This window comes from Paenibacillus sp. YSY-4.3, from assembly GCF_054767475.1.
This window is the reverse complement of the sequence record NZ_BAABMC010000002.1, coordinates 1-57,671: the sequence shown is the minus strand read 5'-3', so window position 1 is coordinate 57,671 and position 57,671 is coordinate 1. Positions and strand designations below refer to the sequence as shown.

The following is a 57,671-nucleotide window of genomic DNA, read 5'->3' as shown; positions in this document are numbered from 1 at the left end:
GAGGAGCTTGACCGGGCGAACGGCATTATCAATGATTTTCTGGCGTTGGCGCAAAACCGGATTGTGACGAAGGAGCTATGCAGCCTGCATCACATCATCGAAGAGTTGAAACCGCTGCTATGGGCCGATGCTAATTTGCGCGGGCAGAGCATCGAGGTCAAATTGGATGAGCGCGTCCCCATGCTCTACCTGAATACGAAGGAAATCAAGCAGCTAATCCTCAATTTGGCCCGAAACGGCATGGAAGCGATGGGGGAAAAGGGACTTCTGACGGTAAGCACGCGTTTGGACGAGGATGGCGTCAAGCTGTATATTGCGGATATCGGGGCAGGGATTTCTCCCGCGCAGCAGCAGAAGCTGTTTGCCCCTTTTTACACGACAAAGGAAAAAGGGACCGGATTGGGTCTACCGTTATGCCTCAGCATTATGGAACGTCATGGCGGTAAAATCACCGTTCGGTCAAGGGAAGGACTCGGCACGACATTCATTTCCGTTTTTCCGGTCGATACAAGCTCTTCGCAAGGGAGGAACTGAGGAATCGCCACACTTTAAGTTGCTTTCCTCCTTTAGGAATGTATAATAAAGTATAGCCAAACACAGATGAGATAAAAGTCACAAATCTGTGTCAATCAGTGTTTAAGGAGTGAAAGTACATGTCCATGTCATTTGACCAATATATGCGCGATATGGTTCAGCCGATGAGAGACGAACTAACCGTCTTGGGAATTCAGGAGCTAAGAACGCCGGAGGATGTCGAGGCTAAGCTGCCTGCAATGAAAGGAACGGCACTTGTAGTCGTGAACTCGGTATGCGGCTGTGCCGCCGGGCAATGCCGTCCGGGCGTTGCCAAAGCGCTGCAGCATGATTTGACGCCGGATCACCTCTATACGGTATTCGCCGGACAGGATAAGGAAGCGACAGCTAAGGCTCGAGAATATTTTGCGCCATACCCGCCTTCATCTCCTTCCATTGCGCTGCTGAAAGATGGCGAGCTTGTTCACTTTATCGAGCGTCATCAAGTTGAGGATCGTTCGGCTGAGGAGATTGCTGCTGACTTGACCAGCGCATTCGACCGTTTCTGCCGCTAAGGAGAGTCGTCAAGCCCCGCTGATTTCGGTATTTTGCCGATTGGCGGGGCTTTTTTAAGATATGAGGATGCTGAAATATTATTTATGTTGATTATAAAAGGAAAGAGGGATTAGGCCATGGGCATGCAGCAGGAAATCATTGCAGAGTTGGGGGTAAAGCGAAGCATTGACGTAGATGAGGAAATTGCGGCTCGCGTCGAATTTCTGAAAAATCACGTGAAGAGCTCGCGGGCAACCGGGCTGCTGATTGCCATTAGCGGCGGATTAGACAGCGCTGTAGCTGCAGGGCTCTGCAAACGGGCAACGGATGAACTGACACAAGAGATGGGAATGGACTATATGACATTAGGCGTCTTTCAGCCCTATGGGGAGCAGGAGGACATCGAGCACAGCTATGAGACGGCAAGGACGCTCGGGCTTACACATACGCTGGAGACGAATATCGAGGATACAGCAGATGAGATCGCCCTGGAAGTGGAGCACGGGATGAGAAGCATCGGCCAATTCAGACATTTGAGCATACCCGGCAAAGGGAATGTAAAAGCCCGTGCGCGAATGATTATGCAGTATGCTTTGTCCAACGAGCTCAATCTGCTTGTCGTTGGCACCAGCCATGCGTCGGAGGCTGTCGCTGGCTTTTACACCAAATGGGGAGACGGCGCTGCCGATCTTATGCCGCTCGGCTCATTGAACAAACGTCAAATCCGTCAGATTGCTGTGGCCCTGGGCATCCCGGACAGTATCATCCACAAGGCCCCGACAGCGGGTCTATGGGCGGGACAAAATGACGAGCAGGAAATGGGCGTCAGTTACGAAGACAATTGCGATTATTTGGAGGGAAGGGCGATAGACCCTAGGGCGCAGAAGCGACTGGAGTCCTATTTTTTGAAAACAAACCATAAACGTAATCCGATTCCTCGTATATAGCGTGAAGAGACGAGTGAGAAGAGGCCCTGTGTCCTTTATGGAACAGGGCTTCTTGTTATTACATAGACGAAGCTGGCGCGTCTGAAAATTTGTTGAATCTTTCTTTTGGACTAAATCGTATATATAGCTAGAGTGCGGAAATTTTCCATGGTATATTTTAACAAAAAACAATTCATAGAAAAGGGAGGAGTAAGCTTGAAAAATATAGTGACGATATTTTCTTCGCCAAGAGAAACCTTTGAAAGAGTAAGAGGGAGTAAGGTAGTCTGGATCCTGCCGACGGTTCTTGTATTAGTCATTAGTCTTGTTTCGCTTGCTATTCAGATGCCTTATTTGCTGGATTACACCAGGCAAGCATGGCTGAAGATGGGGACGATAGATCCCGCGCAGATCGAACAGATGCTAGGCTTGACCGTTACAACAACTTATGTTGGGGGTACTGTTGGGATCGTCGCCATGCTGTTTTTTGTGGCGCTCCTGCTCGTATTATTGAACCTGATCGTACGGGGCGAAGGGAAGTATATGCAATTCGTCAACGTGGTTGCTTATGCGAATTTGCCGGCTGTCATCGGCGGATTGTTGACAGCTGTATTACTGGTAGCCATGAATGCTCAATCCCTGTCTGATGTTTCGCTGAGCCTTGGGGCGCTTGTGGCCGACAAGACGGGCATGGCATATCGCATACTATCGTTAATTAATCCTTTCACGATATGGGGTCTGTATTTGTATATCGTGGGTGCGGCAACCATGATGAATCGTCCCCGGAAGAAGGTCGCAATTTGGATCGTGGCGGTCTGGTTAATTTACTCGCTCATTACGGTTCTTTCGGCTCCAGCAGTCTAAGTACATAGGATAGGGTGATTATTTTGTTAAGGAAAAAGTGGTTTTGGGGTGCCATACTGGGTTTAGTGATCATTGTATTAGTTATCGTTAATATGGCGAATATGAATCGGGCTGTAGCCGTAGAGATGACCGAGGCATTTGAAGGTCTGATTACGGAGGAAATTTTTACGAGCGGCAAATTGGAAGCAGGAAAGAGTACGGATGTTTACTCGCCGACCAGTGGAGTTGTTGAGTCGGTTGATGTGAAGCAGGGCGACACGATCACCAAAGGGCAGGTTCTTATGACGCTGCAAATTGACGACGTCAAGGACCAAATTGAGAAGGAGCGCCTCAATATCGAAATGATCGAAACGGAGCGCCAGAATGCGAAGAAGCAGCATTTCGAAATGTTCAAGCAGCAGGTGACCGAGGATCCAGCAGCGGACATCGAAGATTTGGATTTATCGTCCTATGATCTGCGGATTCAGAGCAGCAAATTGACGATCGATTCTTTAGAGAAACGCCTGAACAACCGCGTCGTTAGCTCCCAGGAAGAGGGCGTACTGACACAGATGCTCGTTAACCCCGGCCAAATGATTGCGGAGGGTGGCCAAATTGCCACCGTCGTAGACTTGTCGTCTTACAAAGTCAAAGCGAATCTTAACGAGCTGGATGCTGGCAAAGTCTTTGAAGGCATGAAGGCAGTAATTACCGGGGAATCGATCACGGAGAGCTATGAAGGGGAAGTAGCCTACTTGTCGCCGATCGCCGTCCTGGTTGATCCAACCTCTAAAGATGCTTCCGTTGAAATGACGGTAGAGCTTAATCGCATATCGCCGGAGCTTCGTCCTGGATACAGCGTGACGATCGAGCTGGAAATCCCGGATAAGGAGCGGTTGCTTCTCCCGCTGGACACGGTTCAATATGATGGGGACAAAGCTTTTGTATTCAAAGTTCAAGACGGAATCGCAGTCAAGACCGATGTGACGACGGGCAAAGAGAACGAGGAATATGTCGAGATCGTATCCGGGGTCACTAAGGGGGAAAGCGTCGTATCGGAAGGGGCCAAGCAGCTCCGGGATGGCGATAAGGTGAAACTGCAATGATTACTTTAAAGGACATTTCGAAAATTTATAAGAACGGCGAGTTGGAGGTACAGGCCCTGCAGCCGCTTAACTTGAAGGTGGGGCAGGGGGAGTTCGTCGCGATTATGGGTTCGTCCGGATCCGGCAAATCCACACTAATGAACATTATAGGCTGTCTCGATGTGCCGTCTTCCGGTGAGTACATGCTGGATGGCGAAGAAGTCCATACTTTGGACGAAGAGCAGCTTGCACGGGTGCGCAACCGCAAAATCGGCTTCGTCTTCCAAAGCTTCAACTTGCTCGGCAGGCAGACGGTGCTGCAGAACGTAACGCTGCCGATGATGTACGCAGGGATCGGCCGGGAGCAGCGCAATGAGCGGGCGCTTGAACTCTTGAAAAAAGTTGGGCTGGAAGGGCGCGTTAAACACCGGCCGACCGAGTTGTCGGGGGGACAACGGCAGCGGGTGGCCATAGCCAGAGCCCTGACGATGAATGCGCCGATCCTGCTTGCGGACGAGCCGACCGGTAACCTGGATACGAAATCATCCCATGAAATCATGCAGCTGTTCAAAGAGATTCATCAAGAAGGAACGACTATTGTACTTGTAACCCACGAGCCTGATATCGCGGAGCACGCAGATCGAATCCTGCTCTTCGGCGACGGGCAAATGCTCAAAGATACGCGCAAAGGGAGTGTAGTCACATGAGCATATGGGAGAGTATATGGCTCGCTCTTGATAACTTGCGGCTGAACAAGCTCCGTTCGTTCCTTACAATGATCGGTATCGTGTTCGGCGTCGCTGCGGTAGTGACGGTCGTATCGATTGGCCAGGCGGGTCAAAGTTCTATTTTGTCCATCGTGTCTGTTTATGAAGAAGGTTACTTTGTTGTTTATCAGAATCAGATGGACAGCAGCAGCAGCGGCCGGACTGATTTTCGCCTTCGCGATCTGACGGAAATTCGCAAGCTGGATGGGGTCCGGTATGCGTCTTCATCCCTGCCGTACTCCATGACGATGAAGTATAAGAAGGACACGCTCCGTTTTACGATTACGGCTACGACCTATCAAACGAGTAGGATGCAAAAAATCGATATCGTTGCGGGACGTTTCTTTACTTCCCAAGAGGAGCGGGGCAGGCAAAAAGTCGTTGTGGTGGAAAGTAAGTTTGCCGAAAAGGTGTATGGCTCGGAAAGGGCGGCCATCGGGCGGAAGCTGGTACTTTCGGATGGAACATTCCGCGTCGTCGGCGTCTATAAGCCGCAGGATTCCATTTTGAGCGGGATGCAAGGGGAGCAATATTCTGCTTTTGCGCCAATTACGGCTATGCCTCCGGGTAAAAACGGAGAGGGCGAGCGCTTCCAGGCGCTTGAGGTCGTTGCCTCCTCGCCGGAAAAAACCGATGAGGCGGTAAAAACGGTGAAGAAGTGGCTTGCCGATCTGAATAATGTAGATGTCAACGCTTATGCATCCCAGACTGGGAAGGAAGCGGAGCAGATGGTATCCAGCACCTTCTCGATCCTGCAGACGATCATCGGCTCGATCGCCGGTATTTCCTTGCTGGTCGGCGGAATCGGCGTCATGAACATCATGCTCGTCTCCGTCACAGAGCGGACGCGGGAAATCGGGATCCGCAAGGCGATTGGAGCTACGCCGGGCACGATCATGCTGCAATTCATGATCGAAGCGGTCGTGCTGTGTTTCATTGGTGGAACTGCTGGCGCGCTGCTGGGACTCGGGGCAGCCTTTCTCTTCTCGACGATTTCCGGCTGGCCGTTCGTTGTATCGTTATGGGCCATTTTGCTGGCGTTTGGATTCTCCGCAGCTGTAGGTATCTTCTTTGGCCTGTACCCGGCCAATAAAGCATCCAAGCTGCATCCGATCGAAGCGCTGCGTTATGAGTAAAGAGAGTCGTTAACGATGCGTTTGAGTTAATACGCACAAGCCGGGTTATCCGTATGAGCGGATAACCCGGCTTTTTTCGATCTATAAAACGATGGACAACGTTTGGGATACAAACAACAGGCTTGCCTTGATGGCTTCTTCCAGCGGCAGAGTCGTTCCCTGGAAAGGATGGACGGTATTGAAAGTATGATTGCCTCCTGGAATGTGAATCCAGGGAATGTCCGGCCTGATGGACACCAGGCGGCTTGAGCCTTGACGTAGATGTGCTCCGTCATCCGAGCCCTGGATCAGGGCAACCTTGAAGGCGGCCGAGGGGATGCGGCCAAGTATGTCATAGCGCTCCTTCTGGCGATCCATATCTTTCAGGATGGCAACGTCAAGCGGCATCTGCTGCCCTGTTCGGCCGTTCATCACATAGCTTCGTCCATTCTCGCGCATTTCCCGCTTCTGGGATTCCGTGAACACATCGAGGTTCGTTACTCCGTTCCAGGACAGAACGCCGGTCACAATGTCTGGATGATCGAGCGCGTACACGAGAGACACGCCGGCACCGCGGCTATGTCCGAGCAAGAACAGCGGCAGGCTGCTCAGCTTCTCGTCCTGATTCAGGTGGGCGATCAATGCGCCGAGATCGGTCAGCTCCCGTTCATATGTATTCGTTGCGAACCGTTCGAGCTCCGTAAATTCAAAGGGGTCGTCGCCGATTCCGTTATGGGAGAAGTTGAACGTGATCACCTCGTGCTGCTTGCTTAGCTGTTCAGCGACGTAAGGGAACATGCCCCAGTCTTTAAAGCCCTTGTACCCGTGAGCGATAATGATAAGGCTTGCTGCCTCTTCCTGGGCGGGGAATCGGGTACAGCGCAGCGTATGGCCGCCTTCCAGTTGAATATTGAAATTCATCGGCATGATCAAACGCATCCTTTCGTGACAGGTTTGAGACGGTTAATCCTTATTTGGTGTTATTATACCATACGGTGCTGGCCTTATCAGCGTTCAAAGCATAAGCGCTGAAGGCTCTCGCTTCACAGAATGTTCCCTGTTACAATTGTGAAGGGACTCGTGATACCGTTGAACGGGAATGCGAATACAGCTTTCTCAAAGGAAGTGATGTTGTTGATATATGGCATAGGTCATGATGTAGTTGAAATAGAGCGGATTCGAAAAATACTGGACGGAGCCTCGGGGGACAGGCTGATGAAGCGCGTGCTGACTCCGGAGGAGCTAAAGCTGCCTGGCAGCACGTCGCGACCTGCGGAATTTCTGGCCGGTCGGTTCGCGGCCAAAGAGGCGATTAGCAAAGCTTTCGGCTGCGGCATCGGCAAAGTGCTTGGCTTCACGGACATGTCCATACTGCCGGATGCTCAGGGGAAGCCTCACGCCGTATTGACGCAGGAAGCATGGCAGCGGCTCGGCCTGGCGGAAGGTTCGGCAGGCTATGCCGTGCATCTCAGCATAACGCATGAGCGGCAGCTGGCTTCGGCGTTCGTCGTCGTGGAGAGAGTGTAACGAAGGGGAGAGCTATAGGAACATGGAAGAGAAATGGAGCAAGGAGAGCAGAGAGTATTTCAGCACGGAGCTGCTGTCCTGGTATGAACGGTCCAAGCGGGATCTGCCGTGGCGCAGGCATCGCGATCCCTATTATATTTGGATTTCAGAGATTATGCTGCAGCAGACTCGCGTAGATACAGTAATCCCGTATTTCCTGCGGTTCATTGAGCGTTTTCCGACGATAGCGAGCTTGGCTGATGCGCCGGAGGAGGACGTGCTAAAATGCTGGGAAGGACTCGGCTATTATTCCCGGGCCCGGAATTTGCAGGCGGCCGCCCGCCAGGTGATGGAGTACCACGGCGGCCAGATGCCTCGCGACAAAGCGTCTGTCGCGGCGCTTAAGGGAGTTGGCCCGTATACGACCGGAGCGATACTTAGCATTGCCTTCGATCAGCCGGAGCCGGCAGTCGACGGAAATGTAATGCGCGTGCTCTCGCGGTATTTCTTCATAGAAGAGGATATTATGAAGACGCGAACGCGGATGCTGATGGAAGGGCTCGCGGCGTCGCTCATTCCGGCAGGCCGGGCCGCTGATTTCAATCAGGCGTTGATGGAGTTGGGGGCGCTGGTATGCACCCCGAAAGCCCCGCAATGCCTGACATGCCCGGTCATGGTGCATTGCTCGGCGCGCCTGGAGGGTGCCGAGCTTCGCCTGCCGGTGAAGAGCAAGGCGAAGCCGCCGCGGCCCGAGCAACGGATCGTCGCCCTCGTGGAGGGCGAAGGAGACAGGGAGGGACGCGTGCTCGTGCGCCGGCGGCCGGACACGGGGCTGCTTGCACGGATGTGGGAGCTGCCCCACGTGCTGGCGGCGGCGAAGCCCGGCGAGGGCGCCGATTTGCCGGACGGCGCGGCGATGAGCCGTCTGGCGGGAGCGCTGGCCGAGGAGGGCACGTACGTCCGGCCAGAAGGACCGTTTATGGCGGCAGAGCATATTTTTAGCCATATCCATTGGTATCTGCGCGTATTCCGCTTCCAGGAGGCGGCCGCCTTGAGCGCGTTGGCCGGCTTTGCTGAATTGGCGGTGGCGGAGCCCAGGGCCGCATATGATGAAGGGGAACGGGCTGAGGAATATCGCTGGATTACAGCCGAAGATATGGAGGAGCTTGCGTTTCCCAACGTATTCTTGAAAATTCTTCATCAATATTTCAATGACAAATAGCAGAGTTAACTATAAAAGCAGACCAGGAATCGGGAACGTTCTTGGCCTGCTTTTTTATGCGGGTTATTGATTGTGAACCTTAGCTGGTTCTTGTTTCGGCCGTTGGCATCCGTATATGTGCAAGTTGGTGTCGAACAATGCCGGAACTTGCATGTTTCTGGCTGGTTCAGCTATTCGAGCATCCGGTTCTCAACGTCCTTCATATTGTTCTGTTGGTCGGTTTCCCGGTGCTGTGGCTCAACGACTTGTCCTTTTTCCGTTGTAGCATCGCCGCTAACGCTGCGTACGAAGCTGGTGAATTGCAATTTTTGCTTGTCAGCCTCCTGCTTGGCCGCAAGCAGCTCCTGCGGATCATTGGTCAGCGGTTTTAACGTGTCATCGGTCAATGTAGATCCTCCTTTCAGGGTCATATATTTTAAGATTACCCGAAGCGCTGTTTTTCAATCGGTGTTCATGACGAAGGAAAAAAGGCTGCGAAATGTCCCCGTTATCACTGCCAAGTATGTTATAATGTGTGGCAGGCCTTTCCTGGATTGCACTTCGTTTATAACCTCACTGTTAATTTCCGTTTAAGAACCCTCTGAAAATGGAAATATTCCTCTTGAAGTTAACATCTATTTAACAAAACCTATTTTTGGTAGATCCCTTTTTTAATGCACTTTCATTTCCAGTATTAGCATTAATTCTATCGATAAATAATGTAAACGCTTAATATAAAGCGCTTTCAGAAGAAAAATGGTGTATTTCCCTGATTATTATGGTTTAATGGACAAGTAAGGAGTTTTTCCTCGTTTTTTGTCTAGATTTAATTATTCGTTGGATGTTAAAAATGGACCGTGTGTTTTACATGATTCTATCAAAGCAAAGGAAAAGGGAGATCATAGCATGCGTATTCGTTCCTTCCAGTTGAGTGATGCCAATCAAGTGATGGAGCTTCTGCAGGTGTCCTTATCAGAGCAATGCTACGAAGACACTAAGCGGGCTTTTGCCAGACAATTGTCCTGGGATTCGGAATTAATCATGGTTGCGGAAGCCGAAGAGGAAATCGTTGGGGTTCTAATCGGGACGATCGATCAAAATCTAGGCTGCATTTATCGGACTGCGGTTCATCCCGAATACCGTCGTCAAGGGTATGGCAAGAGACTGGTTAGCGCTATGGAGCAGCGGTTCCAGCAGCGCAACGTTCGCCGAATCGTTGTAGCTGGCGATGAACACAACAAAGCCGTTATGCCGCTATATGAAGCGATGGGATACGGAGCAAGCAAGTTTCTGGAAGCGTTCCATAATTTGGGTATCGCAGCAGTCCGTTCGCTGTAAGGTTCTATAAATAAATCCAATGCCGTGCTGCGGTTAAATTGGATAATGATCTCATTTGATGAAGAAGCATATCTTCCGTCCGTTGCAATTGGGCGATAGATATGCTTTTCTATTATTATGCCTTATTTTTGATAAGCAGGTCGTTTTTAGGCATGGATTTAAATGAATTCAATGGATTACGATATAAAAGAGGTGCAGCATGAAGCCAATCAATTTACCGGATCACCGGGATACGGAGCATCCGGAGTATGTTCGCAAGCGAATTGAGGTTGAAAAGGATTATGCGGAAGCCAAGGGGCATGCAGCCGATGAATCTGAGCAGCCCGTTCTTCAGAACAAATGGGTTCGTGAGCTATGGGACTTGGGTAAGACGGCCGCAATTGCATTTATTATTATGCTTCTACTGAATATGTTCGTGTTTAACCTGTCGATGGTGAAGGGCGAATCGATGCAGCCGACACTGGAAGAACGGGAACGGTTATTCGTAGACAAAATCGTCTATTCTTTCTCATCACCACGGAGCGGTGATATCGTAGTACTCAAAGATCCTAGCACCGGACCTGATAAGAAGCATTACCTTGTCAAACGGGTTGTTGCTGCCCCTGGGGAAACGGTGGAAATCCGCGATCATGTCCTATACGTGAACGGACAAGCCCTGAACGAGCCTTATACTGATGTGCAGATCGAGGATCAGGATTTTGCGGAAATCAGGCTTGGAGAGAACGAATATTTCGTGATGGGAGACAATCGCCACTACGGACGCAGCAAGGACAGCCGCAGCTTCGGAAGCGTGCAGAAGAAGGATATCGTCGGCCGCGCAGAATTTGTGTTCTGGCCGATTACTAAAATAAGAGGTTTGTAAAAATACAGTAGGTTGGAGGATATCCCGTGAAGGAGATTACGATTTATACCGATGGAGCTTGCTCCGGAAATCCGGGCCCTGGGGGCTGGGGAGCCGTATTGATATATAACGGACACCGTAAGGAACTATCGGGCGGCGAGCCGATGACAACGAATAATCGCATGGAGATACAGGCGGTCATTTCGGCATTGGAGCAGTTGAAGGAGCCTTGTCGTGTAAAGGTTTACAGCGATTCGGCATATGTCGTCAATTGCTTTAAGCAGGGATGGATTCACAACTGGCTGAGAAACGGCTGGAAGAACAGCAAAAACCAACCGGTCGAGAATCAAGAGCTCTGGCAGGAATTATGGCGCTTGATGCAGATTCATCAGGTCGAATATATCAAAGTTAAGGGACACAGCGATAATGAACTGAATAATCACTGTGACTTCTTGGCGAGGGAAGCGATTAAGCGGATGTCCCGGTAAATATCTGCTATTACATCTAAGGAGGGATCGGGGATGACGGAAACGCGACCTATTGCTGAAGGGGGGCAGAGCAGTTCGCAGGACTGGGCCAAACTGAAGCAGGAGATTAAGGATGCCGCATATTCCATGGGAATCGATGATATCGGGTTCGCCTCGGCCGATCCGTTCCTATCATTAAAGAATGTGCTCCTCGATCGCCGGGTCAAGGGTTATGAATCCGGGTTTGAGGAACCCGACATCGATAAAAGGATACACCCTGAATTGTCGCTGGAGCGGCCGGCTTCCTTGATTTCCATTGCGGTAGCGTATCCTTCCAAGCTGAACAATCCACCGAAGTCGGAGCCAGGCCTCCGCCGGGGGATTCTAGCCAGATCGGCTTGGGGCCAGGATTATCATACCGTACTGCGCGAGGCGATGGCCCGGCTGGAGCAATTCATCATGCAGCGGGTAGAAGGGGCCCGCATCGAAAGTATGGTAGATACGGGAGCGCTGGTGGACCGCGCCGTGGCGGAGCGGGCCGGGATCGGCTTTAAGGCGAAGAACTGCATGGTGATTTCGCCGAAATGGGGCTCGTGGATCTACCTCGGTGAGCTGATTACGAATATTCCGTTCGAGCCGGATACCCCCGTCACCGAGGATTGCGGCGAATGCACGAAGTGCATCGACTCCTGTCCGACCGGCGCACTGGTAGGGCCCGGCGAACTGAATGCGCAGCGGTGTATATCTTTTCTGACCCAAACGAAGGGCTTCCTTGAAGACGAGTTCATGAGAAAGATCGGCAACCGCCTGTATGGCTGCGATACCTGTCAGATGGTGTGCCCGAAAAATAAGGGTAAATCGTGGAATCACCGGCCGGAGCTGCAGCCTGATCCCGAAACGGTTAAACCGCTGCTTCTCCCGATCCTTGATCTGAGCAACCGGGAGTTCAAGGAACGCTTCGGCTCCAGCGCCGCCGCTTGGAGAGGGAAGAAGCCGATACAGCGGAACGCAGTGATTGCGCTGGGTAACTTCAAAGATCAGGCCGCCGTGCCGAAATTAATAGATATCATGCGAAATGATTCCAGGCCGGTATTGAGAGGAACGGCAGCTTGGGCTTTGAGCCGGATCGGCGGAGAGGAAGCGCTTCACGCGATCAGCCAGGCCGTATCTGCCGAGAAGGACGAAGAGGTGCTTGCATACCTGCAGAAAGCAATGGAAGTGCTGCAGGAGCACGAAGCAAAGCGGGAGGATGGGATGGAGTGAATTCGCACGTGGGGAAGCAGAATCGCCTGTACTATACGGAGATGGAATCGCCTATTGGCATGCTTACGCTTTGCGGGAGCGGCGATGGGCTGTGCCATATTGAATTCGGCCCATTTGCAGACCGGGCGGATTTTCTCGAAAAATGGACATATCGTTATTACCCGGAGGCCGAGTATGTACGCGCAGCGGAGCCACTGGCTCCTGCTCTGGCACAGCTTGGCGAATACTTTGCTGGGAAGCGGCACAGCTTCGATTTGGCTTTGGACATGCGAGGCACGGAATTTCAGCAAAAAGTATGGAAAGCCTTGCTGGAAATTCCGTATGGCGCAGCCGTATCTTATAAGTCGATTGCCGAGAAGATCGGCCAGCCTAAGGCAGTCCGGGCTGTTGGGGGCGCAAATAACAAAAATCCGCTGCCGATCGTTGTTCCTTGTCATCGCGTGATAGGCTCAGGCGGAGCGCTTGTCGGATATGGAGGGGGATTATCCATCAAAGAAAGCCTGCTCTCTTTAGAGCGGCAGCATCATGATTATACATTGACGACATGAGGCGAATAGGATCGCCAAGGGGGATTAATTCATGAGATTCATGAGTGTTGAGGATATCGAACCGGGGCAGTACCTTGGAAAAACAGTTTATTCTTCCAACGGGACGGTGCTACTGTCGGCTGGAATCCAGCTTACGGTCTACATGATTACTACGCTGAAGCGTATTGGTGTAACCATGATTTACATCAAAGATCCGAATTTCGAGGACATTGAATTAGAAGAAGTGCTTAGCGAATCGACGAAGGGCGTCGTCTTCAAAGAGATGAGCCATACGCTGGAGGCGGTAAGATCCGGCAAGGATTGGAGTACGAAAAAAGTCAGTGTCAGCGTGGACGCACTGCTGGAGGATACTTTGAATCACCGGGGTGTGCTGCTTCAGTTAACGGATATTCGCACTTCCGATAATGACGATTATATTCATGCGGTTAATGTATGCCTGCTGTCTTCGATGATCGGGCTTAATATGGGGCTGAATTACTCCCAGCTTAAGGACCTGGCGATCGGTGCTTTGCTGCATGATATCGGTAAAGCGAATCCATTGCCGGAGGGGGCATCCAGAGATAAAATGGAATCTCACCACACCTGGAGAGGCTTCGAGGTGTTGAAAAATAAGCGTGAGTTCAGCTTGCTGATCGCGCACACCGCCCTTCAGCATCACGAATGCTTGAACGGCAGCGGTCTGCCGCGCGGGCTGGAAAGCGAAGACATCCATCTTTTCCCTAAAATTGTAGCCGTGGCAAACAGGTATGATAATCTCATTGGTGGTGGTAGCGGCAACAACGGCCGCCCTATGCTTCCTCATGAAGCGTGCGAACAACTGATGGCCTCCTCTGAGAAGGAGCTGGATCATGAGGTGCTTGTCGAATTTACGAGAATTGTCTCGGTTTATCCCAACGGTACGTCCGTGCGCCTATCGACGAAGGAGACTGGCGTCGTGGTGCGGCAGCACCGGGGATTGCCTGGTCGTCCGGTCATTCGCGTCATTTTCGGCTCAGGAGAAGATATCGAGGTCAAGGAAGTTGATCTTGCCGTAGAGACGACGACTTTTATCGAAGCGGTATTGACTTAAATTTTTAAAGATTAATTTGCTAGGTATGTTGCCGAAATGATATTATATCTTGAGGTGCTGAAAGCACATCACAACAAGAATGGAACATTTGATTACAATACAGGGGTGGCTGAACTATGAATTACGTAATTCCTATTATTACACTCATCGTCGGCTTGGTCGGCGGTTTCTTCATTGGCGTATTCTATTTGCGTCAACAATTGACGAAGATGCAGAATGATCCGCAAATGCTTCAGAAAATGGCGAAGCAAATGGGCTACAATCTTAACGGGCAGCAAATGCAGCGCGCTCAGCAAATGATGAAGAAGCAGGGCATGTCGCAGCCTCAAGGCCGCCGGAAGAAAAAATGATAGGTAGTTTATTTTACAACAGACACTCTGCTCCCGGGATAGGGAGAACAGGAAGGAGGAGGCGCGAGTGGCAGGCGTCAAAGATTATGTAAATACCCAGGTTGGAGCCAACCGGGAGAAGATTGAACACCATGTCCGCGAAATACTGAAGCTGATTGGTGAAGATGTTGAGCGGGAAGGTCTTATCGATACACCGGCACGGGTAGCCCGGATGTACGAAGAAATATACGGCGGTTACGAAGTGGATCCCCGCGATGTGCTTGGAGTTACGTTCGAAGAGAACCATGAAGAGCTCGTAATCGTAAAGGATATCGTGTATTACAGTCAATGCGAGCACCATACGGCCCCTTTCTTCGGCAAGGTGCATATCGGCTATATCCCGAGCGGCAGAATCGCCGGGCTTAGCAAACTGGCCCGTTTGGTGGAAGCGGTCACCCGCAGACTGCAGGTGCAGGAGCGCATTACGTCGCAAATCGCCGACATCATGGACGAAGTTCTTAAGCCGCAAGGCGTGATGGTAGTCGTGGAAGGCGAGCATCTCTGCATGTGCGCCCGCGGCATCAAGAAGCCGGGAAGCAAGACGGTTACCTCGGCCGTACGGGGAACGTTCCGTTCCGATGCGGCTTCTAGAGCAGAGTTCTTGTCGCTGATTAAGGAATAGTGAACGGGTTTCTCTAGCTCAAAACCCTAAAAACAAAACACGCCTTCATGGCGTGTTTTTTATTTACTTTTAAATTTGTTAATCCAACGCATCCCGTTATCCTGTACAGGATGCCTTCTTCATTTAGTTTGGATAGCTTATGTGTCTTGATGCGGGAAGGTAAAGCGTACCGTCGCCCCGCAAGATGGATTGTTCTCGGCGCAAATCTGTCCTCCATGATGCTGAATCAGTAGCTTGGCGATATATAACCCAAGCCCCGAGTGTCCTTTTTGCCTAGAGGATGAGTGATTCCCCTGATAAAACTGCTTGAATGCCTGTTGCAGATCCTGCTGCTGGGCAAAATCTGTTCCATTATCCGTGATAGACATCATCACCTGCTGCTCGGTAATTTCGATGCGCCATTGAATCCGTCCGGCTTCAGGTGTATACCGGATGCTGTTCGACACGAGATTATCCAGCACCTGAATAATGCGATACGGATCGAAGATGACAGGGCCTTTGACCGTTCGGTTATCGTTAATCTCAGTATGGAAGGTTATGTTCTTATCCTTGCATAAGGCGGCATATTCCACGGTTTTATGATCCGCAAATTCTTCAATATCCACGGGAAGCGGCTGAAGCCGAAACGACATCTTCTCAAGCTCCGCAATGGTGTTCATGTCCTGCAGGAGTTTTGAAGCGCGAATGGTGTTGCGCCGGATGACTTGCAGATATTGCTCTCTTTTGTCTGCATAAGCTTCTCCCTCCATCTGTTCCATACCCTCGACATGCCCTTGAATAATTGTAAGCGGTGTACGCAGATCGTGGGCGAGCACTGCAAACATGGTGCTTCTTTCTTTCTCCATTCTCCATTCCCGCTCAATGGAATGTTCCAGCTCCTGCCGCATGTCTTCAAAAGCATTCGTCAGACGGTTTACTTCCGTTATGGATGATGTCCCGGTCATGGAAAAGCGTAAATTTTGCGCTTTAATCATTTCAGCTCCTTGCAGCAGCTGCTGTAATGGAGCGTTGATCATCCGGCTGAACCGCCTTCCGAATATGAAGGTGAACAAGATGATATATAGAAATGGCGTTAGGAAAAAGCTCAGGAATCCGAAGGTTACCATGGGGGTAAGCGCTGGATTGGCTGCCGTCACTTTTAGGTGATATCCCAGCAGAAGAGCACCTATGAATTCTCCGTTCCGGGACATAACCGGTATATATTTAACGAACTGGTTGAGGCTGCTGTGCGTCTGATTTAAGCGTGCCAGGAGCTTCTGCCGGGTAAGTGATTCTGTCATATGAAGATCCCCATCCCCATATAAGATTTCACCCGCAGGCGACACAACTAGGTAGTTTATGCCCTGTGAGGGGATCACCTTTTCCAGCTCGGCTTGTCCCTGCGTGCTCATGATAGAATCGCCTTGGGTTTTCGCGTACTCTGAAATGATGGGAATTTGCGCTTCGTAATGATTCGCCGGGAACAAATTGTCACGGTTGAACAAGTAGCCAAGCAGCAGCACAAGAATTCCCCAAGTTATAAGTGTAGCCAGCAAGCTGCAGGCTAGAATGGAGGCGAAGTGTCGGGCGAACGTATTCTTTATGGAACGTTGTTTGATCATTTGGGGTCCCACTTATAGCCGATGCCCCAGACGGTTTGAATATAAGTATGGTCTTGTGCATGGGCAGCCAGCTTGGCCCGGATTTTCTTGATATGCTCCGTGATCGTGGAATCGTCACCCTCTGCGTCAAAACCCCATAACTTCTCATAGATTTGTTCTCGTGAAAAAACCTGCCCCTGATGCATGGCCAACAATTCTACGATCCGATACTCCTTATTCGTAAGGGCGATGTTATGTCCATTGCAGTTCACGGTATGTCCCTTGCAATCGATCGTCAGAGATGGAAATCGAAGGACGCCTTGTTCTTTTTGCATATGGATTCTCTGTTCTCTCCGCAGATGGGCATGGATTCTGGCCTTTAATTCTGCGAGGCTGAAGGGTTTGAGCAGATAATCATCCCCGCCCGCGGCCAGCCCCCTAATACGGTCCACTTCACTCTGACAGGCGCTCAGAAACATAATGGGACATTGCGTCGTTTCCCTAAGCTGCTCGCATACTTCAATGCCGTTCATCTCAGGCATCATCACATCGAGGATGATCAACGAGGGCTGCTGTTTGCTCTGGATTAGGGCATCCCGCCCGTTACCGGCCGTAAGTACGCGATAGCCTTCAAGTTCTAGCGCATCTTGTATAAAAGCAATAATTTCTTCTTCATCATCCACCAATAGAATCGTTTCGTTTGCCATATCCAATTACATCCTCCAAGAACTAGCTATAAAAAGGTCTATCTTGTTATTGTACACGTCAATTCTAAAGAATGAATAAAGAGAGTCTGGGGCAACAGCGATCGGAAGAATGATCCGCATGCGTAATGTTGTTTAAGTACTGTATTTATTGCATCTTTATCCTTTCTTTATGATTGTACCTTAACCTGAAGGCATAATGATAAGGGGGTACGAGGATGGAAGTGAAATCACAATCAAGAATAGAGCTGATCGACAGCTTAAGGGGATTTGCACTACTGGGAATAATTCTGGTCAACATCACCTTTTTCACAACGTCGCTTCAGACGATTTCATATGGGGTTGATTTATGGTCTGGCTGGTATAATGAGCTGGCAATGCTGCTGCGCGGGATTGTCATTGACGGCAAATTTGTACTTATTTTTTCTTTCTTGTTTGGTTTTGGAATGGTATTGCTGCAGGAGAGCAGTCAGGCCAAAGGAAGAAGTTTCAACCGCATTTATATTCGAAGATTAACGGCTTTATTATTGTTCGGTTTGCTCCATGGAATTTTCATATGGTATGGCGACATTCTGACACACTATGCACTTCTGGGCTTTCTCCTTATGCTATTTAAGCGCTGCAAGCCAAAAACGATGCTGATTTGGTCGCTGATCCTGCTGTTGATCGTTCCAGTTCTGGTGGCGGGCGCAAGTTTGTTGAACGGCTCTGCAAGCCAGGCTCTTGAGCCGATAAGCCAAGCGGATGCCCGTCAGTTAGGGGTCTACTACCAAGGGCGGGATGCTGCCATTTACGGCGAGGGGAGCGTTGCCCAGATTGCCATTCAGCGGGTGAATGATTATATTAGCTCCATCTTTAATATGCTGCTCTTTTATCCACAAATATTAGGCATGTTCTTGATGGGGGCCTATTTTTGCAAACGCCGATTTTTGCATAAGGTTCAGGAGAACCGGAAGGGAATCCTCCGATTGATCATCCTAGGCGGAAGCGCCGGCCTTGTGCTTCAACTCGTTACTTCGTTGGCGAAAGGACTTCCATTCTGGGGCGAGGCGGCAGCTTTGTTCGTCGGGGCGCCGCTCTTAGCTCTGGCCTATATCGGAACATTTGCACTTTTATATCAACACAAACTCTGGAAAAAGGTACTCCATTGGTTTTCCTACCCTGGAAAAATGGCCTTCACGAACTATTTGCTTCAATCGGTCCTTTGCGGATTGATCTTTTATAGCTACGGTCTGGGATGGTATGGAATGATCGAGCCGGCCTTGCAAATGTTGATTGCTGTCGTCATATTTGCTCTGCAAGCGGTATTTAGCCGGGTCTGGTTAAAATGGCTTCCGATTGGGCCCCTCGAATATGTTTGGCGCCTGTTCACCTATTGGGGACATCCGCTGAATCGAGGCGGGAAAGGGAATGTTGCTCTTATTCATGAAGCACAGTGATTTAAATCTTCACTGCACCAATGCACCTACGCTTTAAATAAAAGCCTTGCAATGTTGATCCGGGGTGTAATACAATGCTTCTAAATTAACTAACACGATATGTTCAACAAGCGATGATGGAAAGAGTAAGCGAAAGAACGTTCCTGACAGGAAAGGGCTGCCACCGACTGAGAGCGCCCAGGCGAAGGTTCTCCGCTGAAGTTCATTCCGGAGCTGGTAGGCTGATAATCTGTGCGTTTCGTGCAGATGGTAGGTTTACCCGTAACCCTTGCGTTAAGAGGTTCAAGTGAGATGTGCTTGTTTTTTTTCGGCATATCTAATAAGGGTGGTACCACGACTCCTCGTCCCTTTCCGGGCGGGGGGTCTTTTTGTTTTTATAAACCAGAAAAAATGTGAGGGAGAGATTTCAGATGAGTCAAGGACGTTTGGAACAATTAAGATCAGAGCTTGATTCCGTGAATCTTCAGCTGCTGGAACTGTTGTCAGAGCGGGCGCGGATCGCCCAGGAGATCGGTCAAGAGAAGCAAAAGCAGGGAGTTCCAGATTTTGATCCGGTGCGCGAGAAAAAAATGCTGGATGCTCTGGTGGAGCATAATCAAGGTCCTTTCGATAATGAAACAGTGCGTCATTTATTCAAACAGATTTTCCAGGCATCGTTGAAGCTGCAGCAGGTTGATCATAAGAAGCATTTGCTGGTCAGCCGGAAGAAGAAGCAGGAAGATACGCTGGTTCAAGTGGGCAGCACGGTGATCGGCGGCGGCACACCGGTGATGATTGCCGGGCCTTGCTCGGTGGAAAGCTATGAGCAAGTGCGCCAGGTTGCAGCTGCCCTGAAGCAAGCGGGCATGACGGTCATGCGCGGCGGTGCGTTTAAACCGAGAACATCGCCTTACGATTTTCAGGGCTTGGGTATTGACGGCTTGAAAATTCTGAAGGAAGTGGCAGCTGAGTTCGGGTTGAAGACGATTAGTGAAATCGTGGACCCCGCGCATATTGAGCTTGCGTGCGAATACATTGACGTCATTCAGATCGGCGCGCGGAACATGCAAAACTTCGAGTTATTAAAAGCGGCCGGTAACGTTCAGACGCCGGTGCTGTTGAAGCGTGGTCTCGCGGCTACGATCGATGAGTTCGTGCACGCTGCGGAATATATCGTATCCCGCGGCAATACGCAGGTGATGCTGATTGAACGCGGCATACGGACGTACGAGAAGGCTACGAGAAACACATTGGACATCTCGGCGGTGCCGATTCTAAAACAAGAAACGCATCTTCCGGTGCTGGTGGATGTGACGCATTCCACAGGGCGCAAAGACATCCTGGCCCCTTGTGCCAAAGCGGCTCTAGCGGCAGGTGCAGACGGTGTCATGGTTGAGGTGCATCCCGATCCGGCAACAGCGCTCTCCGATGCGGCACAGCAGCTTAATATTCCGGAATTCCATGATTTCCTGGCAAGTGTGAAGAAGTCAGGATTGCTATAAAAAATGAAGCTTGCCGCAAGAAATCACTCAAGATGGGTGAAGCTAAGAAGAATGAAAAACAGGCTGCTTTTCGGATGGCGTTCCGAGAGGCAGCCATTTTGCTGTGTATTCATTAAAACGGCTGCCACTTGAGCTGTTTAGCCTTTGCGAAACGTTCGGCGGCTTCCGGCCAGTAGACGATCTTCCACCAGTCTGCGATGTACTTGGCCCGTTCATTCTGGTGCTTCAGATAATAGGAATGCTCCCAGACGTCAATCGGCAGCAGGGGGACAACATCCCATTGCGATAAATTCTGATGCTTCTCGGCCGTCAAAATTTCCAGCCGGTGAGCGCGCGGACTCCAGACGAGAATTGCCCAGCCGCCGCCTTCTACTTTATCAGCAGCATTGGTGAATTGGTTTTTGAAGGCGTCATAGCTGCCGAAATCTTTGCGGATTTGCTCGGCCAGCTCGCCCTCAGGCTTGCCGCCTCCTTGAGGATTCATCGTATCCCAGTAGATGGTGTGGAGATAATGGCCTGCCCCGTTAAAGGCCAGTTCTCGCTCCCAATGCTTCACGAGCTCGAAGTTGCCCGATTTGCGAGCTTCCTGAAGCTTCTTCTCGGCCTTGTTTAAGTTATCGACATAGCTCTTATGATGAATGTCGTGATGGATTCGTACCGTTTTCTCGTCGATATGCGGCTCTAAAGCATTGTAGGCGTATGGCAGGGGAGGCAGAGTATGTCCGCCGATCGGTACCGGGCCATCGCCGGATTTACGGGATTCTTCAGGGACAGGATTTGAGAATACATTGTCCTGATCTGTGAAGCCGAACTCGTCTGATGAGGGAGCGGCCGGATCTTTTGAGAACGGTTCTTCGACTTTAAACGGCTGGTAGGAAGAAACGAAAGCTTCCTGCGGGTCAGCGCTGTCAGACAGCATCTCCATGTTCCGTTTTATGGCCCCAGGAGAATTTAACGTCTCAAGTACTCCGAGGAAGTATTCGGACTCGCGGATAATGTGGAGCAGTACCGTTTTAGCTAACGGAACGGATTTGACGGCAGCGCTGTAATCCAAAATGTAATAAAGCTGTTTTATGAATTCCTGGGATTGGCGGAATGACGTATCCAATAGACGTTCGGTTTGCTGCACCAATTGCGGGTCGCAAGCTGCCTCTGGGGAGGACAGCGCGTACTTGAGCAATTGATTGGCCACGTGCATCGTCTCCTCCAGCACTATTTTCCAATCATCCAGTAGTTGGACGTAGTAGGGTTCCAGTCCGGGAACGATCGCTTTGATTACGTCCGTATGTTCGCTTTCCTGGTGTTTCCAAAACCGGATTTCCTCGAGGATGCGGACAGGCAAATAAGGCCCGTAAACCAATAGCATCGGGTTAGCCTCCTTCACGTTTAATCGCCACTAACAGCTTATGTGAATGAAAGCTTGGCCTATGCTATTTATTATACGAGCCCGGTCGGTCAAGTTACTTGGCGCTTTCTATCTGGCTAAGGAAATTAGAAACTTTGCGCAAATATTCCTTTGGGTGCTCCCGAAAAATCATTTCATGATGGGAGCCTTCAACGATCCATACATCAGAAGCCTCGCTAGTTTGATTTTCGGCCAATTTTTCGGCAATCGGATAAGGCGCCTTCTCGTCCTCGGTTCCATGAATGAACAAAGTCGGGAACGGGTAGTCCTTTGATTTGACCTCCGTATACGGAATCTGGCGCATGCTAGTACCGTTGAGCACGGGCAGCAGCATGCCGATGATTTCCAGCGAGGGATGCCGCGGCAGGTCGATATGCTGACGAATATTATGATACATTGTATCCGGCTCTAACAGGAAGGTGCTATCGAGAATCATCCCGTCGATATCTTTGCTCCTCAACGCCGCTTGCAGAGATGTCCCCGCACCCATTGAGAATCCCCATACGACGATTTCTTCAGCGCCTCGCTGTTTGGCGAGGTTGATAGCTCCGAGCAGTTGCTCGGCTTCTTTTTTACCACCGGTAGCTACCTCCTTGCTCTTCTGGGATGCAAATCCGTAGTCGAACATCAGGACATTGTAGTTGAGCCGGTTGGCATAATGCGCCAGGTCATACATCGGAACCCAAGGCTCCTCACGGTTCGCGCCGTATCCATGACTGAAGACGATGGTTTTGCGGGAGTCCTCAGCAGGAATATACCAGCCCTGCATCATACGGCTTCCGTCGGCTGCCGGGAAGAGAACATCCTCATAGGCCAGGTTCTTGGACAGCTTTGGATTGGAATAGAGCGGAGCCACATTCGGGTTGGACAATACCCAGGCGATATAACCATGCAGAATAATAAAGCAGAATAGCAGGAAAAACAACGCGGATAACAACAGTGCCACTAAAATATGTTTGAGGCTGACATGACGTGCAGTCAGTACATCGATTGGTGTTGGAGTGTCCTTCTTTAATTCTGTATTTAAGGGAAGATCACTCCGGGTTGTTGGACTCATGTTCTTCCCCTCCTAATCGTATTAATACAATATATGCTCGGTATGACTCCGAGACCAGAGACTAGATTGAGTTCGTAGCATATGTCGAACGAGGGCGAATCTTATAGAATAATCGTAAGGCAACAGGTTCGATAAAGTCAATGCTAGCGTGATAAAGGATGCCTGGATGCATTGACGAGCGGGAATGGATTACATATAATTTATGTAACCACGTTTCACGTAGTGAAACTTATGGAGAGGTGAGGTCGGGTGGAAGACCGTAAATTAACCGTGCGCGCGGTAGAGCGGGCGCTTGATATATTAATGTGCTTTACGAAGGGAAATGAGCTTGGTTTGACGGAAATCGCCGGCAGCATCGGACTGCATAAAAGCACGGTGCACCGGCTGATGACGACGCTGGAGGAGAAGGGGTTCGTCATTCGTGATAACGCTACGGAGAAATATCGGCTTGGCCTAAAAATATGGGAGCTGTCCGCACATTTATCGCATAGCGATGATCCGGCCGTTCTGCTGCTTCCGCAAATGGAACAGCTTCGCGACAAGCTCGGAGAGACGGTCAGTCTGTATTTGCGGGATGGCACGGACCGGCTGAGAATCCAGGCTGTTCAGAGCAACCAGGCGATCCGCAGGGTCGCTGCGGTCGGTGCAAGGCTGCCGCTGTACGTCGGGGCCTCAAGCAAGGTGTTGGTCGCCTACGCCGACGAATCGGTGCTGCAAGCCGTGCTGGATAGCCCAGATTGGCCCGTATCCGTGGATAAAAGCCAGTATGTGGCCCAGCTTCAGGAGATTCGTCAGCTTGGTTTTGCGACGAGTTATGAGGAGCGGGAGCCCGGAGCGGCAGCCGTGTCGGCTCCGATCTTCGACCGGAACGGCAAGGTGGCGGCAGCTTTATCTGTCTCGGGTCCAGTCAGCCGGCTGTCGCCGGAGACGCTGATTGAATTCGGCCCTGTGCTGATCGAAGCGGCGCGGGATATGGGCATGATGATTCATACTTAACTGCTATAGCTTATTGATGTTATTGATGCGTACGTCGAAACGGTTGCCGTTATGCAGCGCAATGCGTCAGCACTAGAAACCGCACAGAAAGGAGAGGCCTTAGGGCCTCTCCTTTTTTGTAATATTATGCGGGGGAATCATTATCCTGTAGTGGCTTGGGCTTCCCATGTCGTTCTCGCATGCTCATTCATTTACTTGCTTCACCTAGGTATCACCTACTGGCCAAGGAAGGCAGGAAGGGCGATAGCTATGATGATGCCTAAAAGTATAAGCCAGACCATCGGGTGGGCGAAGTTGAGCGTCCAGCCGATGCCGAATCTTTTTTCCACGAAAAACGATGGGTCGTTCGGATTATAGTAAATAGAGCCGAGCTTCCAGAAAGCATCGTCGTTGGCCGGCTGTACCGGGGATCCGGTCTCTGAGCGTTCGATCCGGCTGCCTCCCTGTCCCGTTGTAAAGGAGAGAGCGACAGCGAAAAACACGACAAAGATCGGGATGAGCAGGCTGACAAGCAAAATGATGCTGCTCTCAAGCTGATATATCATATTCAACTGGATGAATGAGAACAGGCTGACCATAGCTAGGCCGGACAACAGGGTGAACATCGACCAGCGGCGGCGGAAAACTGCGTTTTGCCGTACTGAACGCTCTGGATTTCCGGCACTAAGCTGCTGTTTGCTCCGCAGGATGCTCCAATTCACAAAGATGAATATAGCGATAATCAGCAGCTGCATGATGTTAGGAAATAACACGGTAGCATACGATTTCGCTGCACTGTTGATCACGTTGCCCTGCATATCGAATTTTAGGGCAATCTGCTCGGGAATCCGATCATAATAGAAAAGCGCTGCCGCCATACTGGCCAATGTCAGGCCTACATGAATAAAGAACCATTTATTCGAAAGGACCAGCTTCTGGCGGTGGAAGGAGGTATCGACGGCAAGTACCGTTTTTCCTTGAGTCGCTGTGGGAAGGGAAGCCTTGATCTTTTTCATTTTGAAATGAAAGTTTAGATTAAGCGCGATCGATACGACAACGACCAAACTGATGAGAACGGCGAGCAGGGCTCCTTGAAGCGCCGTATTGCTTTGCATGGAAGCATAAAGTCCGACAAAAAGCAGCGGAATGTAAATGACCAGGCTGATTGTCGCATATTGCTTGCGCATTTGGCGGAGCGTCTCGCTGCGGAAAGTCTCCTCACTGATCGAAATGCCGAAGCTTACTGTCTCTCGCGTCAAATAAGGCATGAAGGCAAGGGTAGCTACGATGGGAATAAACATTAACACGAGCATAAGCGTAAATAAAATTGGCATTATGCATTCTCCTTTTCTTTGTCCGTCTCTGTGATTTCCTTATGGATTTGTTCCACCATATTCATCAACTGTTGTTTATCTATTCCCCGGCATATGGCTTCTGCGATGATCGGTTTCAGCTGGCTGCGTTGCTTGGCCCTGAATTCCTCCGTAACCGGAGGCATGCCATCCGGATCGACGACGACGCCGCGCTGGCGGTGCACCTGAATGTAACCGTCCTGCTTCAGCAGAGTGTATGCCTTGTTCACGGTATGAAGGTTGACGCCGATATCCGAGGCCAGGCTCCGGACTGAGGGGAGGGGCTCTCCCAGTTTCAATTGTCCGCTAGCAATCCCTTCGATAATTTGGTTGACCAGCTGAGTGTAAATAGGAACATCCGACTGCATATCGAGCTCGATAATCAAACTCACACCTCCATCTTATATCTGTTATACAACTAATATAACAGTTACAACGGATATAAGCAATACGTTTTGAAAAAACAGGCGGTCGGCTGGCTATTGCGTTAATACTCTGGTGTACTAAAATGCAAGTGCTTGTAAAGACGGGGCTGCATTAATAAGCTGTAATCCACCCGGAGACAGCCGTTCAGATTCTTGATACGTTTCAGCGGTAATACCGATTAACGACGATGTAGGATCACCGATGTTGCCGCATAACAAACCTAACGGATACAGAGGACGTTATATGCATGTATTTCTAAGAAATTTGCGATTTACGGACACAGGAGACCTTATTTGGCAATTATTGGCCTGATTTTGAGTCGTTTTAGGCAAATAGGTGCATCTGAGTCCGTTAGCATTTATTTTTAAGCAATATTGGCCAAATAACGGATTCAGAGTCCGTTCACACTCTGTATTGTCCTGAACCATCCCCGCACTGTCCTCCCGTAGGCGATCCAAATTCCCTATGTACTCCGACGCCCACCCTCCGACGCCCACCCGATGCCTTCGGTACCCACAAATTACCCTCAAAAAAAAGAATGCCCCACCCGAAATCGGGTAGGACATTCCTTATGAAATATATAATTACTTGCCAGCTTGAATCATTTGGCGCAGAACGGTTTGCAGAATACCGCCGTTATGGTAGTAGTCGACATCGACCATGCTGTCGAGGCGAGCGATTGCAGTAAATTCGAACTGCGTGCCATCTTGGCGGGTCGCTACAACGGTCAGCTCTTGGCCAGGCTTGACGTCATTGCTCAGTCCGAGGATATCGAACGTCTCAGTGCCGTCAATTCCTAGCGTCTTCCAGCCATGTCCTTCTTGGAACTGGAGTGGAAGAACGCCCATGCCCACCAGGTTGCTGCGGTGAATCCGCTCGAAGCTTTCCGCGATGACCGCTTTGACGCCAAGCAGATAAGTTCCTTTGGCCGCCCAGTCGCGGGAGCTTCCCGTACCGTATTCCTTACCGGCGATAACGACGAGGTTCTGTCCGTTGGCTTGATAATTCATCGAAGCGTCATAGATGGACATCAGCTCATCCGTAGGCAGATATTTCGTTACGCCGCCTTCCGTGCCAGGAGCAACCTGGTTGCGGATGCGGATGTTGGCGAACGTGCCGCGCATCATAACTTCATGGTTACCGCGGCGGGAGCCGTAGGAGTTGAAGTCCTTGCGGGCTACACCGTGGTCGTTCAAGTAGATGCCTCCCGGGCTTGTTGGCGAAATGTTGCCCGCTGGCGAGATATGGTCGGTAGTGACCGAATCCCCAAGCAGAGCGAGTACGCGTGCTCCGCGAACGTCGGCGATGTCCTGAAGCCCTTCGCCGATTCTCTCGAAGAACGGCGGGTTTTGGATGTAAGTGGACTTCTCGTCCCACTCATACAATTCGCCTTCTGGAACCGGGATTGCATTCCAGCGCTCGTTCTGAGTAAATACGTTCTCGTATTTGCTGCGGAACATTTCCGGCTTCACGGAGAGACCGATCGCTTCTTTGATCTCTGCGGAACTTGGCCAGATATCTTTCAGATAGACCGGTTGATCGTTCTGATCGTAGCCGATCGGATCGTTCTGCAGATCGATGTTTACCGTTCCGGCTAGTGCGTAAGCAACGACAAGCGGCGGAGAAGCCAGGTAGTTGGCTTTAACCTGAGCATGCACGCGGCCTTCAAAGTTCCGGTTACCGGACAGTACAGCTGCTACGGTAAGGTCGTTGTCGGCAATTGCTGTGCTGACCTCATCTGGAAGCGGACCGGAGTTACCGATACAAGTTGCGCAGCCGTAACCGGCAACGTGGAAGCCGAGAGCTTCGAAGGAATCGATGAGTCCGGCTTTTTCCAGGTATTCTGTAACGACAAGGGAACCTGGAGTCAAGCTGCTCTTCACATAGCCCGGTTTTGTAAGACCGCGCTCGACCGCTTTCTTCGCCAGCAATCCGGCGCCGATCATTACGCTTGGATTGGAAGTGTTCGTACAGCTCGTGATCGCGGCGATAACGACCGCTCCCGTTCCGAGCTCGCTTGTGCTTCCATCAGGATGCTTAATGGCTACTTTTTGGCTGATCTTCTCATCGCTGAGCCCGTATCCGCCTTTATCGATCGGAGTCCGGATAATGTTGTTGAAGTTCTCTTTCATGTCGGTCAGCTCGATGCGATCCTGCGGACGCTTAGGACCTGCAAGGCTTGGTACGACAGAAGCGAGATCCAGCTCGATCAAATCAGAGAACTCAGGATCTACGGTGCTGCTTGTGCGGAACATGCCTTGTGCTTTGTAGTAGGCTTCAACGAGAGCGATTTGCTCTTCGGAACGGCCTGTGCTGCGCAGATATGCCAGTGTCTCGCTGTCTACCGGGAAGTAGCCGACAGTAGCGCCGTACTCAGGTGCCATGTTGGCCACGGTTGCACGGTCAGCCAGACTGATGTTGGCAAGACCAGGGCCGTAGAATTCAACGAATTTGCCGACGACGCCTTTTTTACGCAGCATTTGCGTTACGGTAAGGGCAAGGTCTGTCGCTGTAGCGCCTTCTGCCAGGCTGCCGACGAGCTTAAAGCCGATAACCTCTGGTGCAACGAAGTAGAGCGGTTGTCCGAGCATACCGGCTTCGGCCTCGATGCCGCCAACGCCCCAGCCCACTACGCCAAGGCCGTTGATCATGGTCGTATGGGAGTCGGTTCCAACTAGGGAATCCGGGAATACGACAGTTTCGCCGTCAACTGTTTTGGTAGCTGCTACAGAAGCCAAATACTCCAGGTTGACCTGGTGAACGATACCCGTAGCCGGCGGAACGGCACGGAAGTTATTGAAGGCGGTTTGCGCCCAGCGCAGGAAGCGATAGCGCTCCTCGTTGCGTTCGAATTCAACCTTCATGTTGTACTCCAGCGCTTCCGGCGTACCGAAGGCATCGACCATTACGGAGTGGTCAATGACGAGATCAACCGGTACAAGCGGGTTGATTTGCTTCGGATCGCCGCCGGCTTTCTTCACGGTGTCGCGCATCGCTGCAAGGTCAACGACGACAGGTACGCCCGTGAAATCCTGAAGAACGATGCGGGCAGGAATAAACGGAATCTCTTTATTCTCATCGCGGCCTTGACTCCAGCTAGCGATTTGCTTCACATGCTCCTCGGTGATGGCTCTGCCGTCAAATTGCCGAACGGCTGCTTCCAGCAGCACCTTAATGGAGAACGGTAGTTTGGAAACGGGGCCTAGTCCTTTCTCTTCCAACAGTTGCAGATCAAAGTAACGGTATTTCTTCCCGCCGGCTTCCAAGGTGCGGGAAACAGAGAAAAAATCCTTCGTTGACATGAATGTACCTCCTTGTTTCACTAGATGAAACTGTATTTCAAAATTATCACTACATTAAGTATAGCGTCCTCCTTGTTGCGAGTAAAGTACTTTTTGCTGGCAAAGCGCCTGTTCTTTGCGGCATCGGACACCCTCACGACGTAATTTTTCCAGCACATACTCAATCCTGTTCTTTCATATAAATTGGAATGATGAGGAGGGGATTCCAAAGTGAGCGATGAATGGAGAAGAACGTTATCCCTATACGTGAATCAGCATAATCAGGATGAAGTGGATTATCGCCCCAAGGCTGTGGAGGCCGATGCCGTTGTGGCTGATTTGGAATATTTAATGCGCCGCGGCGAACGAAAACGCCGACTTGAGGAATGGTACAAGGAACGGCGGGCTACCCCGCTTCGCTCCGAAACCCGGGCTAAGCTGCTGCGCGAAATTGAGAATCGCGCCGGCGAAATCGAGGTTGAACTTCAAATGGCCCGCAAGACGTATTATGAAAAAGGGGGCGCCCGCCATCAAGAGGAGGTCATCGATAGGCAGCGGCTGACGCTGGAGCGGGAGGACGGAGGCTGGATCATAACACGGATCGATCAGCCTGTAGACGAACGTCATGCTCCGTTCAAGCTGCCAATGGATACGGGCAGCGAGGAAGGGAGAGCCCAAGTCAAACTGCCAGGCCCTTACCTTAACACCCAAGTGCTCGTTCCGCGCAGCTCACGCAGCACGCCTTACCGCCGTGAGGATGCGGTTCTCTACGCTGATCGCTGGTGGGATGGATTTAACCCGGAGTTTGCCGCATTTGAAGTGGATTGCACCAATTATATATCCCAGTGTCTCTTTGCAGGAGGAGCTCCAATAAACTATACTGGAAAAAGGGAATCGGGCTGGTGGTACAAAGGATATATCAAGGGGCGGGAGGCATGGAGCTATAGCTGGTCCGTTGCGAACGCACTTGAGCGCCTATTAACCCACAGTAGTTCAGGACTTCAGGCCGAAGCCGTGGAGAAACCGGAGCAGCTCCAATTGGGAGACGTCATCATCTATGATTGGGACGGTGACGGCAGCTATCAGCACAGCACGATCGTAACCGCGTTCGATGCCGGCGGAATGCCGCTGGTGAATGCCCATACCACTCCAAGCAAGCACCGATATTGGGATTACCGGAATTCATACGCTTGGAGCGAGAATACTGTGTATCGCTTTTTTCGGATTGCGGATTATATTTGAACTATTACGACGATCAAAGAAAGAGGTTACTCATGGGACAAGACAAACTCACCGTTGGACTTATTTACGGAGGTAAATCGGGAGAGCACGAAGTATCGCTGCAAACGGCCCTAGCGGTTTCACAGGCGTTTAACTATGACAAATACGAGCTGGTGCCTTTTTATATTACGAAGCGCGGAGAATGGCGGGTGGGAAACAAGCTGTCCGGTCCGTTTGCCGCACTGGAAGAGCTGAAGCTGGAGAACGGAGCGCAAAATACGTCCACGGCGATCAATATGCTATTCGAGAAGCTTTCGACCGGCACAGGATCGATTGACGTCGTATTTCCGCTGCTGCACGGCACGTACGGGGAAGATGGTACGATCCAGGGCTTGTTCGAAATGGCAGACCTGCCGTATGTAGGCGCGGGCGTGCTGGCCTCGGCGGCCGGGATGGATAAAGTAGCCATGAAGAAGCTGTTTGCCGAAGCAGGCCTGGCTCAGTGCGAATACTGCTATTTCACGGCATCCGAATGGAGCCGGGGGAACCATGCCATCATTCAGGATATCGAAGAGAAGCTAGGCTACCCTTGCTTCGTAAAGCCAGCCAATCTTGGCTCCAGCGTCGGCATTTCCAAAGCCAGATCCCGTGAGGAATTGCTGGCTTCCGTAGCAACCGCGCTGCGTTTCGATATGAAAGTGATCGTGGAGGAATTCGTGGATGCTCGCGAGATCGAGGTTGGCGTACTTGGCAACGATGAACCGCTTGCATCGGTTCCGGGGGAGATTGTCTCTTCCAGTGAATACTATGACTACCAGGCCAAATATTTGGACGGCAAATCGCAAATGCTAATTCCGGCCGAGCTCGATACGGAGCTTGCGGAAGAGATTCGTGATTTGGCGGTGCGAGCGTTTAAGGCGATATCGGGCAACGGGCTGTGCCGGGCGGACTTTTTCGTGAAGAAGTCGGATCAAACGATCTGGATTAACGAAGTGAACACGATGCCGGGATTCACGCCGTATAGCATGTATCCGCTGCTGTGGCGCGAGACTGGGGTTTCTTACGAATCGCTGCTCGATCGGCTGATCGAACTCGCGTTGGAGCGCTATGAGGCCAGACAGAGCTTGAATTTCGAGAACGGTCTGCAGTAATTCAATTAATTTATATTTCGCTAGAAATGACTGTAACGAAGATGGAAAGGAAGATCGATGATGGGCTTTCAAACCGAATTCAACTCAGTATGCAAATTCAAAAAGGAGCAGGAGCTGTACGAACTGCTGGAATACGGGCGCGGAAAAATGCTGAAGGAAGGCCTGCGCGTCTATCCGACGGGTCAGAAGGTCATTGCTTATTCACCGGACAATAAAGCTGTGGCCATCGTGAAAATTACGGCCTGCGTATCCGAGATTAATTTTAACGGAGAAGAGGTTACTTCCGTCGAGCTCCAACTGGTGCGTCAATTGACGGAACAGGAAGCGGCTGTGCAGACGGCGCTTGCCCATGAAATGTTCTTCGGGGATGTGGAGAACGCTTGATTGTCCGCTTCGGTTACGTAGCCATGTCGACGGTCGTTAAGAATGCATCTCCATCCAAGACGATGACTTACAAGACATTCAGCAGTCTAAGCGACCGAGAGGCAGCCGTGCGCCGACTGGAGACGATCGGGGCTGACAATTTGCACAACACGCTGCGGCTCCTTCGGCATAATAAAGCGAACGATATCAAAATATACCGTTTCTCGTCCAAGCTGCTGCCCTTGGCGACGCATGACGCTCTGGCCGGCTGGAATCCATACGAGGCGTTGAGAGATCAATTCCTGGAGGTAGGGGAGTTCGTCAAACAACACGGCATGCGCGTCTCGTTCCATCCAGATCATTTCACGGTGCTTAGTACGCCGCGTCCCGAAGTGCTGCACAACTCGCTCCGCGATCTGCGCCACCATGTGGCGATGCTTGAGGCCATGGGGCTGGATGGACGAGCGAAGAACAATATCCATGTCGGCGGCGCCTACGGAGACAAGCTGTCGGCTGCCGGGCGGTTCCGGGAAAATGTATTTGCACTGCCGGACAGCATCAAGCGCCGGCTGACGTTCGAGAACGACGATAAGACGTTCAACGCCCCCGAGACGCTGGAGCTATGCGAGGAGCTGGGCATTCCGATGGTGCTCGATATTCACCATCAATGGGTGAACAATGAAGGGGAGCTTCCAGTGGACTTGTGGCCGCGCATACTGCGCACCTGGCAATCGCCGCATGCCCAGGCAGATTCATCGATTGCAGATCCGCTACCGCCCAAAATCCACGCCTCGAGCCCGAAGAGTGCGAGCGACCCAAGGGGGCATGCCGATCATGTTCTCGCCCAGCCGCTGCTTGATTTTCTCCGGGCCATTGCCCCTGCGACCGAGCGGGTCGACGTGATGCTGGAAGCGAAGCTCAAGGACGGAGCGCTGTTTGCCCTCATGGAGGATTTGCGCAAATATGTAGGGGACGGCGTGGAAATTCTAAGCGAAGCCAGCGTGCAAATTCAGCCTTAAGGGTATGTTTCTGCTTGAAAAGGACAGCAAAATAAGGTAAGTTGAACAAAAATAAGTTAAAGCAAACAAAGCAAATTCTACACCAAAATACAGTGTTTAGTTGGAGGTATGTTCTAATATGGGAGATTTACTCGCAGGAAAAAACATTATCGTAATGGGCGTCGCTAACGACCGCAGTATCGCATGGGCCATCGCTCAAAGCTTGGCCGCTCAAGGAGCGCGTTTGGCATTTACATACGAGAGCGAGCGGGTGGAAGGCCGGGTGCGCAAGCTGGCCGAGACGATTCCAAATTCGCTCATTCTTCCTTGCAACGTGACGGTTGATGAAGAAATCGATCGCCTGGCGGAATCCTTGAAAAGCGAAGTCGGCGTACTGCATGGCGTCGTGCACAGCATCGCCTTTGCGAAGGCGGAGGACTTGGCCGGTGAATTCGCGGATACGTCCCGCGAAGGCTTTGCGCTGGCGCACGATATCAGCGCATATTCGCTCGTAGCCGTATCGAAGCGCCTTGCTCCGCTAATGACAGAAGGCGGCAGCATCATGACGATGACTTACATGGGCTCCGAACGCGTCATGCGCAATTACAACGTGATGGGCGTTGCCAAGGCGGCGTTGGAAGCATCCGTTCGTTATCTGGCGAACGATCTTGGTCCGAAGAACATCCGCGTTAATGCGATTTCCGCGGGGCCGATCCGTACGCTTGCAGCCAAGGGCATCAGCGATTTCAACTCGATCCTGAAGCAGGTTGAGGAGAAAGCGCCTCTGCGCAGAACGACTGAAACCGCGGAAGTGGGCGACACGGCGATGTTCCTGATTAGCCATCTCTCCCGCGGTATTACGGGAGAAGTTATATTTGTCGACGGCGGTTATAATATCGTCGGCGCATAAGTAAGATGATTGGTGGGGAAAGTTCGTTTCCGAAGCAGACGCAGCGCTTTGGTCACGGGCTTTTTCCATAAAGGAAGGGAAATCGGGTCAAGCCGCCCGAATCAATCTGGGACGGGGTAGATGGAAGCAACTTTGAAGAGTTCAAGACGTATAGTTTAACGAGAAGAGATTTACAAGATTAAGATAGAAAGTAGAGTGAAATCTAGTGGAACCAATCGACAACGTGGTGGGCAGTAAAAGTCCGACAGCTGTAGCGATCAACTCCGCATCCAAAGCGGGGGAATGGATTAAGAGCAAGCTTGGCATGTTCAAACAACTAGATACGAAGCTATCCCCACAGGATTTGGTGACGGATGTAGATAAAGGCGCAGAGCTGATGATCCGCAAGCTGATCCTTACTCATTTTCCCGATCACGAGATTTTGGGTGAGGAAGGGGTGCCGCCAGGTGTTGCCGCTTCAGAAGCGGCTCTGGCCAAAGCGAGATCCTCGGAATACTTATGGATTGTCGACCCGGTGGACGGCACGACGAATTTCGTTCACGGCTTTCCGTTCTTTTGTGTGTCAATCGCGTTGGCTTATCGCGGAGAAGTTATCGTTGGCGTGATTTATGATCCGCTGCGGGATGAACTGTTTGTAGCCGAGAAAGGCAAAGGCGCGTACGTGCACGGTAATCCTACCCGGGTGTCGGAGGATGCGGAGCTATCCGGCAGTGTAGTAGCCGTTGGTTTCAATCCGGATCGTCAGTTTGCGCTTCCGACCAATATGATGGGTATTAACGCTTTGGCTTTGCAGACGCGCAGCATCCGGGCAGGGGGCTCCGCCGCGCTGCATCTTGCTTATGTGGCAGCAGGCCGTTTGAGCGGGTATTATGAAGTAGGGCTCAATGCTTGGGATGTGGCGGCAGGCGCCCTGCTTGTAAAAGAATCCGGAGGAATCGTAACAGACACGTCAGGGAACCCTTATGATCTCGGCGTGCGTCACCTGGTGGCGACAAACGGCAAGATTCACGACGAGCTGCTGCAGTCCCTGAAGGATGCGGGCGCAACGGGCATGTAGCAAGATGATTTCTATTCTGTAATTCCTTAATGCATTTTAGGATGAAGGAGTGTATCAGGATGAGCGAAGATCGCGAGAAATTAGAGAAGGAGCTTAGCGAGCTGCTGAGTGATGCCGAGGAGCGCAGTGAGGAGGAGCGGCAGGAAGAGACGCGCAAGAGCCTGCCTCACAAGTACGAAATCCGCATTCAAACGGAGCTTGACCCGATTGTGGAGGAAACGCTGAAATACCGCAGCATGGCAAAGGAAATCGACGGCAGATATGACGAGTATTTGAAGAAGACCGCGCGTGACATCAAGGGCCCTGAATAATTCGGGGCCTTTAATTTCAGCTGAAGCACCCGCAATCACTGAAGTGTCTAACGATAGACTCTAATTGGCTTTGAGCTTGCCAGGCTGCGCATGATAGGGAGTGGAGAAGTAATTGTTTGCTAGAGGAATGGGGATACGATGTTCGGCAGCCAGCCTGCTAATGCTTGCAATCCTGCTGTGTTTTCCGGTGAATTGCCTGACTGCCGCCTCGCGTTCAATGGCCGGGGGCCAAGCTCACGAGCGGGCTATAGTAGTTCAGATGGAGGAGAAGGCCTACCATATCGTTGCGTTGGGCGACTCGATCAGTGCAGGTTATGAGCCGGGCATGGATGAGAAGAGCGTTCCTTACGGCTATGTTGAACGGCTTAGGGAGCAGGGGTTGTATTACGGCCGGACGAAAGTTCATAATTACGGAATTTTGGGACTGACCAGCAGCGGACTTAAAAATTATGTATCCGCCATTCAAAGCGGCGGAGTGATAAAGCCCGAAGCGATTCAACGCGGCTTGCCTGATCCGCGCGTTTCTGCTTTTGCTGCGGGAATCGCCGATACCCGGGCGGCATTGGAGCAGGCGGATCTGATCACGATAACGATCGGCGGCAACGATCTGTATAGTTTGCTTACTGCGAACTACAGCCCAGCGGAAATTGAAGCTAAGGGGCGGGAGCTTCTGGATGCTTATACGCTCAACGTACGGGAAGTTATCGATGATTTGACAGCGATCAATCCAAGCGCCCAAATCATTCTGATGGATCAATACCAGCCTGTACCTAAAATCATTGTTGGTTCGGTGTATAATTATTTAGAGAATGCAGCGGATACATTTACGGCCGCGGTTGAAGGAATCGCTGGCGAATATGCCAGCCAGGGCATGCTCGTGAAGGCAGTTCATGTGGCGGAGGCTTTCAAGGGGCATGAAGTCGCGCTGACACATATTTTGCCGGGAGGAGACATTCATCCGAACCAGGCGGGGTACGAAGCGATTGCTAAGGTCGTATCCGAGGAGGTATGGGGAAGCTACCGGATGAACGATGGTTTGAAGGAGGGCGTGCCGCTTCATGTCGTGGTAAAGGGCAAGAAGCTGCAAACGCCGTATGCTCCGGTGCTTCGCAATGACCAGACTTTCCTGGCGCTCAAGGACATTACGGAGGCGATTGGAGCTTCCGCAAAATGGGACAGCCGCAGCAGCACGGCTACGGTGACATACGGCGAACGAACGGTCGTCATCCCGGTCGGCTCGAGCAAAGTCATCGCGAACGGCGAGCCGGTCGCTACGAATAGTCCGGCCTTTCTGAACAAAATTGGCCAAGAATCAAAAACCTACGTTCCCTTAGCTGTGCTTGCACAAGGTCTGGGATTGGACGTGCAGTACTCCGAGAAGACCAAAACGGTATTTATAAATTTATAATCTCACGGTTTTAGCCAGGATCAATAGGAGAAGGGCGCCCCGCATATTCGTGTGGGACGCCCTTCTCTTGTCTATTTAAGCTCATAATCAATCGTAAATTCTATTTGCCGCTGATCTCGCGGAAGGAAGCCTCCGCCGCTTCCAGCGTGAAATCAATATCCTCGTCCGTATGGGCAGTCGTCAGGAACCAGGCCTCGTATTTGGAAGGAGCAAGATTAACGCCCCGGTTCAGCATGGCCCGGAAAAAGGCCGCGAACAGGTCGCCGTCCGTATCCTGCGCCTCCTCATAGTTGGTTACCGGATGGCTGCAGAAGTGCGTTGAGAATGCTCCAGCAATGCGATTAATCGTCAGCGGAATGCCGTAACGGTTCGCCGAATCCGCCAGCCCGTTTGTCAGCTTGACGGCCAGGCGCTCCATTTTCGGGTAGACGCCTTCCTCTTGTAATACTTCCAGGCAGGCGATTCCCGCTGAGATGGAAGCCGGGTTGCCGGCCATCGTTCCGGCCTGATATGCCGGGCCGAGCGGCGCAACTTGCTCCATGACTTCTTTGGTGCCGCCGTATGCACCGATTGGCAGTCCGCCACCGATGATTTTACCGAGTGCGGTCAAATCGGGCTGGATCGCCTCGTGATTGGCCAGACCGTCAAACGTCTGGGCCGAGCCATAATGGAGGCGGAAGGCGGTGATGACCTCGTCATAAATGACGAGCGCGCCATATTGCCGTGCAAGTCTGCAGAGGTCCTCGAGGAAGCCATCCTTCGGCATGACCATGCCGAAATTGCCGACGATCGGCTCGACCATAACTGCGGCTACGTCGTCGCCCCATTTATCCAGGGCGGCCTGGAGGGCCCCGGCATCGTTAAACGGCACGGTGATCACCTCATGAGCGATGCTGGTCGGGATACCGGCGCTGTCAGGAATGCCGAGCGTGGAAGGCCCGGAGCCTGCAGCTACAAGCACGAGATCGGAATGGCCATGATAGCAGCCGGCAAATTTGATGATTTTATTGCGTTTCGTATAGGCGCGGGCTACGCGGATGGTCGTCATGACCGCCTCCGTTCCGGAGTTGACGAAGCGGACCTTGTCCATAGAAGGAATCGCGCTCTTCAACATTTTGGCCAGTGTAATCTCCAGCTCGGTAGGCGTGCCATACAATGTGCCGTTAGCCGCTGCTTCCTGAATGGCGCGGGTTACATGTGGATGCGCATGGCCGGTAATGATCGGGCCGTAAGCCCCGAGATAGTCAACATAGCGGTTGCCGTCCACGTCCCAGAAATGAGAGCCAGCCGCTTTATTCATAAAAACGGGCGCCCCGCCCCCAACCGCTTTGAAAGAGCGGGAGGGGCTGTTCACGCCGCCGACGATATGCTTGAGAGCTTCTTCGTATAAATGTTCTGATTGAATCCGGTTCATGAGGTACATCTTCCTTTCAAGTAGGTGTTTAGCGGATCAATGATCAATTCCGGAACATATCCGCAGCAGGAGGTGATCCGGAACTGGAGCCTGTGCCGGTACTCGTTCCCTGGCCTGATTCCGCTCCTGCTGGGTTGTTGCCACTATTGCTTTCCTCTTCAGACTCCTCCGGCGCGTTAAACACATCCTGAACGAATTGCTTCAATTCATCCTCGCTTCGAATGCCTATTACATCAGAGCCGCTCACTTTCTTTTCCACGACCAGCTTCATCGGAGGAATTTGCTCGCTGCCTGCCATGTTGCTGTCATAGGCGACAGTGGCCAGCTTCCACATATCGTTGATCGTCAAATTCGTATCGATATACGGATTCACTTTCTCCAGTATCGATGGAAGCTTCATAATCGAGGTTGTCGATATCATTTTCTCGGCTACCGCTTTAAGGAAATTGCGCTGCCGTTCTGTCCGCGTATAGTCGGAAAGAGCGTCATGGCGGAAACGGACGTACTGCAGGGCTGAGTTGCCGTCGAGGTGCTGCTGGCCTTTTTTCAAATCGATATCGTATTCATGGTTGTCGGCCTTGCTTGTATAGCGCATGTCCTTCTCCACATAGAAGTCCACGCCCCCGATGGCATCCACGAGCTCGATAAAGCCTTGGAAGTCCGTATAGACGTAATATTGAATCGGTATGCCGAGCAGCTCAGAGACCGTCTCCATCGCTTTGTTTGGCCCATGGGTAATGGCGGCGTTGATGCGGTCCGACCCGTACCCTGGTATTTTAATATAGGTATCACGCATAATAGAGAACAGGTAGGCTTTCTTCTTCACGGGATCGATGGAGGCGACCAACATCGTGTCGGACCGGGGAACCTCTCCCTTCTTCAGTCCGCGGGCGTCCACGCCCATCAGCAGGATATTGACCTGCTCGGTGCCCTCCCATTTCGGCGGTTCGGCTTCCTTCTTGGTCTCGACCGGCTGAACGTTGTAGAAGGGCGAGTCCTCGCCTTTTTTTTGGAATTTATCAACTTGATTATAAATGGCGATAAAATAGTAAGCCGCAACGGCTGCGATGGCGACTAGAATTCCGGTGATGGACCAGATGATCGTCCTTTTCGTGCGTTTCGTCATATTGTTCGTTCCTTTCGGTAGATAACGATGAGAACCGTCGTAATTTGGATGTATCACATACCCATACATTATAATTTCTTTTGTAGGTACAATCAATTTTCGTATTTGTGAAGTTAGAAAGGGGTTAAGGCAGCATGGTTGATATGCAAGTTCAAGTAGGAGAAATGGTTCCCGATTTCCAACTTCCCGCGGATGGGGGAGAAAAGATCGCATTAAGCGAATTCCGCGGCCGCAAGGTCGTTCTATATTTTTATCCGAGGGATATGACGCCGGCTTGCACGCAGCAGGCCTGCGATTTTCGCGATCAAAGCGAAGCGCTGCTGGAGCAGGGAGCCGTAGTTCTCGGCATCAGCGGGGACTCCGTGAAGTCGCATGATAAATTCAAAGCGAAGCATGGGCTGACTTTTCCGCTGCTTGCGGATGAGGATCACCGCATCAGCCGGATGTTCGGCGTATGGCAGTTGAAGAAACTGTACGGCCGCGAATATGAAGGAATCGTGCGCTCGACCTTCCTGATCGATGAGGAGGGTAGGCTGCAGAAGGAGTGGCGCGGCATCCGGGTGGCCGGACATGTGGAGAAGGTGCTGGAGGCTCTGCGGAAATAAGATATTTTGCCGTAGTCTAATTTGCATCAAGTGTTCATATAATCTACCAGAAACTCAATGAATTGATATAATCGCGGAGGTAGATTTTATATGAATACAAAATGGCTGGCCGGATTTCCGATGTTTCGCCTGATTACCGTAGTAATGGCTATCGTTCTTATCGTATCCTTCATTCCTCATTCCGAAAGCCGAAGCGTGATGCCTGAGGCAGCCGCCCAGTCCTCTGAGGATACGGCAGCTGCTTCTGTGGCCCCCGCCGCATCGGCGACGCTTGATGCCAGAACAATCTCTTCCAAAGAATCTTCTGTAAGATCCGCATCCATATCTCTTTCGAAACCTAAAGAAGCAAGCAAAGTAATATATCTTACCTTTGATGACGGTCCTAGCAAATGGACGGACGACGTACTGGCCATATTGAAAAAAGCTGACGTGCCGGCCACGTTCTTCGTGCTTGGCGAGCAGGCCAAACGGTTCCCGGAGATCATTAACCGGATCGACGAGGCCGGACACGCGATCGGCAACCATACTTACAATCATAAATATGATGAGCTGTATGCCAGCTTCGGCGTTTTCTGGTCCCAGATCAAGGAGACGGAGGAGGTGCTCCGTAATATTACAGGAAAACGTACCCCGCTTGTCCGGGCGCCCGGTGGAACGTATGGCCATTTCGATACGGCTTATTTCCAGCTGCTGGAGCAGGGCGGTTATAAAGTATTCGACTGGAGCCTGGACAGCGGCGACTCTAAGCGCAAAGGGGTTCCCGCTGCGGAAATCATCAAAAATGCAACTCCCGCCAAACCGGGAAGCTCTGTCACATTGCTGATGCATGACGGTGCCGGACACGAGGAGACCGTTAAAGCTCTGCCTAAAATCATTGACTACTATAAGTCGCTTGGTTATGAATTTCGCGCCATAACTCCCGAGGTTTCAACTGTTCAATTTGCTGTAGCTCCCAAAATGAAGAACAGCAAGCGGCCGCAGCCTTCAAGCACATGGATTCAGGCCCATATCGTGCCTAACGCAGCCTTATTCGCCCCTGGGGAGCCGCTGTATATCGAGGCAGGAGGCTTAGAGACGAGGCTTGCGGTTGGCGAATACGAGCTGCGGGGCGGACAATACCGGGTACCGCTGCGGACAGCCATGGAACGGCTCGGAGCCGAAGTACGCTGGAACGAGAGAGATAAAAGCGCGGTTGTAACTTGGGGGGATACAAGGATCATTGTCAGCTCGGCGGACGACACGATCGTCGTCGAAACTCAAGGGGAAATGACAGAGAGGTATACCACAACTCTGGAATGGAGGAACGGGCTCATATGGCTGCCGCTGCGTACGCTGCTGGAGGTAACCGGGCATGATATTATGTCTGTTTCCGCCAATACGCAGGAGCGGCGGGTACGGGCGTCTTGATGGAAGGATAGTTTCTCTTACATACGTCTATTTTCGGTAGGTTCTGGCGACAATGGTTGGTAGAATAGCGACCGGAAATGGAGGTAGCCAGGTTATGATAGATCATTATTCAGCGGATTTGCTCGGGAAGCTGGTAAACCGGGCAGACAGCGTAATTATAGGAAAAAGAAAGGAAATCGAGCTTGCCGTCGTCTGCATGCTGCAGGGCGGACATATTCTGCTCGAGGATGTGCCTGGGGTTGGCAAGACGCTGCTGGTGCGCACGCTCGCGGCTTGTCTTGGCGGCACGTTTGGAAGAATTCAGTTTACCTCGGATCTGATGCCCTCCGACGTAACCGGGGTGTCGGTGTACCGAGCCCAAACCGGACAATTCGAGTTCCGGCCGGGTCCAGTCATGGCGCATATTGTGCTTGCCGACGAGATTAACCGCGCGGCTCCGCGAACCCAGTCCGCTTTGCTGGAGGCGATGGAGGAGCGCAAAGTGACGGTAGACGGGGTTACCCATTCGCTGCCGAAGCCTTTTTTGCTGCTGGCGACGCAGAACCCTTTGGATTACGAAGGGACTTACCGATTGCCGGAAGCCCAGCTTGACCGGTTCTTGATGCGCATTTCACTTGGTTATCCGGATCCTGAGCAAGAGGTGGAGATGCTTGGCCGTATGCAGGAAGGGATCCCTATTGAAGATATCCGCCCCGTGTTATTGCTTGAGGAGATGGTGCAGCTGCAGCGCCAGGTCAGAAAGGTGCTTGTTGATGACCGGATCAAACAATATTTAGTGGCGATTGCCCACGCCTCCCGCCGTCACCCCCAGCTTGCGCTCGGAATCAGTCCTCGCGGCACGTTGGCCTGGATGGGGGCCGCGCAAGCGATGGCCTACTATAAAGGACGATCTTATGTAATTCCTGATGACGCCAAGGCGGTAGCGCCGGCGGTACTGGCTCATCGGCTTAAGCTTAATCCCGAGACGAAATTGTCGGGGGTGCGTGGAGAAGATATTGTGGAGGATTTATTGTCTCAGGGCAAGGTCCCCGTATTTCAGCAACAGCGAGGAGCATCGTCATGACGGGCAGCGGCATTCGAGCTTGGATGGCGGCCGTACCGGTCATAGTAGTTCTGGGTGCACTCTACGTCTGGAAGGGGGGAGGGGCTTCGCTATTTCTTGTCCTGTTGGCGCTGCTTATTGGAGCCATGGGTGCTGCTATCCAACTGTGCGGGCCGAAAAAAGTCATTGTCCGTCGCACGTGGACACCTTCAGCCCCTTACGAAGGGGAGGAAATCGAGGTGACGCTCCATATCAGCCTGGAAGGCGGTATCCCTCCGCTTTGGGTTCAGGTTGATGATGATTTGGCAGGACATGAGCAAGAAGGCGGTAGGCTGCTGTTTACAGGATTTAAACGCTATTACAGTGGTACATACCGTTTGAGCGGGGTGACTCGCGGGCTGTACATCGAGGGAAGCACGACGGTCGCTTGGGGTGACGTGTTCGGCTGGTTCAAACGGATCCGCCATCTGAACGGAAGGGATAAGCTGCTCGTTCAACCGCTTCCACTCTTTATTGAGGCATGGGACGAACCGCAGGGAAGGAAGGACGGGGACGTCGGGAGACCCGATATATCATCCGAATATGCTCCGTTCTGGGGCAGCCGCTTAAGGTCCTATGAGCCAGGCGACCCGGTTAAATCGATCCATTGGAAAATAACAGCCCGCAGCGGCGAGCTGATTACCCGCGCTCCGGATGAACTATATGCACTGCCTGCTTGCTTGATTCTAGATACGGATCCAATATCGTATTTCGTTACAGGGCGGACGGAAATTTTTGAGGTAGCTGTGTCTGCCGCGGCAGCATGGCTGCATCGGCAGAGCGGGGGTGCGGATGCGTATTATTTTCGCCCAGGGCCGGGAAACGCCACGTTACAGCTAAACGGGAAAGAAGGATTGTATGAGGGGCTTGAGGTGTTAGCGCAGGCTCAGCTGGCAAATGAGCGGTGTACTCTTTCTTTGAGAGGAGCGGAGGTGTGGAATCATTTGGTTGTTCCTGGGCAGCGGATCACGGTGATTACCGGCAGCTTGAATTCAACGCTTGTCGCCAGGCTGCTGCAAATGGCTAACGCTGGAGCGGTACTGGATGTATGGTGTGCCGGAGAGGCCGGCGGCGTAGACGTAAACGGCTCTGTGGGCGAAGGGGCTAGCTTAGGGACCAGCAGTGCGGAGGATTCGGGGAACGCCGCAGGGCATTGGTCGGCTCAACTAAGCATGCACGGAATTCGGATGGTTCCGCTTCTGTATGAGGCTTCCGGACAGATGAAGCCGGATAGAGGAGGGAGAGACCATGGCATTGCCTAGCATGGGGCAGCAGGCTCGGGAGTTTCCCGTTCGTTCCGCGAAGCAGGAGGCCATTCGGCCGTGGCTGCACAGAGTCGCGGTTTCACTGCTGTTGTATGCTCTCTTTGCGGAATGTTTGTATCCTCTTTACTCCATAGTGATTGAGCATGAGAGAAGTGTCATTGACGTCTTCCTGTACCTGACAGGCGCTCTTCTTCTGGCAAGCTGCCTGCGGCTGGCCCCGTGGGTGCAGGCTTTGTTATGCTTGACGCTCATTGGAGGGACATTGTTCTATTTGTTTGGGTTGCAGGAAGGAATCTCCTGGTTCAACGGATATGGAACCATTGTGGCTCAGGATATCGCTGCGACAATTCAAACGGGGCGGCTGAACGAAGCGAGCCCGGAGTCGCGGATGCTGCTATTGCTGATCGGGTGGGGCCTTCTAGTTGTATCTGTCCAGATGCTGGCCGTCGGTCGGCAGACGATTTTGCTGTTTCTGTCGGTCGTCATCGTTTATTTGCTGACGATTGAGCTGATCTTCGAGGCCCCGATATTTTTTAACCTGGTGCGTGCAGCGGGAATTGGCCTCGGGCTTCAGAGCTACGCGTTTGCAATGCAACTGAGAGAACAAGGGTATATCAAGCAGAAACCTTCATTAAAGAATGGAAAATCATACAAAGAGCATGCTTATAAAATAATGGCTCTCCTCACGGTTGTGGGACTTCTTGTTTGCGCTGCTGGGTTGTGTCTCTTGCTTCCAGCCCAGCCGGTTCAGCAGCAGCCTTTGCAGGCATTAATCAAAAGCCTTCGAGGCTGGTACGAAAAGGAGGGATTGGCCGAAGCAAGCGTGGCGACCTCGAGTGTATCGGGCTACGGACGGGATGACGGTGAGCTTGGTGCGCCGCTGCAGCTGCGATGGGATACGTATTTTACAGCAAAATCCCCGGTTTCTGTATATTGGCGGGGGGAGAGCAAAAGCGTGTACACCGGCCGCGGTTGGCTTCAACCTGCAAGGGGAGAGGAAGTGCTTGAGAGCAGTGAGGGATTAAGCTTGCTGCCTCAGGACGATGATATCGCGGGTCTCAGCACAATCAGGCAGACGATCACGTTCCAGAAGCCGGTCACTAGACAGATGCCGCTGCTGAGCGGAGGCACTCCTGTTCAAGTCGACCGCGTGTTTGCCGAGGATGGCACGAGCATCCCGTTTGTCGCTAGGCTCGACCAAGCTGCTGGAGCCATCTATTTGAACAAGGCCGGACAAGCTCAGCAGCCTCTCCCGGTGGAAGGGATTCAAGGCTATGAGCTGACGGTCATTCGGCCGCCGGCTGCAGGCGGGCACCTAAGGCAGCGGCAAGGTAGTGAGCCGGCATCGATTAGCGAGAGATATTTGCAATTGCCGGATAGCTTGCCGGAACGCGTTCGGGCGCTGGGTCAAACGCTAGTCCGGGATGCGGACAACCGCTATGATGCGGCAATGGCCGTCGCTAAATATTTGAAGCAGCATTATTCCTACAACTTGAATTCGGCCATTCCGCCAGCGGATGAGGATTTTGCCGATCGCTTTCTGTTTGTCGACCGCCAAGGGTATTGCGATCATTTCTCTACGGCCATGGTCGTACTGCTGCGCAGCGGCGAAATTCCTGCCCGCTGGGTCAAAGGCTTCACGCCTGGCGAGCGCAGCAAGGAAGAACCTGACTCATATACGATATCGTATGCGGATGCCCATGCTTGGGTGGAGGTGTATTTTCCGGGAGAAGGCTGGGTGCCGTTCGACCCGACACCGGGATACGATTCCGTGATGTCGGCCTCAACGGGGATGGGTGCACAACTATTGCCCGTGTGGATTCAAAAAATTGCCGGTAGTGCACAGAGGCTGCCTACAGCGATAAAATCTATTCTGGATCACGGGTTTCTCACCCTATGGGAATCGCTAGCAAAAGCGCCTCTGATTTGGACTGCCGGATTGCTTGTCGTCTGGCCATCGGTTTGGCTCATCCTATGGATAGGCAGAAACAGTTCGGTATGGCGCAATTTATTGACACTGCGACGGATGATTGCCCGGCCGCGCAGCCGCTTTCCTGATCAGAGGCTGCTGCTGCATGTTGCCGATCGGGTCTGGCAGCAGATTTACCGAGTATATGGAAATAAGCCGGAAGGCATGACCGCGAGAGAATACGTTGACTTTCTTTCTGCTCAAGAAAAGGCCAATCTAGGCAAATTAGAGGAGTTTGTCCGGGAATGGGAAATACTCTATTATGGAGGATTAAGGCCCGACCGGATGAATAGCCGAAATTTTCTGGAGTTATGCCGAAATTTGGCTCTGCGCCGTGGATAAGATGTCTTCCGAACTTTCTTGACGACTTCTTTTGTCGTTTCGTATAATTAGGTTCATGAATTGAGGGAGGCTCGGTAATGAATAAGCCAAATGAATTGATTGTCGTTCTTGATTTTGGAGGGCAGTACAATCAGCTGATAGCAAGAAGAATTCGCGATTTGGGTGTATATAGCGAATTGTTGCCATACAATACTTCGGCAGAGCGGCTGCGGGAAATGGCCCCTAAGGGCATCGTTCTCTCTGGCGGTCCTTCCAGTGTGTATGCAGAAAATGCACCGCAAATTGACCCTGCTGTGTATGACATCGGTGTGCCGATTTTCGGAATTTGTTACGGAATGCAATTGATGGCGCATCAGCTCGGCGGCAAGGTAGAACGTGCGGCTAAGCGCGAATACGGGAAGGCCGACGTAAACTTCGCTGAGCATTCGGCGCTGACGAAAGGCCTGGAGTCGAAGCAAACGGTATGGATGAGTCATGGCGACCATGTCGTGGAACTGCCGGAGGGATTCGTCGTCGATGCATCGACGGAGCATGCTCCGATCGCTGGATTCGCGAATAAGGAGCGTCGATTGTACGGCGTTCAGTTCCATCCGGAGGTACGCCACTCCGTGCATGGTAACGAAATGATCCGCAATTTCCTGTATGAAATTTGCGGATGCGAAGGCAACTGGAGCATGGAGACGTTCATCGAGGATGCGATTCAGGATATCCGTACACAGGTCGGCGATAAGAAGGTACTTTGTGCGCTGAGCGGTGGCGTTGATTCCTCCGTTGTTGCGATGCTCATTCACAAGGCTATCGGCGACCAATTAACGTGCATGTTCATCGACCATGGACTGCTGCGCAAAGGCGAAGCCGAGAGCGTAATGGAGACGTTTGTCGGCAAATTCGACATGAAGGTTGTCAAAATCGATGCGCGCGAACGCTTCCTGTCCAAGCTGGCAGGCGTTGATGACCCCGAGCAAAAACGGAAAATTATCGGCAACGAGTTCATCTACGTGTTCGAGGAAGAATCGAAGCAGTTCGATGATTTCGCATTTTTAGCGCAAGGTACGCTTTATACCGATATCGTAGAGAGCGGTACGGCGACGGCTCAGACGATCAAGTCTCACCACAACGTCGGCGGACTGCCTGAAGACATGAAGTTCGAGCTCGTTGAGCCGCTAAAGGCCTTGTTCAAGGACGAGGTTCGTAAAGTGGGCGAGGAGTGCGGGCTGCCATCGGAAATCGTATGGAGACAGCCGTTCCCTGGACCGGGTCTGGCCATTCGCGTATTGGGCGAAGTCACGGAGGACAAGCTAAAAATCGTTCGCGATTCCGATTACATTCTGCGCGAAGAGATCGCTAAAGCAGGTCTTGATCGCGAAATTTGGCAGTATTTCACGGCGCTTCCGAACATGAAGAGCGTTGGGGTTATGGGCGATGCCCGGACATACTCCTACACCGTCGGCATTCGTGCGGTAACATCCATTGATGGCATGACCGCCGACTGGGCGCGCATTCCGTGGGATGTGCTGGAGAAAATCTCCGTACGCATCGTCAACGAAGTCGACAACGTCAACCGCATTGTGTATGACATCACATCGAAGCCGCCGGCGACGATTGAGTGGGAGTAATTCACTAAGAGCATAAAATGAATAGGTTCTCCGCCAAAATTCCGCTAGAGGAAATGGAGAAAAATGAGGGATATTGTGTAAAAGCAATATCTCTTTTTTTGTTTCCTAAGATATTTTTAGGCAATATCGGCAAAGGAAAGGGCAAGATGTGGCAGAAAACCATTTTCGCGCACTGGGCTTAAAAGATATTTGTGATTTACCTGTTGATTCTAATTCTCATAAAGATAGTGTTTTATTTTTATGGGCGTCATAACTTCATGGGGATACATGTTCAAAACGGTTGCTTTAATGACTTAGATTATCAATCATTCAGAATTGGAAATTCCTCAAGCATCTTCTTTAAATTGATAGCATCCCATGGCATATGCTCTGTAATGCCTAAGCCCACTACTTCTGTTGTTTCGGAAAGCTCCTTCATTATACGAATCAGTTGTGTACGTTGCAGGGAGCCAGCTGCTGAGAAGTTATAATCTTCATCAGGATTAGCGAACAATAAGGAACGAAAGGATGATGGATCCAATACATCTAAATCAAGATGAATGGCTAGATGCTTGATATCATTTTCCTTAATCCAGTTCTTTATTGAATCCGTACTTTTAGCAAGCTCATCTGCATTAGCTGTTCTAATACCTAGTCTATTAATCAGTTCATCCTCGGGTTCCTCTGGATAAACACCTGCTTTTTCAATTTCTTCTACAATTCGCTTTTCTTCGTCCTGAGATGGAGTTGCTAGACCAGCGATAAATACATTCTCTGGTTTCAGTGGAGTTTTTACTAGACTTGAAAATTGCTTGTCGCCCTCGCCTAGTAGATTTCCAAGTGGAAGTGTATGTCCATTGTCATATCCCACAAATCTAACAAGATCACTATGAGCATCAATCCATATGACCCCTAGATTTCCTCCGTAACGTTCGTTTAAATAGGCGAAGGGTGCCTGTTCCACAAGACAGTCTCCACCTAACATCACAACCCGATCCGGCTTGTGAGCTTCTAGGAGATGGTGTGCGGCTGTTAATTGCTCAAATAGTTGTGTTCTTCCATTCATGCCATCCTCCTTTTCAAGCGAATCCCCGTCAAAAGCTTGTACCGGGACTTCAATAAGAGGCTGATTATTTTTTGGGGCAAGCCATGCAAGTAACTCAGCTCCAAATGAATAATGTGGGTTATTTCCTCCTTGCCATTGGGGCATAAGCAGTCGTATAGTCTTTTTAGTCATTATGCTCTCTCCTTTATTTGGAATAATGTTAGTTTACAATGCAAAGTAAACCTAAGAAAAGTACGCACTTTTTGGATAGATACTACCAGAAAGGATAGTGATTATATGAGTATGGCTGAATATAAAGGTAAAGTGAAGAACATTCAAGATACCCCTTTTGGATATACAATGTCTATTATTGGTGGCAAGTGGAAGATGGTTATTACCTATCTTCTAGCTGAAAATGAGCAATTCGATTTAATGAATTAAAAAGGCAGATAGGTGCGATTACGTATCGAACATTAAGTGCTCAATTAAAAGAATTAGAGACCGATGGATTGGTTCATCGTGAAGAATTCCCCCAATTCCCGCCCAAAGTTGTCTATAGTTTAACGCCAAAAGCTAAATCTCTCCTACCTGTCTTGGAAAGTCTGTGTGAGTGGGGAGTAGAAAATCAGTAAAAAGTAGCGATATGATGTATATTGCTTCTGAAAATGATGTTATTCGTATTGTAGGTAGTCTTTATCAAGAAGGGCTCAATTATCCTGATCACGATGACCCGAATAACGGACAGACTGATGCTTATATCTGGAAAGATAGGAAACACAGATTCTGTGAGACCCCTTGAAGTCACGGTTATCAACTACGGAGATGTTGGATTAGGAAGTCTTTACCGGGGTTAATTGAGGGGGCCAAGGGTGACGAACGCAACGTAGCTTTAACCTTAGCCAGAATGTGGCTGACAGTGGCTGTTGGTGAAATTTCACCAAAAGATGTAGCTGCAGAATGGGCTATACCTCGGTTGCCTAAAGAACATGCGGCTTTACTTGATTTAGCTAGAAAAGCCTATCGGGGAGAGTATGTTGATAATTGGGAAGGACTGGACTCCGAGGTGATAGCATTCGTTAATCATATGAAAAATACAATTTGTGATCAACTTGTATCATCGCCAGGCATGGATGCTTTCCAGCAATTCGTATAGAGGCCTTTTTTAATGATATGGTATTGCGGCATTAGGAAAATGATCAGCCAGGCCTTGATGATATCAGGGCCCTGTGTGATGAATTGCTGGAGGTCAACAAGGCGTATTTGTCACAATTTAACTAATGTTTGTTATTGATCTCGATTAAAGAACCGTTCGGGGCGTTCAGCCCTGGACGGTTTTTAGTGCTCTTGTTGCTTGAGAAAGCGAATTTTGTCAATCTTCAGAGAATCCTGTCGAATAAGATTCAACAAATCACGAACAATTTTCGTGATTGGTTTTAAAAACATTCGCTTTTTATGTTGACAATCTGAGTCTTCAAGCCTAGAATAAGTCATGTAATAAGTCTTTGAAACAAGACTTGTACGGGAAAATTCGACAAATTCAAATAAATGCTTTTCGTATAATTCCGGGAATTGGCCCGGAAGTCTCTACGAGGTCACCGTAATGATCTAGCTACGAAAAGAAGACATCGGAACATGTCTGCGATTGAATGGATGCGGATGGTTAACGATCCTGCCCGGTAACGGGCGGACGATTTAACTGCTGCTTCTCATTTCAGCCCAAGCATGACTCCGGTATCTTCTGCTCAGCACGGGACCCGGGGATGTATTGTCGCTCCGGGCTTTTTGTCGTTCCCGACTCATTCTAAGGAGGAATTATTAACCATGGATCGGTTCTTTAAACTTAAGGAACACGGCACTAATGTAAGAACGGAAATTATTGCAGGTATTACAACGTTCATGACGATGGCTTACATCCTGTTCGTGAACAATCTGTTCTTGGGCCCGGGTGGTGCGGGTATCCCTTCAGACGGTGTATTCTTTGCTACTGCGGTCGGTGCGGGTCTGATTACGATCCTCATGGGATTGTTCGTTAACATCCCAATTGCGCTTGCCCCAGGTATGGGTCTGAATGCGTACTTCATGACCGTCGTTCTCAGCTCTAACGGAGCAATTACATGGCAAGCGGCTCTAGGTGCTGTCTTCATCTCAGGTATTATCTTCCTGATCCTTACGGTGACGAAAATTCGTCAAATGCTCCTTGTGGCAGTGCCAGAAAGCATTAAGTCTGCCATTACAGTCGGTATCGGTCTTTTCGTAGCTATTATCGGTTTCAAAATGAGCAACCTGGTCGGCATCAATTTGAACGGACCTGTTGAAGACTTTACCCAACAGGTGCCAGGAAGTTTCTTCAACCTGGGTCTCGGTGATTTCGTACACGATTCCGGTGTGCAATTGACATTGATCGGTCTGATTCTGATCGCTATTCTTATGGCGCTTCGCGTTAAAGGCGCATTGCTGATCGGTATCGTGGCAACGACGTTGATCGGTATTCCGATGGGCGTAACCAATGTTAGCGGATTGTCCGGCGCAAGCTGGTTCCCGAACGTAAATGAGCTGGCTGTAGGCAAGCTCGATATTATGGGCGCGCTCAAGCTGGGATTGTTTGAAATCGTATTGGTGTTCACTTTCGTTGAATTGTTCGACACGTTTGGTACCTTGGTAGGTACGGCAACGCGTGCCGGATTGATGAAGAATAAAGAAGAAGGCGAGAAGAAGATCGGTAAAGCGATGCTGGTTGATGCGGCTGGTGTTAGTGCCGGTGCACTTCTCGGTACGAGCACGATCACTTCTTATGTCGAAAGTACAGCTGGTGTTGCTGAAGGCGGACGTACGGGACTAACAGCAGTAACAACAGGCGTTCTGTTCTTGCTCGCATTGTTCATCGCTCCTCTTGCAGGTGTGGTACCTTCCGCAGCAACGGCACCAGCGTTGATCATCGTAGGTGTGCTGATGATGGGACAAGTCCGCAATATCGAGTGGGATGATTTCCTTCATGCATTCCCTGCGTTCCTGACGATTGTGCTTATGCCGTTTACTGGTGGTATCGCCAACGGTATTTCGGCGGGTATTATCTCTTACGTAGTTCTTGGCGCTTGCAGCAACATCTTTACGAACAAGAAGGTTAAAGTTCACTGGTTAATGTGGGTGCTTGCGATTCTTGTGCTCTGCCGCTACATCTTCTTGGGTGCCGAGTAATATAGCGCAGCCTGAAAATAAATTAATATAGTAGGTTTTGATTCGGAATTTCCAAGACTGGCCGCTCATGCGGCTGGTCTTTTTTTTATATACTTCGAATCTATGAATTTGTAGGCATAATCTCTGATTCCTTACGTATATTGGTACAAGCATAGAATGACAGATCAATACTCGTATGGGGTGGAATTGGACATGCCAAGTTTTGCGAAGCGGGCAGCGGTGCTGCTGGCCATCGGTATTCTTGCGATATTTACGCATTTTGAGCCAGGAACGGTTCGCGCATTGGAACTTAACCTGGTGCAGAATCCCGGGTTTGAGCTAGGAGACTCGGAAGTTCCTGATTCTTGGGAGATGGATCGCTGGTCCAGGGAGGAAGGAGTAAGCCGGTTTGGTGTAGACCGGGGGGATGCGCATAGCGGAGAACAGTCGGCCTGGATCGAGAATGTACAGCCTGATCATGCCAAATGGGTGCAGCGGATTCCGGTGGAGCCAAGCTCTACATATTTGATTTCCGCCTGGATCAAAGTGCTGAGCATCGGGGACGGAGAGGTTGGCGCGAATATTTTTCCGCTTGGTGTAGGCGGGGGGTATCCGGATATTAAGGAGCCGCCCGGCGAATGGCGGCAGATACAGTTCTATGGTGTCACTGGCCCGGAGCAGAGGGAGCTGAAAATCGCCGCAGCGATCGGCGGTTACGGAAGACTCAACACAGGCAAAGCCCTGTTTGACGATATTAGCGTCGAAAAGGTGGAGGGGCTGCCGAACGGAATAACTGCTTTGCCGCTGGGCACAGACACTTCAGGAAATATCGGTGGCGAAGGTGCGGATAATCCTAACGAGGGGGCTGGACAAGGAGATGGCACGGCAAGTTCAGCGGTAACCTCCCAGGTCCCGATATTGCCGATTATGCTGTGGTCAGCACTGTTCGCTATCCTGTTTGCTTGGCTGTATCGCCGCATGATTGCGCAGAGTCACCCGCTGGATCGCGGAAGTCATTCTTATCGAGGATGGATGTTGCTTGCGCTGATTGCCGGACTGCTGCTTCGGATATGGATCGGGTATACAGTTCGCGGATTTGAGACAGATATGAATACCTTTATGAGCTGGGCCCGTCACGTTGTGGAGCGGGGCCTCGGAGGATTTTACAGCGAAGGAATTTTTGCCGATTACCCGCCGGGTTACATCTATATTCTGTACGTGTTAGGCCTAGTGCAAGAATGGCTTGGTTTGGGTTATGGGTCGGCAGGAGCAGCGCTGCTGTTCAAGCTGCCCTCGATCCTGGCGGATTTGGTTGCAGGATATCTCTTGTATCGCGCAGGACGCAGCAAATTTGGAGACAGAGTTGGCTGGGTTCTAGCGGTTATGTATTTGTTTAATCCGGCCGTGCTCATTAATTCTGCAGGCTGGGGGCAAGTGGATGCATTCTATGCCTTGTTCCTGATCAGTTCGTTGACGGCTCTAAGCGAGCGGCGTTTGGAGAAATCGGCGGTGTGGTTTGCAATTGCAGCGATCATTAAGCCGCAGACGTTTATTTTCGCACCGGTATGGCTGCTGGCGGTTCTCTACTACCGCTCCTGGAAACGCATTGCTGTCAGCGTGCTGCTTGGAGCTGTGACATTCGCCCTGCTAGCTCTTCCGTTTTTCTGGAATCAGGGAGGGCTGCCCGCTCTCATCAATTTATACAAAACAACGCTGGCCTCCTATCCTTACGCCACGGTTAATGCGTTCAACTTATATGCGCTTTTTGGCCATAACTGGGCTCCCCTTGATCAGCGGTGGCTGCTGCTTCCTTTCCGGACATGGGGGCTGCTGTTCATTTTGGCAGCTGTAGTTTATGCCATATATATATCCCTTCGCAGACGAGGGCGGGATTTGTCCAAAACATACTTCATTGCCCTGGCGCTCATCGTCATTGTGTTTGTAGCGGGAACAAAAATGCATGAACGTTATATGTTCCCGGCGCTCCTGTTATGTTTGTTCAGCTTCATTCAATCCCGGGATCGCCGTCTGCTCTATCTCTACCTCGGCTTCAGTCTGACGCAGTATGTGAACGTGGCTTATGTTCTGGGGTACCTGAACCTTGGCATGAGTCCGGGTAATGATGGGATCGTTCTGTTGTGCTCGCTCGCCAATGTGGTGTTGTTGGTATGTACGCTGGTAGTAGGATATCGCATTTATGTGCAAAAAAGACGCCAGCCGATCAAACATCAGGCCGGGGAGGTACAAGAAGCTAACGATGCTTTGCTATTGGCGGAGCTTGCTTCCAAAGGGAAATGGCAAGGCCTGTACAAAATCCGTTTCCAAAGCAGGGATTGGTTCTGGGTCAGCCTTGTTACTCTATTGTACGGGGCGCTTGCCCTATACCAATTGGGATCGGCGAAGGCGCCGGTTACCGAATGGAAGCCGACGAAGCCAGTCAGCTTCTACGTGGATTTTGGCGAGGCCATGACCGTAGAACGGGTAAACTTTTTCGGTGGTGCTTCAACGGGAGCGTTTAAATTGGAATTCGGAAATGACCCTGCAACTTGGGAGAAAACGATGGAGTTTCCCGAAGATATAGGTGCGGTATTCGCTTGGAAAAGCGAGGCTGTTGGCATGAAGGCCAGGTACGCTCGGTTTACGGTTGAGCAGATCGGTATTTCGCTGCATGAAGTGGCGTTTTATGAAGCGGGCCATAATAAGCCCATTCCTATAGCTGGCATTTACGATGGAACGCAAGGGGCGAGGGGGAGCGACAGAAGCGCTTTGTTATTTGATGAGGCTTCGACCGCGATAGTTTATCCCAGTTTTTTAAACGGCACTTATTTCGATGAAATATATCATGCCAGAACCGCATATGAATATTGGCATCATTTGCTTCCGTACGAAACGACGCATCCGCCGCTCGGCAAGCTGCTGATCGGACTCGGTATGCAGTTATTCGGGTTCAGCCCTTTGGGCTGGCGTATCACTGGGACTTTGTTTGGAGCAGCGATGCTGCCGCTGATTTACCGATTTGCCCTGCAGCTCTTCGGGCAGCGAAAATATGCTGTCATGTCTATAGTGCTCCTTGCGGCTGAGTTTATGCATTTTGCGCAAACGCGCATTGCGACGATTGACGTTTACGCCGTCTTTTTCATCCTGTTGATGTTTTATGGCATGAATCGTTATCTTCACATGAGCTTCCATAGGCAATCCCTCGGTAAAACGCTGATTCCCCTGTTCTGGTCAGGGCTGTTTTTCGGCATTGGGATTTCAACGAAGTGGATTGTGTTATATGGCGGCGCAGGGCTGGCAATGATGCTGTTTTTGTCTTTGCATCACCGCTATAAGGAATATGCGGCTGTCAAACGCAAATTGAAAGCGGCTGGCGGGAATGAAGGGCTAGAGCAGCGCGAGCTGTATCGTCGCATTCAGCTAGGATTCTGGCGAAAGACGCTGATTACTTTGGGCAGTTGCTGTATCTTTTTCGTGGTGATTCCTGCTGTGATCTACACCTTAAGCTATATTCCTGCTCTTGCTGCCACGGACGGAGGGTTCCATTTCGGCAATTTGATTCAGGCACAAAAAAATATGTTCGACTATCACAGCAGACTTGTAGGGAGTCATCCATTTGCTTCGTCTTGGTGGGAATGGCCTTTCATGAAGAGGCCCGTTTGGTTTTACAGTGCGCAGGGAGAAGCTGGTGGGCTTGCTAGGGGGATGGTGTCCAGCATCGTGACGATAGGCAACCCGCTGATTTGGTGGACCGGAATCGTCGCCATGGCTGCGGCGATAGGGCTAACCCTAAAGCGCAGAGAATTCGGGAAAACCGTAATTTGGATTGCATTTCTGGCGCAATATGTTCCTTGGATGCTTGTTACGCGGGAGACTTTCCTCTACCACTATTTTGCGATGGTCCCGTTTGTCATTGTAGCTATCGTGTATATTGCCAGCCTTGCTGAGCAAAAGTGGCCCCGCTTTAAGTACGTAAGGTATGCGTATATGGGCGCTGCGGTTCTGCTGTTCGCCATGTTCTATCCTGTACTGTCGGGGATGAAGGTGAATTCGGGATACATTGAGCATGTGCTGAGATGGTTTCCAACCTGGATATTCTAGTTCTATAAGGTGAGGTTTGTGGCTGGGAAAGCAGAGATGGCCAATGCCAATATGTAGTTTATAAGGTGAAGGAGGGACAATTATGGAAATAGGCTGCAGCGTTATCGTGCCGATGTTCAATGAAGAGGAAGTGATCGAGCATACGTACCATCGCCTGAAGCAGGTCATGGATTGCGTGGAGGAAGGTTATGAGATTATTTTCGTAAATGACGGAAGCCGAGATAGAACTGCCCAAATTGTTGAAGCGATTTGCCTTAAAGATCCGCACGTGAAGTTAATCCAGTTCTCTAGAAACTTTGGCCACCAGGTAGCGATCAGTGCCGGAATGGACTATGCCTCTGGCCGCTGCATCGTTATTATCGATGCGGATTTGCAGGATCCACCCGAGCTTATTCTAGAAATGCTCAGTAAGTGGAGGGAGGGTTATGAGGTAGTATATGGCAAGCGTATCAAACGCAAGGGCGAGAGCGTGTTCAAGAAAATGACCGCGTTGCTGTTTTACCGGCTGCTTGGGAGGATGACGAAGGTAGACATCCCGCTCGATACCGGAGATTTTCGCTTAATCGACCGGAAAGTATGCGACGTGCTGAAAAGTCTGAAGGAAAAAAACCGCTTTGTTCGCGGATTGGTAGGCTGGGTGGGCTTCCGGCAGACGAGTGTGGAGTATGTGCGTGATGAGCGTTTTGCTGGTGTCACGAAATACCCTTTGCGGAAAATGATCTCGTTTGCCTTGGATGGCATCACCTCTTTTTCGCATAAACCGTTAAAGATTGCTTCATATATCGGGGTCATGCTGTCGCTTTCCAGCTTCATCTACCTGTTCGTCGTATTGCTTCAGAAGTGGTTCGAACTGGGGACGGTTCCCGGATGGGCTTCTATCGTGGCGATTAACCTCTTCTTCAATGGGATTGTTCTCATGCTGCTGGGTGTGATGGGGGAATACATTGGGCGGATTTACGATGAGTCTAAGGATAGGCCGCTCTATATCGTTCGGGAGATTACGAACTTTCAGCGTGAGGGTGCAAATCCGGCTGCCCAGCCGCCATATGTGGCGGATGGAGTGAGGGAACAGGTGGGAGAGTATGCAGGATAGGAGGGATGGGCGTCTTACTGTACAGTTTTTTAAATTCAATGCTGTTGGGCTGATCAATACGGCGATTGATTTTGCGGTTTTTACTCTGTTGCTGTTTTGGGGGATCGGCAGCCTCGGGGCGCAGATTATTTCATACGCAGCTGGAACCTTGAACAGTTATGTCATGAACAAGAAAATTACATTTTCTGATCAGGAAGGCGGCCAAGGTGGACGAAGCAGTTTTATTATTAGGCAGTTTATTCGGTTTGCAGTGTTGAATGCGGCAGTTCTTGCTTTATCTTTAATGATGTTGTTCGTGCTGACTACGGTGGCTGGTTTTCACCCGCTAGCGTCAAAGGTGATGGTAACGGCTGTTACCGTATGCTTGAATTTTATAGGAAGCCGGAAATGGGTATTCGCCAAGCAGATTTATGGGCACGACAAAATGGAGGGATAAATGCCTTTGCTTTTTTACATCACAAGAAAAGCTACTATAGAATATATTTTTTGGAATTGATGAAATAGACAGGCATAAGTGCAGATGCAGCTCAATAAAGATGGATTGAGGAAATGTGAATTCATTATCGTATTGGAGTGGGGCTAATGAGGAGCAAGGCCAGGACAGTTATTGCCGCTACGCTTGCTGCTGGGTTGACGCTGGGCACGGCGAATACGGCGTTTGCAACGGCAGACGGATTGAGCGAAAATTCGATCGGACCAGAGATCGAAACGTACGAATGGTGCCCAACCCCGACACCAACGCCGAAGCCAACGCCGACACCGACACCAACACCAACGCCGAAGCCAACACCGACACCGACACCAACGCCAACGCCGAAGCCAACGCCGACACCGACACCAACGCCAACGCCGAAGCCAACGCCGACACCGACACCAACGCCGACGCCGAAGCCAACACCGACACCGACACCAACGCCAACGCCGAAGCCAACGCCGACACCGACACCAACGCCGACGCCGAAGCCAACGCCGACACCGACACCAACACCAACGCCGAAGCCAACACCGACACCAACGCCAACGCCGAAGCCAACGCCGACACCGACACAAACGCCAACGCCGAAGCCAACACCGACGCCGAAGCCAACACCGACGCCGAAGCCAACGCCGACACCGACACCGACACCAACGCCGACACCGACACCGACACCGACACCGACACCGACACCAACGCCGACGCCGAAGCCAACACCGACGCCGAAGCCAACGCCGACACCGACACCAACGCCGACACCGACACCGACACCGACACCGACACCGACACCGACACCGACACCGACACCGACACCG

At 51.1% G+C, this 57,671-nt stretch carries 49 protein-coding genes, 3 pseudogenes and 1 riboswitch (1 of these 53 running past the window's edge); of the genes and pseudogenes, 40 read left to right on the top strand and 12 right to left on the bottom strand.

The genetic code is table 11. From position 1 onward, the window contains the following. From ACYUJT_RS07130 to ACYUJT_RS07100, 7 genes are all read left to right on the top strand, one after another. Window positions 1-534, top strand: the end of a protein-coding gene (locus ACYUJT_RS07130) for an ATP-binding protein (RefSeq protein WP_460319947.1). It extends 1,179 nt beyond the left edge of the window; only the last 534 of its 1,713 coding nucleotides appear in the window; its start codon lies off the left edge, out of view; its stop codon occupies window positions 532-534. A gap of 119 nt (window positions 535-653) precedes the next feature. Then, a complete protein-coding gene (locus ACYUJT_RS07125; RefSeq protein WP_460319945.1) occupies window positions 654-1,088 on the top strand; it encodes a BrxA/BrxB family bacilliredoxin in 435 nt (144 codons plus the stop codon). A 117-nt stretch (window positions 1,089-1,205) separates the two neighbouring features. Then, window positions 1,206-2,015 carry an ammonia-dependent NAD(+) synthetase gene (gene nadE, locus ACYUJT_RS07120; protein WP_460319942.1) on the top strand — a complete coding sequence of 270 codons (810 nt, stop codon included), beginning with the start codon at window positions 1,206-1,208 and terminating at the stop codon, window positions 2,013-2,015. A 195-nt stretch (window positions 2,016-2,210) separates the two neighbouring features. Continuing rightward, window positions 2,211-2,858, top strand: coding sequence for a YIP1 family protein (locus ACYUJT_RS07115; protein ID WP_460319940.1), 648 nt, complete (start codon window positions 2,211-2,213; stop codon window positions 2,856-2,858). A 65-nt stretch (window positions 2,859-2,923) separates the two neighbouring features. Continuing rightward, on the top strand, window positions 2,924-3,943 hold the full coding sequence (locus ACYUJT_RS07110) for an efflux RND transporter periplasmic adaptor subunit (RefSeq protein ID WP_460319937.1): 1,020 nt from the start codon (window positions 2,924-2,926) through the stop codon (window positions 3,941-3,943). Continuing rightward, window positions 3,940-4,629 carry an ABC transporter ATP-binding protein gene (locus tag ACYUJT_RS07105; RefSeq protein ID WP_460319935.1) on the top strand — a complete coding sequence of 230 codons (690 nt, stop codon included), beginning with the start codon at window positions 3,940-3,942 and terminating at the stop codon, window positions 4,627-4,629. The genes ACYUJT_RS07110 and ACYUJT_RS07105 overlap by 4 nt, the downstream gene beginning before the upstream one ends. Continuing rightward, a complete protein-coding gene (locus ACYUJT_RS07100; RefSeq protein ID WP_460319932.1) occupies window positions 4,626-5,825 on the top strand; it encodes an ABC transporter permease in 1,200 nt (399 codons plus the stop codon). The genes ACYUJT_RS07105 and ACYUJT_RS07100 overlap by 4 nt, the downstream gene beginning before the upstream one ends. 81 nt (window positions 5,826-5,906) lie before the next feature. Here the strand turns inward: ACYUJT_RS07100 and ACYUJT_RS07095 are convergent, their stop codons facing one another. Beyond that, window positions 5,907-6,731: an alpha/beta fold hydrolase gene (locus ACYUJT_RS07095; protein WP_460319929.1), complete on the bottom strand. Its 825-nt coding sequence runs from the start codon at window positions 6,729-6,731 to the stop codon at window positions 5,907-5,909. A gap of 207 nt (window positions 6,732-6,938) precedes the next feature. Between ACYUJT_RS07095 and acpS the strand changes: the two genes are divergently transcribed. Continuing rightward, window positions 6,939-7,331: a holo-ACP synthase gene (gene acpS, locus ACYUJT_RS07090; protein ID WP_460321542.1), complete on the top strand. Its 393-nt coding sequence runs from the start codon at window positions 6,939-6,941 to the stop codon at window positions 7,329-7,331. A gap of 22 nt (window positions 7,332-7,353) precedes the next feature. Continuing rightward, window positions 7,354-8,532, top strand: coding sequence for an A/G-specific adenine glycosylase (gene mutY / locus ACYUJT_RS07085; protein WP_460319927.1), 1,179 nt, complete (start codon window positions 7,354-7,356; stop codon window positions 8,530-8,532). A 170-nt stretch (window positions 8,533-8,702) separates the two neighbouring features. On the opposite strand, the gene ACYUJT_RS07080 is transcribed toward mutY, so the two are convergent. Next, window positions 8,703-8,918, bottom strand: coding sequence for a hypothetical protein (locus tag ACYUJT_RS07080; RefSeq protein ID WP_460319925.1), 216 nt, complete (start codon window positions 8,916-8,918; stop codon window positions 8,703-8,705). A gap of 499 nt (window positions 8,919-9,417) precedes the next feature. On the opposite strand from ACYUJT_RS07080, the gene ACYUJT_RS07075 reads away from it, so the two are divergent. The 7 genes and pseudogenes from ACYUJT_RS07075 (at window position 9,418) to folE (ending at window position 15,048) form a co-directional block, all read left to right on the top strand. Continuing rightward, complete coding sequence (locus tag ACYUJT_RS07075; RefSeq protein WP_155611909.1) at window positions 9,418-9,849, top strand: GNAT family N-acetyltransferase; 432 nt, start codon at window positions 9,418-9,420, stop codon at window positions 9,847-9,849. Between the two features lie 199 nt (window positions 9,850-10,048). Beyond that, a complete protein-coding gene (gene lepB, locus ACYUJT_RS07070) occupies window positions 10,049-10,711 on the top strand; it encodes a signal peptidase I (protein WP_460319921.1) in 663 nt (220 codons plus the stop codon). 26 nt (window positions 10,712-10,737) lie between these two features. After that, on the top strand, window positions 10,738-11,178 hold the full coding sequence (gene rnhA, locus ACYUJT_RS07065; RefSeq protein ID WP_460319918.1) for a ribonuclease HI: 441 nt from the start codon (window positions 10,738-10,740) through the stop codon (window positions 11,176-11,178). Window positions 11,179-11,211: 33 nt separating this feature from the next. Next, window positions 11,212-12,968, top strand: a pseudogene (gene queG / locus ACYUJT_RS07060) (tRNA epoxyqueuosine(34) reductase QueG). Window positions 12,969-12,999: 31 nt separating this feature from the next. Then, window positions 13,000-14,037 (top strand): HD-GYP domain-containing protein, encoded by a 1,038-nt coding sequence (locus ACYUJT_RS07055; protein WP_460319915.1) that lies wholly within the window; start codon window positions 13,000-13,002, stop codon window positions 14,035-14,037. 116 nt (window positions 14,038-14,153) lie between these two features. Further along, a complete protein-coding gene (locus ACYUJT_RS07050; protein WP_460319913.1) occupies window positions 14,154-14,387 on the top strand; it encodes a YneF family protein in 234 nt (77 codons plus the stop codon). A 67-nt stretch (window positions 14,388-14,454) separates the two neighbouring features. Next, window positions 14,455-15,048, top strand: coding sequence for a GTP cyclohydrolase I FolE (folE, locus tag ACYUJT_RS07045; RefSeq protein ID WP_213595010.1), 594 nt, complete (start codon window positions 14,455-14,457; stop codon window positions 15,046-15,048). A 137-nt stretch (window positions 15,049-15,185) separates the two neighbouring features. Here the strand turns inward: folE and ACYUJT_RS07040 are convergent, their stop codons facing one another. Together ACYUJT_RS07040 and ACYUJT_RS07035 are read right to left on the bottom strand one after the other, a co-directional pair. Continuing rightward, a complete protein-coding gene (locus ACYUJT_RS07040) occupies window positions 15,186-16,649 on the bottom strand; it encodes a sensor histidine kinase (RefSeq protein ID WP_460319911.1) in 1,464 nt (487 codons plus the stop codon). Continuing rightward, complete coding sequence (locus tag ACYUJT_RS07035) at window positions 16,646-17,335, bottom strand: response regulator transcription factor (protein ID WP_460319908.1); 690 nt, start codon at window positions 17,333-17,335, stop codon at window positions 16,646-16,648. Before ACYUJT_RS07035 ends, ACYUJT_RS07040 begins: the two co-directional genes overlap by 4 nt. A 215-nt stretch (window positions 17,336-17,550) precedes the next feature. Here ACYUJT_RS07035 and ACYUJT_RS07030 point away from each other — a divergent pair, with 215 nt between their 5' ends. Both ACYUJT_RS07030 and ACYUJT_RS07025 read left to right on the top strand, forming a co-directional pair. Beyond that, on the top strand, window positions 17,551-18,771 hold the full coding sequence (locus tag ACYUJT_RS07030; RefSeq protein WP_460319906.1) for a DUF418 domain-containing protein: 1,221 nt from the start codon (window positions 17,551-17,553) through the stop codon (window positions 18,769-18,771). Window positions 18,772-19,181: 410 nt separating this feature from the next. Continuing rightward, window positions 19,182-20,252 carry a bifunctional 3-deoxy-7-phosphoheptulonate synthase/chorismate mutase gene (locus ACYUJT_RS07025; RefSeq protein WP_460319903.1) on the top strand — a complete coding sequence of 357 codons (1,071 nt, stop codon included), beginning with the start codon at window positions 19,182-19,184 and terminating at the stop codon, window positions 20,250-20,252. 112 nt (window positions 20,253-20,364) lie between these two features. On the opposite strand, the gene ACYUJT_RS07020 is transcribed toward ACYUJT_RS07025, so the two are convergent. Beyond that, a complete protein-coding gene (locus ACYUJT_RS07020) occupies window positions 20,365-21,618 on the bottom strand; it encodes a Fe-Mn family superoxide dismutase (RefSeq protein WP_460319901.1) in 1,254 nt (417 codons plus the stop codon). A 94-nt stretch (window positions 21,619-21,712) separates the two neighbouring features. Continuing rightward, entirely contained in the window at window positions 21,713-22,714 is a 1,002-nt protein-coding gene (locus ACYUJT_RS07015; protein WP_460319898.1) for an alpha/beta hydrolase, read from the bottom strand. A gap of 249 nt (window positions 22,715-22,963) precedes the next feature. On the opposite strand from ACYUJT_RS07015, the gene ACYUJT_RS07010 reads away from it, so the two are divergent. Further along, window positions 22,964-23,710 (top strand): IclR family transcriptional regulator, encoded by a 747-nt coding sequence (locus tag ACYUJT_RS07010; RefSeq protein ID WP_460319895.1) that lies wholly within the window; start codon window positions 22,964-22,966, stop codon window positions 23,708-23,710. A 215-nt stretch (window positions 23,711-23,925) separates the two neighbouring features. On the opposite strand, the gene ACYUJT_RS07005 is transcribed toward ACYUJT_RS07010, so the two are convergent. The 3 genes from ACYUJT_RS07005 to acnA all read right to left on the bottom strand — a co-directional run bounded on the left by ACYUJT_RS07005 (window position 23,926) and on the right by acnA (window position 28,769). After that, the gene (locus ACYUJT_RS07005) at window positions 23,926-25,023 is read right to left on the bottom strand and encodes a DUF1648 domain-containing protein (RefSeq protein ID WP_460319893.1); all 1,098 of its coding nucleotides are present in this window, start codon (window positions 25,021-25,023) and stop codon (window positions 23,926-23,928) included. Then, window positions 25,023-25,427, bottom strand: a complete 405-nt coding sequence (locus tag ACYUJT_RS07000) for a GntR family transcriptional regulator (protein WP_460319890.1) — start codon at window positions 25,425-25,427, stop codon at window positions 25,023-25,025. The genes ACYUJT_RS07005 and ACYUJT_RS07000 overlap by 1 nt, the downstream gene beginning before the upstream one ends. Before the next feature lie 624 nt (window positions 25,428-26,051). Further along, window positions 26,052-28,769: an aconitate hydratase AcnA gene (acnA, locus tag ACYUJT_RS06995; protein WP_460319888.1), complete on the bottom strand. Its 2,718-nt coding sequence runs from the start codon at window positions 28,767-28,769 to the stop codon at window positions 26,052-26,054. A 210-nt stretch (window positions 28,770-28,979) separates the two neighbouring features. Between acnA and ACYUJT_RS06990 the strand changes: the two genes are divergently transcribed. The 8 genes from ACYUJT_RS06990 to ACYUJT_RS06955 all read left to right on the top strand — a co-directional run bounded on the left by ACYUJT_RS06990 (window position 28,980) and on the right by ACYUJT_RS06955 (window position 36,167). After that, complete coding sequence (locus ACYUJT_RS06990; protein WP_460319886.1) at window positions 28,980-29,990, top strand: amidase domain-containing protein; 1,011 nt, start codon at window positions 28,980-28,982, stop codon at window positions 29,988-29,990. A 32-nt stretch (window positions 29,991-30,022) separates the two neighbouring features. Next, window positions 30,023-31,120, top strand: coding sequence for a D-alanine--D-alanine ligase (locus tag ACYUJT_RS06985; protein ID WP_460319884.1), 1,098 nt, complete (start codon window positions 30,023-30,025; stop codon window positions 31,118-31,120). 60 nt (window positions 31,121-31,180) lie between these two features. Further along, window positions 31,181-31,504: a hypothetical protein gene (locus ACYUJT_RS06980; RefSeq protein WP_055106514.1), complete on the top strand. Its 324-nt coding sequence runs from the start codon at window positions 31,181-31,183 to the stop codon at window positions 31,502-31,504. Then, window positions 31,501-32,502, top strand: a complete 1,002-nt coding sequence (gene uvsE, locus ACYUJT_RS06975) for a UV DNA damage repair endonuclease UvsE (RefSeq protein ID WP_460319882.1) — start codon at window positions 31,501-31,503, stop codon at window positions 32,500-32,502. Before ACYUJT_RS06980 ends, uvsE begins: the two co-directional genes overlap by 4 nt. Before the next feature lie 118 nt (window positions 32,503-32,620). Further along, window positions 32,621-33,391, top strand: a complete 771-nt coding sequence (gene fabI / locus ACYUJT_RS06970) for an enoyl-ACP reductase FabI (RefSeq protein ID WP_460319880.1) — start codon at window positions 32,621-32,623, stop codon at window positions 33,389-33,391. A gap of 205 nt (window positions 33,392-33,596) precedes the next feature. Further along, window positions 33,597-34,448, top strand: coding sequence for an inositol monophosphatase family protein (locus ACYUJT_RS06965; RefSeq protein ID WP_460319878.1), 852 nt, complete (start codon window positions 33,597-33,599; stop codon window positions 34,446-34,448). Between the two features lie 59 nt (window positions 34,449-34,507). Further along, on the top strand, window positions 34,508-34,759 hold the full coding sequence (locus ACYUJT_RS06960; RefSeq protein WP_460319876.1) for a hypothetical protein: 252 nt from the start codon (window positions 34,508-34,510) through the stop codon (window positions 34,757-34,759). Window positions 34,760-34,886: 127 nt separating this feature from the next. After that, window positions 34,887-36,167, top strand: coding sequence for a stalk domain-containing protein (locus ACYUJT_RS06955; RefSeq protein WP_460319873.1), 1,281 nt, complete (start codon window positions 34,887-34,889; stop codon window positions 36,165-36,167). Window positions 36,168-36,267: 100 nt separating this feature from the next. Here ACYUJT_RS06955 and ACYUJT_RS06950 read toward each other — a convergent pair whose 3' ends face one another. Then, a complete protein-coding gene (locus tag ACYUJT_RS06950; protein WP_460319871.1) occupies window positions 36,268-37,581 on the bottom strand; it encodes a glutamate-1-semialdehyde 2,1-aminomutase in 1,314 nt (437 codons plus the stop codon). A 43-nt stretch (window positions 37,582-37,624) separates the two neighbouring features. Further along, the gene (locus tag ACYUJT_RS06945; protein WP_460319869.1) at window positions 37,625-38,707 is read right to left on the bottom strand and encodes an LCP family protein; all 1,083 of its coding nucleotides are present in this window, start codon (window positions 38,705-38,707) and stop codon (window positions 37,625-37,627) included. A gap of 134 nt (window positions 38,708-38,841) precedes the next feature. Here ACYUJT_RS06945 and bcp point away from each other — a divergent pair, with 134 nt between their 5' ends. The 6 genes from bcp to guaA all read left to right on the top strand — a co-directional run bounded on the left by bcp (window position 38,842) and on the right by guaA (window position 46,992). Beyond that, a complete protein-coding gene (gene bcp / locus ACYUJT_RS06940; RefSeq protein WP_460319867.1) occupies window positions 38,842-39,312 on the top strand; it encodes a thioredoxin-dependent thiol peroxidase in 471 nt (156 codons plus the stop codon). Window positions 39,313-39,402: 90 nt separating this feature from the next. Further along, the gene (locus tag ACYUJT_RS06935) at window positions 39,403-40,719 is read left to right on the top strand and encodes a polysaccharide deacetylase (RefSeq protein ID WP_460319865.1); all 1,317 of its coding nucleotides are present in this window, start codon (window positions 39,403-39,405) and stop codon (window positions 40,717-40,719) included. Between the two features lie 94 nt (window positions 40,720-40,813). Then, window positions 40,814-41,782, top strand: a complete 969-nt coding sequence (locus ACYUJT_RS06930; RefSeq protein ID WP_460319863.1) for an AAA family ATPase — start codon at window positions 40,814-40,816, stop codon at window positions 41,780-41,782. After that, entirely contained in the window at window positions 41,779-43,062 is a 1,284-nt protein-coding gene (locus ACYUJT_RS06925; RefSeq protein ID WP_460319861.1) for a DUF58 domain-containing protein, read from the top strand. Before ACYUJT_RS06930 ends, ACYUJT_RS06925 begins: the two co-directional genes overlap by 4 nt. Further along, window positions 43,049-45,376 carry a transglutaminase-like domain-containing protein gene (locus ACYUJT_RS06920; RefSeq protein WP_460319859.1) on the top strand — a complete coding sequence of 776 codons (2,328 nt, stop codon included), beginning with the start codon at window positions 43,049-43,051 and terminating at the stop codon, window positions 45,374-45,376. Before ACYUJT_RS06925 ends, ACYUJT_RS06920 begins: the two co-directional genes overlap by 14 nt. 77 nt (window positions 45,377-45,453) lie before the next feature. Further along, the gene (gene guaA, locus ACYUJT_RS06915) at window positions 45,454-46,992 is read left to right on the top strand and encodes a glutamine-hydrolyzing GMP synthase (RefSeq protein WP_460319856.1); all 1,539 of its coding nucleotides are present in this window, start codon (window positions 45,454-45,456) and stop codon (window positions 46,990-46,992) included. 301 nt (window positions 46,993-47,293) lie between these two features. On the opposite strand, the gene ACYUJT_RS06910 is transcribed toward guaA, so the two are convergent. Further along, window positions 47,294-48,208: an arginase family protein gene (locus tag ACYUJT_RS06910; RefSeq protein WP_460319854.1), complete on the bottom strand. Its 915-nt coding sequence runs from the start codon at window positions 48,206-48,208 to the stop codon at window positions 47,294-47,296. Between the two features lie 105 nt (window positions 48,209-48,313). Here ACYUJT_RS06910 and ACYUJT_RS06905 point away from each other — a divergent pair. The 7 genes and pseudogenes from ACYUJT_RS06905 to ACYUJT_RS06875 all read left to right on the top strand — a co-directional run. Further along, a pseudogene (locus tag ACYUJT_RS06905) lies at window positions 48,314-48,648 on the top strand (winged helix-turn-helix transcriptional regulator). Window positions 48,649-48,702: 54 nt separating this feature from the next. Further along, window positions 48,703-49,169 (top strand): annotated as a pseudogene (locus tag ACYUJT_RS06900) (DUF4111 domain-containing protein); the annotation flags it as partial. Between the two features lie 379 nt (window positions 49,170-49,548). After that, window positions 49,549-49,648, top strand: a riboswitch (purine riboswitch). A gap of 189 nt (window positions 49,649-49,837) precedes the next feature. Next, complete coding sequence (locus ACYUJT_RS06895) at window positions 49,838-51,211, top strand: NCS2 family permease (protein WP_460319852.1); 1,374 nt, start codon at window positions 49,838-49,840, stop codon at window positions 51,209-51,211. 192 nt (window positions 51,212-51,403) lie between these two features. Further along, entirely contained in the window at window positions 51,404-55,288 is a 3,885-nt protein-coding gene (locus ACYUJT_RS06890) for a phospholipid carrier-dependent glycosyltransferase (RefSeq protein ID WP_460319850.1), read from the top strand. Between the two features lie 82 nt (window positions 55,289-55,370). After that, window positions 55,371-56,381 carry a glycosyltransferase family 2 protein gene (locus tag ACYUJT_RS06885; RefSeq protein WP_460319848.1) on the top strand — a complete coding sequence of 337 codons (1,011 nt, stop codon included), beginning with the start codon at window positions 55,371-55,373 and terminating at the stop codon, window positions 56,379-56,381. After that, window positions 56,371-56,817 (top strand): GtrA family protein, encoded by a 447-nt coding sequence (locus ACYUJT_RS06880; RefSeq protein WP_460319846.1) that lies wholly within the window; start codon window positions 56,371-56,373, stop codon window positions 56,815-56,817. Before ACYUJT_RS06885 ends, ACYUJT_RS06880 begins: the two co-directional genes overlap by 11 nt. Window positions 56,818-57,097: 280 nt before the next feature. Continuing rightward, a partial coding sequence (locus tag ACYUJT_RS06875; protein ID WP_460319844.1) for a hypothetical protein occupies window positions 57,098-57,671 on the top strand: 574 nt, incomplete at its 3' end.

Bases quoted from the DNA above. Each gene is read 5' to 3' on its own strand.
- ACYUJT_RS07125 (WP_460319945.1), top strand. From the start codon at position 654: ATGTCCATGTCATTTGACCAATATATGCGCGATATGGTTCAGCCGATG.
- nadE (WP_460319942.1), top strand. From the start codon at position 1,206: ATGGGCATGCAGCAGGAAATCATTGCAGAGTTGGGGGTAAAGCGAAGC.
- ACYUJT_RS07105 (WP_460319935.1), top strand. From the start codon at position 3,940: ATGATTACTTTAAAGGACATTTCGAAAATTTATAAGAACGGCGAGTTG.
- ACYUJT_RS07100 (WP_460319932.1), top strand. From the start codon at position 4,626: ATGAGCATATGGGAGAGTATATGGCTCGCTCTTGATAACTTGCGGCTG.
- ACYUJT_RS07095 (WP_460319929.1), bottom strand. From the start codon at position 6,731: ATGCCGATGAATTTCAATATTCAACTGGAAGGCGGCCATACGCTGCGC.
- mutY (WP_460319927.1), top strand. From the start codon at position 7,354: ATGGAAGAGAAATGGAGCAAGGAGAGCAGAGAGTATTTCAGCACGGAG.
- ACYUJT_RS07075 (WP_155611909.1), top strand. From the start codon at position 9,418: ATGCGTATTCGTTCCTTCCAGTTGAGTGATGCCAATCAAGTGATGGAG.
- lepB (WP_460319921.1), top strand. From the start codon at position 10,049: ATGAAGCCAATCAATTTACCGGATCACCGGGATACGGAGCATCCGGAG.
- ACYUJT_RS07055 (WP_460319915.1), top strand. From the start codon at position 13,000: ATGAGATTCATGAGTGTTGAGGATATCGAACCGGGGCAGTACCTTGGA.
- ACYUJT_RS07050 (WP_460319913.1), top strand. From the start codon at position 14,154: ATGAATTACGTAATTCCTATTATTACACTCATCGTCGGCTTGGTCGGC.
- ACYUJT_RS07040 (WP_460319911.1), bottom strand. From the start codon at position 16,649: ATGATCAAACAACGTTCCATAAAGAATACGTTCGCCCGACACTTCGCC.
- ACYUJT_RS07035 (WP_460319908.1), bottom strand. From the start codon at position 17,335: ATGGCAAACGAAACGATTCTATTGGTGGATGATGAAGAAGAAATTATT.
- ACYUJT_RS07030 (WP_460319906.1), top strand. From the start codon at position 17,551: ATGGAAGTGAAATCACAATCAAGAATAGAGCTGATCGACAGCTTAAGG.
- ACYUJT_RS07025 (WP_460319903.1), top strand. From the start codon at position 19,182: ATGAGTCAAGGACGTTTGGAACAATTAAGATCAGAGCTTGATTCCGTG.
- ACYUJT_RS07020 (WP_460319901.1), bottom strand. From the start codon at position 21,618: ATGCTATTGGTTTACGGGCCTTATTTGCCTGTCCGCATCCTCGAGGAA.
- ACYUJT_RS07015 (WP_460319898.1), bottom strand. From the start codon at position 22,714: ATGAGTCCAACAACCCGGAGTGATCTTCCCTTAAATACAGAATTAAAG.
- ACYUJT_RS07005 (WP_460319893.1), bottom strand. From the start codon at position 25,023: ATGCCAATTTTATTTACGCTTATGCTCGTGTTAATGTTTATTCCCATC.
- acnA (WP_460319888.1), bottom strand. From the start codon at position 28,769: ATGTCAACGAAGGATTTTTTCTCTGTTTCCCGCACCTTGGAAGCCGGC.
- ACYUJT_RS06985 (WP_460319884.1), top strand. From the start codon at position 30,023: ATGGGACAAGACAAACTCACCGTTGGACTTATTTACGGAGGTAAATCG.
- ACYUJT_RS06980 (WP_055106514.1), top strand. From the start codon at position 31,181: ATGGGCTTTCAAACCGAATTCAACTCAGTATGCAAATTCAAAAAGGAG.
- fabI (WP_460319880.1), top strand. From the start codon at position 32,621: ATGGGAGATTTACTCGCAGGAAAAAACATTATCGTAATGGGCGTCGCT.
- ACYUJT_RS06960 (WP_460319876.1), top strand. From the start codon at position 34,508: ATGAGCGAAGATCGCGAGAAATTAGAGAAGGAGCTTAGCGAGCTGCTG.
- ACYUJT_RS06955 (WP_460319873.1), top strand. From the start codon at position 34,887: ATGGGGATACGATGTTCGGCAGCCAGCCTGCTAATGCTTGCAATCCTG.
- ACYUJT_RS06950 (WP_460319871.1), bottom strand. From the start codon at position 37,581: ATGAACCGGATTCAATCAGAACATTTATACGAAGAAGCTCTCAAGCAT.
- ACYUJT_RS06945 (WP_460319869.1), bottom strand. From the start codon at position 38,707: ATGACGAAACGCACGAAAAGGACGATCATCTGGTCCATCACCGGAATT.
- bcp (WP_460319867.1), top strand. From the start codon at position 38,842: ATGGTTGATATGCAAGTTCAAGTAGGAGAAATGGTTCCCGATTTCCAA.
- ACYUJT_RS06935 (WP_460319865.1), top strand. From the start codon at position 39,403: ATGAATACAAAATGGCTGGCCGGATTTCCGATGTTTCGCCTGATTACC.
- ACYUJT_RS06930 (WP_460319863.1), top strand. From the start codon at position 40,814: ATGATAGATCATTATTCAGCGGATTTGCTCGGGAAGCTGGTAAACCGG.
- ACYUJT_RS06925 (WP_460319861.1), top strand. From the start codon at position 41,779: ATGACGGGCAGCGGCATTCGAGCTTGGATGGCGGCCGTACCGGTCATA.
- ACYUJT_RS06920 (WP_460319859.1), top strand. From the start codon at position 43,049: ATGGCATTGCCTAGCATGGGGCAGCAGGCTCGGGAGTTTCCCGTTCGT.
- guaA (WP_460319856.1), top strand. From the start codon at position 45,454: ATGAATAAGCCAAATGAATTGATTGTCGTTCTTGATTTTGGAGGGCAG.
- ACYUJT_RS06910 (WP_460319854.1), bottom strand. From the start codon at position 48,208: ATGACTAAAAAGACTATACGACTGCTTATGCCCCAATGGCAAGGAGGA.
- ACYUJT_RS06895 (WP_460319852.1), top strand. From the start codon at position 49,838: ATGGATCGGTTCTTTAAACTTAAGGAACACGGCACTAATGTAAGAACG.
- ACYUJT_RS06890 (WP_460319850.1), top strand. From the start codon at position 51,404: ATGCCAAGTTTTGCGAAGCGGGCAGCGGTGCTGCTGGCCATCGGTATT.
- ACYUJT_RS06885 (WP_460319848.1), top strand. From the start codon at position 55,371: ATGGAAATAGGCTGCAGCGTTATCGTGCCGATGTTCAATGAAGAGGAA.
- ACYUJT_RS06880 (WP_460319846.1), top strand. From the start codon at position 56,371: ATGCAGGATAGGAGGGATGGGCGTCTTACTGTACAGTTTTTTAAATTC.